We start from the raw sequence: 57171 nt of genomic DNA, 5'->3' as shown, positions 1-57171 counted from the left end.
TCGGCCAACTCCGGATACTCGCAGAGGAACTCCGCCATCGGCAGCGGCGCGTTCCTGCGGCGTGCCAGGAATTCCTCGCACACCAGATCCACGAACTCGGGGCTGTGCTCCACCTCGGGAAATTCCTTGCGGTACTCGACGACTCGCTTGCCGAGCCCCTCCCGTTCCCAGCGCTGCCGCAGGTCGACCCGCAGCAGATCGGTGAGTACGGCCAAGCGCACCTGCGTCCCGTCGGGCACATAGTCCGTGATCTGTGGCGGGCGCCGGTCGTCCCGGATGCTGTGCTGCCAATCGGCGGCGAACCGCGCGACGGCGTCGGTGTGCGAAGTGGTCACGTATCGGTCTCCGCAGCGTTCGCTTCCGCCCGCGTCGACCGACCCGTGGACGCGCCCGATCCGGTAGCCGCCGGCGCGACCACCCGCTCCAGTGCGCGCAGATCGGCCTCCAGCGCGCGGAACAGGAGATAGGAGCCCACGAACGCGATTATCCCGCCGGCGCACAGCAGCCGCACCGCGAAGATCACCGACGGAATGTCGGTGGGAGGCAGGAATGTCACGCCGGCCACAGCCAGGAGCGGCACCGAGGCGGCGACGGCCAGATATCCGTTGGCACGCCGGTCCAACCCCCGCAGCCACACCGCGTCCTCGGGACTGATATCCCCGTGCCGAAGGAACAGCGGATAGATGCACCGCACCATGTAGAAGTTCAACAGGAAGAACGGATACGCGACAGCGATCGCACCGCACACCACCAGCGAGGCGAGGAAGTGCACCACGGCCGGTGTCGAGATGTCTCCGGTGGATATCTGTAGCGCGATCGGGAAGACGATGCCCGCCAGTACCCACAGTGAGAACGCCACGGCGACAGAACGATCGCCGAGTAATAGCGCGTCGCGTCTGGCTCGCCGCAGGGTGTTCGGGTCGTATCGTCGCCCCTTGCGCAGACCTCGCGGCACCGTGATGACGTATCTGGACATGTACAGCACGATCGCGATACCGGCCGGGAAGAAGATCGAGTTCACCAGACTGGTGATGATGAGGAAAGTGTGCTGGGCATCTTCGGCCATCCGGCTGATGATCAGGGTCTCGTTGTGCTTGATGTTGTACAGCGAGGCAAGCACATTCGGAAGCGCCACCGACAGCAGCGCCACCAGCACGAAGTGCGGCCGCAGTCGCCGCCGCCAGCTGTTCGGCGCCGGATCGACCAGCTCCCGCGCGCGCGCGTCCTGGCACATCTCCAGCTGCCTGGCCAGGGTCGCGCCGCTGGACCAGCGCTCGGTCCGTTCCGGTGCGAGGCAGGTCAGCAGGACGCGGCGCAGCGCGGCCGGGCAGTCGGGGGGAACGCGTTCCAGTGCCGCGGCCTCGACGCCGGAGGTTCGGCGCTCCAGCATGGCTTCCAGGGTGGTGTCGTCGCTGTGGTCGCCCGCGCCCGCAGTGCTGTCGTCGAACGGCTTGGCACCGGTGAGCAACTCCCACAGCACCACGCCGAGTGAGTAGATATCGGCGCGAGTGTCCAAGTCGGCGGCGCCGCGATCGAAGCCGGGGTGGCAGGCCTCCAGTTGCTCCGGCGACATGTAGGCCAGCGAGCCGCCGAAGTAGGCGACCGGGCTGGTGCCCGCCACGTTGCGGCTGAAACTGATGTTGAAATCGGCCAGTTTCGGCACCGCCTCGGCGGTGAGCAGCACATTGGCCGGCTTCACGTCACGGTGCAGCACGCCGTGCGAGGAGGCGTAGTCGAGTGCCTCGGCCAGTCTGCGCCCCAGCCAGGCGACCGTCTCCGGCCAGCTCAGCGCGGCGATCTCGGCGCGCACGCTGGAGTCGGTCGGCCGAATCTCGCCTTTCTCCTCCATAGCCGCGTCGACGGCGTCCAGCAGCAGCCTGCCACTGCGTTCGGCGGGCGGGGTGGCGCGCACCCAGCGCAGCACGCCCAGCAGCGTTCCGCCGGGCAGGAACTGCATGTAGAGCAGCCGCAACCGGTGCGCGGTGCCCGCAGCGTCCTCGAGCAGCCGCTGGTCGAACACTCGCACGATGTAGTCGTGGTCGAGTTGGGCCAGGGTCTGTGGCTCGGTGCCCCGGTCGGCGGAGACTTTCACCGCGACCAGCCGCTGCAGCGAGCGCTGCCGCGCCAGGAAGACTCGGGCGAATGCGCCGCTGCCCAAACCGGTGAGCAGGTCGAAATCATCTATCCGCTGGCCGATTTCGATCCGATCGAGCACGTTGTAACCACCTGGCTCTGTTCCGATCGTAGTGGGGACGACGGTGGCTGCCTCCGTGCGATCCGCGGTCGTTCTGGTCACCTCAGAACTACGAACTGCCTGGGTGGTTTGGTTCAATTCGGTAGGCGCGGGGGTGGTTCGGGTGCGTGCGAGAGCGGTCCGCGTGGAATCGTCCTGCACCGCACGACGGGTGCTCTGATCCAGGTCGTCGGCGTTCAACAAGTCGCCCAGTTCCACCGCCTGATGCGGATATTCCCGCAGGCATTCGCGCGGATCCACGCGTTCTCCGCTGTGGCGGCGGATGACGAACTCCTCGTACACCAGGCCCGCGGGGATATCAGCGGGGGAGAGTTCGGAAAATTCGGCGCAGTAATCGGCCAGGCGTTTGCGTATGGCCGGTTCGGGAGTAGTGCCCTCGACCGCCGCGGCCGGGCGCAGCCAGCGATGCCGCAAGTCGATGCGGATCAGCTCGAGCAGGGCATCTCTGCGCAAGGTTGCCGCGTCCGGCAGGTACTCGGCGATCTCCGGCGGGTGCCGCGTGGATTCCCAGGCCGCGGAGAAGGCTTTCACCGCGCTGAATTCACTCCGCGACATGTCGTCGCGATAACCGGCACCGGTAGGGCGACCCGTGTCGGAATCGGAACTTCTCTCAGTGTTGGCACTCATTATCAGGCCTAGTGGTTCGGCGGACGCCGCAGAATCCGCACCGGTCGGTCGGTCGATGTGTCGGAGAAATTCCGCCACACCCCTCGCCATCATCCCCCGCGCAGTATTCGAAATGATAACTTGCGGCTCAACAGCGGATCACCCGATTTCGACAACGAAGCGACGGGGGACGACGAGCACATGTACGAGGATGCCGCAATGGCGGCGAACGGCTCGATCTCGACGAAAACCGCCGTGCCACCGACAGTAGTCCGGAACGCGAAGGCCGCCGATGCGGTGGCCGCGACCGCGGACACGGACTCGACCGGTACCGACGATCTGCCCGATCGCCACAGGGAAACCGAAGCGGACCCATCGCGCGGCCCGGCCACGGCCATCGCGACCGGTGTTCGGGACGGCTCGCTCATCGCCACCCGGGTGGTGGCGGAGGCGGTGGCACGGATCTCGGCGGTGAATCGGAAGGCGAAAGTCTTCAGCGTCGTCCGTGCCGAACAGGCGGTGGCCGAGGCTACCGCGCTCGAGCGCGGCGCCGACCTAGATGTGCTGCCGTTGGCCGGTGTGCCGGTCGCGATCGAGTCTGGGATTCCGATCGAGGGAGCGGGTGATCCTGCGGCCGCCGCGGACCATTCGCTGGTACGCAGACTGCGCGCGGCGGGCGCAGTGGTCGTCGGGCTCGCCGCGGTCACCGAACTCGGCTTGTGGGGCACAACCGGCGCGGATCGTCGTATCCGCAACCCGTGGAACACCGCGCGCGGCGCGGGCGGCGCATCCGGCGCGGCGGTCGCGGCCGGGTTGGTTCCAGTGGCGCACGGTTGTGACGGGCTCGGCTCGGTCCGCGGCGCGGCGGCCTGCTGCGGGGTATTCGGAATCAAGCCTGGGCGCCACACCGTGCCCGCCGAGTTCGGCTCCGATGCCTGGTCGGGCATGGCGGAAAACGGTGTGCTCGCAACGACGGTCGGTGACGCGGCGCTCGCGTTGTCGGTGCTGGCGGCGCGTCCGGATCTAGCCGAGGTGGATCCACCGAGCCGACTACGGATCGGACTGGCAGTGGATCCACCGTCTCGTTTTTTCCGTGTCGACCGGCACTGGACCGCGGCGGCCCGCACGGCGGCGGCGGTCGCCGCGGCGGCGGGACACCTCGTCGAACCAGCCGTGCTGCCCTACGGCAACGCTCTGCTCTCGGTCTATCTACGGAGGCTGAACGCCGCCGCGCTAGCCGAGGCTGAGCACCGGAGGCATACCCGCCGTTGTCCGGGTCTCGGCCGGTTCGTGCAGCGGCTGGGCTTGGTGCGCCCGGCCCAGATCGATCGGGTGGAAGCGCGGTTGCTGGAATTCTTCGACCACTACGACGTGGTGATCACACCTACGCTCGCCGCCGCGCCGCCCACTGTGCGGGCCTGGTTCCCCGGCGGCTGGCTGGCCTGTGTGCGATTTTCCCCGTTCACCCCGCTGTGGAATCTGGTCGGCTGGCCGGCCGTTTCCGTACCGATGGGCATGCATCCCGTCGTCGGGACGCCCGTGGCCGCGCAGCTCGCCGGCCCGCCGGGCAGTGAATCCACCCTGCTGCGGTTGTCCGCGCAACTGGAGACCGCACACCCGTGGCAGCGCACCGCGCCCTGATCCGGATCGTCCGGACCGAATATCGAATACCGACCGCGGTGTGGTCAGACGCTGACTGCGGGCTGCGGGGTGGCGAATCCCCCCGCGACGGCGCGTCCGGCGAATTCGAGGATGGTCGGCCGGTTGTCATCGGCCCGCCACGCCACGGCGAGCTCGCACGGTGCGAGCCCGGACAACGGTCGTGCGGTCAGGCCCGGCCAGCGGTACATCGGCACATTGTTCTCGGCGAGCAGACAGACACCCAAGCCGAGGCTCACCGCTTCCAGCTTGTCCTCGGGCGTCGCTGCCTCGGCGCCGATCTTCGGCGGGCGGCCGCCCCGTCCGTCGTTGCCGAGCCAGAAGTCGCGTACGGCGCCGGCTTCGGGGGGCAGCGCGATGAACGGCTCGTCGCGCAGATCGGTGAACTCGATGGTCTCCGAGCCGGCTAGCGGGTGGTTCTCCGGGAGCAGCACCCAGCGTGGCTCGGTCCGCAGCACCTGCCACCGGTAGCGGTTCTGGTCCGGCAGCGGAAGCCAGACCAGAGCAAGGTCGGCTTGGCGGCCCGCGAGCCCGCTGGACGGGTCGGTCCAGGACGCCGCGTGCAGAGCGAGGCGGTGTCCGCTCGCGCTTTCCAGGTCGTTCAGCAGGCCGCGGCCGAGTGCGGACTGGATTCCGACTCGCAGCACCTCGCCGGCTTCCTGTAACGAGACGTTCGTGACCTCCCACAGCTCCAGGATCTTGCGGGCGCCTTCGAGCAATTCCTTGCCCGCGACGGTCAGCGCGACGCTGCGCTGGTTGCGGTCGAACAGGACCACGTCGAGCTGACGCTCCAACTGGCGGATCTGACGCGACAGGGTGGGTTGTGCGATGTGCAGCCGCTGAGCGGCGTTGGTGAAGTGCAGTTCCTCAGCGACGGCGACGAAATACCGCAGGTCGCGCAAATGCGGGTCCATAGCCCCTTGCTATCAGAATCAGTCCATAATTTCCAGCCTTATCAGGCCGAAAAGTTCGGATACGGGCACCGAAACGGTCGACGGGTTTGTTAATGACAGCATATTGCGTGCCGTGGTGTTGCGCACTGCCGAGTGGCGAATGTGTGGCACATAACGAACATTCCGAAGGTTTCGGATGATCCGGGGCTTGACCAGCGGATAGGGAACTCGACCTGCCGGGTCGGACGGTGATTATGCGCACCTCGACGGTTGCGGAGTCGGCTGCGAATCGGCGCCGACCGCCTAGGCCAAGTGTCCTAACTCACTGGTGATTTTCGACACAAATAGGTTTAGGACGCTCGCGTGATGTGTCGGTGGCCGCACCGCCGCGGTCGAGACAATCCTGACCGCGGCGGCTGACCCAACAATCACCCGCGGCGAGCCCGCTCCTCGTACGCTTTGCGCTTTTCGGCATCGACGTCGTCGAGAAACACGTGCCCGGAGCCGAGTGCTCGGCCGACGCGATCTCCGACCGCCTCCGGCAGGAGACCGACAACCCGGGATATGAAGCCGGCCAGCGCGGTAACCCTGACCTTCGATTTCGGCGAGATGATCAACTTGACGACAGCCGCGGCGACCTCCTCCGGCTCCGCCGCGCGCAGCAGGGCGGGCGCGGTGACGCCCGAGCCGAGTTCGGTGTTGGTCAGCGTGGGCAGCACCGAAGAGAAGTGCACGCCGGTACCTCGGTACTCCTCGCGCAGGGTGTCGGTGAACCCCAGCACCGCGTGTTTGCTGGCGTTGTAGGTGGCCAAGCCAGGGACATGCGTCTCACCCGCGAGCGAGGCGATGTTGATGATGTGCCCGCTCCCGCGCGGCAGCATCCGGCTCAGGCCCAACTTGGAGCCGAGGATCACGCCGAAGATATTGATGTCCAGGATGCGGCGGGTCAGTTGGTCCGGCTCGTCAACCAGCTTGCCGGTCGGCATGATGCCCGCGTTGTTGATCAGCACATCGACCGGGCCGAGGGTGCGCTCCACCTCGTCGAGAAAATTTCCGAACGAGCTCGGATCGGCCACGTCGAGCTTGCCGCAGAACTCGAACCCGCGCGCAGTGCCCGACTCCTTGGCCGTGGCCTCATCGATGTCACCGATGGCGATCCGCGCGCCAAGGGCTTGCAGCGCGGTCGCGGTGGCCAGCCCGATACCGCGGGCGCCACCGGTGATGACCACGACCTTGCCGCGAATCCTCGTCGATTCGGTCATTTGTTCCCCCCCTCGAGATTGCCCCCCTCGAGCTTCGAGATGGCGCGAAGGTCGATGCGGCGCAGGCCACGCGCGCCCGCCGCACGCATGGCGCCGAGTGCGAACAGCAGCTTCGGCATCGAGTACGGGTACCAGAACAGTTCTTTCCGCTGAGTCGGCAGCATCGGTGTGGTAATCGCCTGCTGACGGCAGTACTTGCGAACGCCGTTCGCTCCGCCCCAGCGCGCGCCGACGCCGGAAAGGCCCCAGCCACCCATCGGCAGCGCGAAGCTGAACAGGTTGGCGAAGACATCGTTGATATTGACCGCGCCCGTGTTCAGCTGTCTGGCGATCCGTTCGCCGCGCTTCTTGTCGCCGGTCCACACCGAGGCCGACAATCCGTAACTCGAGTCATTGGCCAGCCGTATCGCTTCGGCCTCGTCGGCCACCTTCATCACCGGGATCGTTGGCCCGAAGGTCTCCTCGGTGACGCATGACATGGTGTGGTCGACATCGACCAGCACGGTCGGTTCGAACGCGGTGCCGAAACCGGCTCGCTTGCCACCGGTCAGCACCTTCGCGCCCGCCGCGACGGCTTCGTCGACGTGGCGCTGCACGATGGCGACCTGGTTCTCGTTGGCCAACGCGCCGAGTTCGTACTGCGACTCGCGGCCATCGAGGCCTTGGCGCAGCGCCTCGACGTCGGCCGTCAGCTTGGCGACGAAGTCGTCGTATACCGGTGCTTCGACGTACACCCGCTCCACCGAGATGCAGACCTGGCCGGAGTTGAACATGCCGCCGAACGCGATGCCGTGCGCGGCGCGATCGAGGTCCGCGTCGGCGAGCACGATGGCCGGGTCCTTGCCGCCGAGTTCGAGGCTGTAGGGGACCATCCGCGCCACGCAGGCGGCGGCGATTGTGCGACCGGTCGCGGTGGAACCGGTGAACTGGATGTAATCGGCAGTGCCGACAACGGCGGCTCCGGTGGCACCGGCGCCGGTGACCACGGCGAAGACCGGCGGAGCGCCGATTTCGGCCCAGCCTTTCGCCAATTCGAGCGCGGACAACGGAGTCACCTCGGACGGTTTGAGGATGACCGCCGCGCCCGCCGCAAGCGCCGGGAATGCGTCCATCACCGGCATGGCCAGCGGAAAGTTCCATGGAGTGATGACGCCGACCACCGGATAGGGTCGGTAGACGGTGGTCAGCTTCTTGACTCTGGCCAGGGGGCTGTGTGGCGACGGGTGGTCGTCGGCCAGAAACTTGGCGGCGCGGCGCGCGTAGTAACCGATCACGTCGGCCGCGAAGCCCGGGTCGATCAAGGCATCGACGCGCGGCTTCGCGGTCTCCGACTGCAGCACGGTGGCGAGACGGTCGGTGTTGTCGATCAGCCAGTCTTGAAATTTCAGCAGCCACGCCTTGCGGCCGTCGGGGCCGATGGCCTCCCATTCCGGCTGGTACAGCCGCAGTTCGCGGACCCTGGCCGCGACCGCGTCCGCGGTTTCGTCCGCTACCGTGCCGACGATTTCGCCGGTGCCGGGATTGCGCACCTCGATGACGGCAGGGCCGTCCTTCTTCGCGGTCGTCTCGCGCGCCGGTTCCGCTGTGGTGGCGTCGGCCGCTGGTTCGGTGTTGGTCACTGCTGTTCTCCCACTGACGTTGTGCCGTGCACTGCTGTGAATCAGATCACTGAACTATGATGGTGACACAATCGAATAAGACTTTCTTGGCCGAAATGGTCAAGGACCATGTACAAATTTGTGCTCAAAGTACAAGCAGTGCCGACTGCGAGCCGAAGACGGCAGTGTCCGACTGCGAGCCGAAGGAGCCGAGGATGACCGCCCCGCAGTCGTCAGGCGCCGCGTCGCGATTCGGTTCAGCGTCGGGCGCCGACAAGGCCGGTCCGGACAGCGGTGACGTGCAGGACTGGCTGGCCGACTTCGTCTCCGAGACGATGCGCACCGAAACGCTCGAACAGATCGTCACCCGGCTGGACGACGCGATCGTCGCGCGCATCCCCGAACTCACCGACCGCGATATGCGTCGCGACCTCGCGGCCAGTACGCGGGCGCACGCCAGGATCGTGCTCAGCGGCCTGGCCAGTGACGCCTTCGGTTTCGTGCTGCCGGAGGAGGCGCACACGTTCGCCCGCAGCGTGGCCCGGCGGGGATTCGAGCTGCGGCTGTTGCTGCGCGTCTATCACGTCGGGATGGCGGCGGTGCTCGATTACATGACCGAGGTGGTCGAGCAGCGACAGGCGCCACATGAGATCGAGCGCGTTGTGTTGCTTCGATTGTTCGAGCGGGCAACGACATGGATCAATACGTCGGTCGAATTGCTCACCGACACCTACATGCAGGAGCGTGAGGGAGTTCTCCGTGCCGCGCTCAATCGTCGTGCCGAAACCGTCCGCGCACTACTCGCGGGCGACGACGTGGATATCGAGCAGGCATCGGTGCGGCTGGGATACCGCCTGTCCAAGCAGCATCTCGCCTTTGTGCTGTGGACCGACGAGCCGACCGGGGCCGACACCGAGGCGACCGGTCTGTTGGACCGGGTCGCGGCGAAGCTGGCGACGGCGCTCGGCAGCGGGCACGTGCTCACGGTTCCGTCGGGCGCCAGCGGTATGTGGGCATGGGCGGGGCTGGACGACGGTGTCCGCGCCGCCGAACTCGCGGCGCCCGCAGACCTGCAGCGGCTGGCGTCCGTCCAGGTGGACGCGCCGGTGCGGGTCGCGTTCGGGGTGCCCGCCGCGGGGATCGCCGGATTCCGGCGCAGCCATCGTGAAGCGGTCGCCGCGCGGCAGGTCGCCGAGCGTGGTCCCGCGCGCGGGCGTCGGGTCACCGTGTACCGCCAGGTGGAGATCGCCTACCTGGTCGGCGCGGATGACCTGGCCATGAGTGGGTTGATCGAGCGCGAGTTGGGTGCGCTGGCGGGCCGGGACGCCGCCGCCGCGCGACTGCGCGAGACGCTGCACGCCTATCTGCGTAGCCACCGCAGCCCGGAGGCCACGGCGAAGTTGCTGGGCGTGCACAAGAATACGGTCCGCTATCGGATTCAGCGGATCGAGGAAGTGCTGGGATATCCGATCGAAGAGCGTGGTCTTCCGCTCGAGGTCGCGCTCGCCTGCGTCGCTGTCTACGGCGCCGATGCGCTGCCCTGAACGGCGCGGTTCGCTACCCTCCGGCAGCAGCGTCGCGCGCGGCGATGCGGCGTAGCGGCGGTTCGGTGGTCGGGGCGACCCTGCGGTCGGGCAGTTCCGCGAGCAAGGTCGTCGTCGCCGCCGCGATGGCCGCGACGGCCTTGTCGACGGCCGGTTTGGTGGTCGAGCTCAGGCCTGACACGCCACCGACCTTGCGCACGTACTGCAGTGCGGCGGCATAGATTTCCTGATCGGTTGCGGCAGGTTCCAGGCCACGCAAGACGGTGATATTTCTACACATGGGAGAACACTAGCTCCCGAGCGCGACATGCGTCAGGGCGAGAAACCGCCGATGTGACATACCGTTCGGCCGGTCCCGCGCGGCAGACGGACACGCGGTCGTGTCGGTCAATACCTGGCCCGCTCCACGGTCGATGGGGAACAATCGGGGTATGCCTTCGCGTGGTGTACCCACCTTGACGACATTTCCGTACGCGGAACTGGACGAGCGGGAGGAGGACCACTGGTCCGGCGCCGCGGTCTCCGACGACGAGTTGCGGGCGCTGGCCCTCGGCGCGTTCTACTCGTCGCGCTGGGATGCTTTCCACGACGCACTGCTCCTCGGGCCGGAACGCGAGCATCCGCTGGGTGACCGTCGCGAACTCGCTATCGATACGCTCACCGGCGCATGGGGCATCACCGACGGAACCGAGGCGCGGGCCTCGATGGAACAGTTGCTGGAGGGCATGCACGCCCCGCTGTACGCGTTGGTTCATCCGCTGGTGACGGCATCGATCAATGCGAACGAGCGCGACCGCTTCGGCGAACGGGCCGACCGGCACCGCGCGTTCCTGCGCCAGGTCGGCGCGTTTCGCGGGATGGACAATCCCGAAGCGCTGGTCCGCGACTACGACATCTGGTCGCAGGCGATCAAGATCGGCTTCACCGATCATCTCGCCAGGCCGCTGCCCAGCGACATCCACGCCTGGGACCTGGCCAGGGTGGTCGCGGTGGCCAGGATGGCCTACACCGCCGGTTATCTCGAAGCCGACCTGGCATGGGATTATCTGGCGCGCGCGTTGCCGCTGGCGCAGAGCAAATACCGCAACTGGCGCCAATTCGGCGACGCCTACCTGACCGGCTGGACCTATTGGCAGGCCTGCGAGGACCTGGCCGAGCTGAAGAACGGCGGCGTCGACCGCCGCAAGGAGTTGCTTCGGCTGTGGCTGCGCCCGACCAGCCCGTGGCGCCGGGTCACGCTGAACTCAGCTCCCGTCGGGGAGTGAGCGCAGGATGCCGCGGCCGTAGCGCTGGAACTGCGCGTCGTCGACCATCCCGAGCGAGTGCCGCTCGACGAGCAACTCCCACTCCGAATACAGTTGGGCCACACCGGGGTCCGCGGGACCCGCGGCGCCGTCGGCGGAATCGCGGCGCATCGCGAAGTTCAGCGCACAGGTGACCCGTTCGGTGTCGGCGCGGTCGGTGCCCGTGAAACGAAGTGTTCGATTGCCGTCGTGCACGTCGATGCCGGCTGTACCGCGTGGCGCGCCGATCTCTCCGGGCCCGACAGCGGGGGTGTCGGTGGTGCGCGCCCACATGACCGCCGGAATGGGTAGCTCGTGCGCGTAGCGCTCGTCGTTGCCGACGGAGATGAACAGCAATCGTTCCGTGGTCGCGGCGAGCAGGCCGGAGCCGGTGCCGGCGGGCGGGTGCGCGATCGCGACGGCGGTCTCCAGCACGTACTCGTCCGGTGTCACATACCGATGCAGTGCGGCGATCGCCGATTTGGCGTCGCGGCGTGGCGTCATCCTGCGAGTCGCCCGGTCCACGTCCGCGCGCGTCGGGCCGATCCTGCGCCACGAAGGGGTGGGTGGGCGCAGGTCAGGGGCCGCCACGTCGATGCGCTGGGTGGCCAGGATCTGGGAGTTGATCCGGTCGACGATCTCGGCGGCCGCGGGGAAGTCGTGCTCGGCGATCAGGACCGGAAGCGCCGTGCGGTCCGCCGGAACGCCGGTGAGTACCGGAGTCGGGTATCGCAGGTAGATCTCGATGACGACAGCGTCGTCCGCACGCCGGTTCAGCCGGACTTTGAGGAGGTCCGAGACCGGCACATCGAGTACGCGCTCGCCCTCGGACCCCGGGCGCAGAACGATCAACCTGCCGCGACCGTGCCGCACTATCGCTGTGGGTGTCCGTAACTCGACTATGTCCATACCCCCTGCGCTCTTGTCTGATATGCGGCGCTGCCAGGGCTGTACGTGGCTACGCGAGCTACCGCTGTCCTGCCCGTCGCCCGCCGCGCCGCTCGGTCTGATAAGCGGTATTTCCGGTGCCGTTTGTGGTTACGCAAGCTGTCGCCTCCGTGCCCGTCGTCCGCCCGCTCGGTCTGCTGAGCGGTGCTCCCGGGGCTCTTCGTGGTTACGCAAGCTACCGCCTCCGTGCCCGTCGCTCGCCCCGCTCGGTCTGCTGAGCGGGGCTCCCGGGGCCCTACGTGGTTACGCAAGCTACCGCCTCCGTGCCCGTCGCTCGCCCCGCTCGGTCTGCTGAGCGGTGCTCCCGGGGCCCTACGTGGTTACGCAAGCTACCGCCTCCGTGCCCGTCGCTCGCCCCGCGATGTTGTGTCGTCGCTCACGATAGGCCGAACATGCCATGATTGTTGCCACTTGGAGTAAGCCGGACGGGAGACATCGGGAACCACCGTCGGTCCCCGGCCGTTTACCTTTTTAACTGCACCTGCAGCCGAACTGCGCGATGTATCGATTAGACGGTACGCGGTAACGTGACATGTCCGCATCCGAACCCCTCGCGGAACCGGACGCGCCAGACGCATCGCTCGGCAAGAACCGGAGACACCGGAAAGGACTGGCCGCCCCGGCCGACGCTCTATGAACCGCAAGACTGTCTTTCGCACCCTGGCCATAGTGTCGGGCATTTTGCTCGTCATCTATGCGTTCAGCTACTTCGGCAACGACACGCGCGGCTGGAAGAGCGTCGATACATCGGTTGCTCTCAGCCAGCTGAACGACAAGAGCAATGTGCAGAACGTCCAGATCGATGACCGTGAGCAGCAGCTCCGCGTCGAGCTGAAGAATGGCAACGACGCTACCGGCGGCCAGGCCAAGATCATCGCGAAGTATCCGGGCGGCAGTGAAACCTCCGCGCAGATCTTCGACGCCGTGCGCAATTCCGGCGCCAGCTACAACACCGTGGTCAAACAGGAGAGCTGGTTTACCCAGATCCTGTTGTTCGTGCTGCCGATGGTGATCTTGCTCGGCTTGTTCATCTTTGTGATGGCGCGCATGCAGGGCGGCGGCCGCGGCGGCATGATGGGCTTCGGCAAGTCGAAGGCGAAGCAGTTGTCCAAGGACATGCCCAAAACCACGTTCGCCGATGTGGCGGGCGCGGACGAGGCGGTCGAAGAGCTGTACGAGATCAAAGACTTCCTGCAGAACCCGGTTCGGTATCAGGCCCTCGGCGCCAAGATTCCCAAGGGTGTTCTGCTGTATGGACCGCCGGGTACCGGTAAGACCCTGCTGGCCCGCGCGGTGGCCGGTGAGGCGGGTGTGCCGTTCTTCACCATTTCCGGTTCGGACTTCGTGGAGATGTTCGTCGGTGTCGGCGCCTCCCGCGTGCGCGACCTTTTCGAGCAGGCCAAGCAGAACAGCCCGTGCATCATTTTCGTCGACGAGATCGACGCGGTCGGCCGACAGCGCGGAGCCGGCCTCGGTGGCGGCCACGACGAGCGCGAGCAGACGCTCAACCAGTTGCTTGTCGAGATGGACGGCTTCGGCGACCGCACCGGAATCATCCTGATCGCCGCGACCAACCGGCCCGACATCCTCGATCCCGCGCTGCTGCGTCCCGGCCGGTTCGACCGGCAGATCCCGGTCGGCAACCCCGACCTGGCGGGTCGGCGCGCCATCCTCCGGGTGCACTCGCAGGGCAAGCCCATCTCGCCGGACGCCGACCTGGAAGGTCTGGCCAAGCGGACCGTCGGGATGTCCGGCGCCGACCTGGCCAACGTGATCAACGAGGCTGCCCTGCTCACCGCCCGCGAGCACGGCGCGGTGATCACCGGCGAGCAGCTCGAGGAATCGGTGGACCGCGTGATCGGCGGCCCGCGCCGCAAGAGCAGGATCATCAGCGAGCACGAGAAGAAGATCACCGCTTACCACGAGGGCGGTCACACCCTGGCCGCCTGGGCGATGCCGGACATCGAGCCGGTGTACAAGGTCACCATCCTGGCGCGCGGTCGCACCGGCGGCCACGCGATGACAGTGCCAGAGGATGACAAAGGCCTGATGACCCGATCGGAGATGATCGCCCGGTTGGTCATGGCGATGGGTGGACGCGCGGCCGAGGAGCTGGTGTTCCACGAGCCGACCACGGGCGCCTCGTCCGACATCGACCAGGCCACCAAGATCGCCCGCGCGATGGTCACCGAGTACGGCATGAGTGCCCGCCTGGGCGCGGTTCGCTATGGCCAGGAACAAGGCGATCCGTTCCTCGGCCGCTCGATGGGTATGGGTTCGGAATATTCGCACGAGGTCGCGGGCGCGATCGATGAGGAGGTGCGCAACCTGATCGAGGCCGCGCACACCGAGGCGTGGGCGATTCTCAACGAGTACCGCGACGTCCTCGATGTGTTGGCTACCGCGCTCCTGGAGCGAGAGACGTTGCATCGCAAGGATCTCGAGCAGATTCTCGACTCGGTGGACAAGCGCCCACGGATTACCGCGTTCAACGACTTCGGTGATCGCGTCCCCTCGGACAAGCCGCCGGTGAAGACCCCGGGCGAGCTGGCCGCCGAGCGCGGCGAACCGTGGCCGGCGGAGCCGGTCGCGCCGCCGTTGGCCGCCGCCGCCAAGCGTGAGCCGCACGTCGGCAATGGCTACCCGCATGAGAGTGGTTACGACGCGCCACCGCAGTACGGCCGCCCGACCCCGCCCCCGGGCGGATACCCGCCGCCGCCGGTGCCTGCCCCGGCTTACCCGCGTCAGGGCACGCATGGCTCGCGGCCGGACTACGGTGCGCCCGCGGGCTGGTCCGCCCCCGGCTGGCCGCCACGGGACGAGCCGCCGCAGGGCCAGTCCGGCGGCTGGGGCGAGGCCCAGCCGCCGCAGCAGGGATACCAGCAGTGGGGCCCGCACGGCGGACCCGAGGGCGGCTATGAGCATGGTGGGTACGGCGACCGTCCGGGCTATGACGAGCCGGGGCGCACGAACCCGAACGGCGAGGCCGAGAACGAATGGGATGGACCGAACGGTCGGCACTGACCAGTCACGATTAGGCTCGACCTTCGGGGTGCCGAGTAATTGTCGGCACCCGAGATTTTGGAGGTGTCCTCGATTGTCGGCCAACAATCACGGCGGTGGCCACACCCTCGCCGAGTCGGATGGCGCCGGACGTAACGGTGTCGATATCGGTGCGACCGAGTCAGCGCCCGTCGCTTTGGCAACCGGTCGGTCGTTCGACCAGGCCAGGGCCGAGGCCGCCGTGCGGGAATTGCTGATCGCCATCGGTGAGAACCCCGACCGGCCTGGTTTGCTCGAGACGCCCGCTCGAGTCGCACGCGCCTACCGGGAGACGTTCGCCGGGCTCTACGTCGAGCCGGACTCGGTGCTCAACACCACCTTCGACGAGGGACATCAGGAACTCGTCCTCGTCCGCGACATTCCGCTGTACTCCACCTGCGAGCATCATCTGGTGTCGTTCCATGGTGTCGCGCATGTCGGCTATATCCCTGGCGAGCACGGCCGGGTCACCGGATTGTCGAAGCTGGCCAGGCTGGTCGACCTGTACGCCAAGCGTCCACAGGTGCAGGAGCGTCTGACCAGTCAGATCGCTGACTCGGTGATGCGCAAACTGGATCCGCGCGGTGCGATCGTCGTTATCGAGGCCGAGCATCTGTGCATGGCGATGCGGGGCATCCGCAAGCCCGGCGCCAGCACCACGACGTCGGCCGTACGCGGGCTGCTCCAGTCCAACCCCGCTTCGCGTGCCGAGGCGCTCGATCTCATTCTGCGGAAGTGACAGGGCCGGCGGTGTCGGGACCGGCGAGGGAAGACGCCGCCGCCATGGGCCGGCGCACGACCCGAACGGAAGCCGGGCGACCGGAAACGGCGCCTGCGGCCCGGTTGACCGGACCGGGACGGATCAGCGCGCGTGGCGGCCGCTCCTGCATAGTGATGGGTGTGGTCAATGTCACCAGCGATTCGTTCTCTGATGGCGGCAGGTACCTCGACCCGGACCTGGCGATCGCGCACGGTGTGGAGCTGTACAAGGCGGGGGCGGACATCATCGATGTCGGCGGCGAGTCGACCAGGCCCGGCGCTGTACGAATCGATTCGGCGACCGAGATCGCGCGAGTGACACCGGTCATTCGCGGACTGGTCGAGGCAGGCGTGCCGGCCAGTGTGGACACCATGCGCGCAGCGGTGGCCGAAGCGGCGATCGCTGTCGGTGTCGACGTGGTGAACGACGTCTCCGGTGGCCGCGCCGACCCCGACATGGTGAAGGTGGTCACTTCTGCGGACGTGCCGTGGATCCTCATGCATTGGCGTGCCGGCGCTGATTATCGGCACACCGGCCCGGCCGACCATTACCACGATGTCGTTGCCGAGGTGCTCGCCGAGCTGACCGCTCAGGTGGACTCGGCCGTCGCGGCAGGGGTCGACCCGGCCCGACTGATCCTCGACCCCGGGCTGGGCTTCGCGAAGAACGCCGACCACAACTGGGCCCTGCTCGGCGCGCTGCCCGAACTCGTCGCGCACGGGTTGCCGATCCTGATCGGCGCCTCACGCAAGCGTTTTCTCGGCGCGCTGCTCGCCGACGACGCGGGGCCGCGCCCGCCGGACGGACGTGAAACGGCCACGGCGACCGTCTCGGCGCTGGCCGCTCTGCACGGCGCCTGGGGGGTGCGCGTGCACGACGTGCGCGCTTCGCTCGATGCCATCGCCGTCACCGCCGCATGGCAGAACGCCGCGGGGCAGAACGCCGCGAGGCAGAACACCGCGGGGCAGAACGCCGCCCGGCGTCGAGTCCCCGGGTACGACACGATCCGACCGAGTGCGCAAGGAGCTCGCCGATGAGCCAGTCCCCGGTCCATGCCGAAAACGGTGCGCCAGTACAGGATTCGCCGATCCGGCGTGGCGCCGACCGGATCGAGTTGCGCGGTCTTCGTGCGTACGGGCACCACGGGGTGTTCGATCACGAGCGGCGCGATGGCCAGGAGTTTTTGGTAGACGTGACTGTGTGGGTGGATTTCGCGGACGCTGTGGCTTCGGACGATCTGGTGTCGACGGTGGACTACGGCGCGCTGGCAGAGCGCGCGGTGCGGATCATCCAAGGGCCGCCACGCAACCTGATCGAGACGGTGTCCGCGGAGATCGCCGACGACGTGATGACCGATCCGCGGATCAGATCGGTGGAGGTGGTGTTGCACAAGCCGTCCGCGCCGATTCCGCACACTTTCGCCGACGTCCGGGTGGTCACCTCGCGCCACCGCGGGGGGCCCGCGCAATGAGCGATCGACACCCCTGCGTGGCGTTCCTGATCGTGCTCGACCTGGCGGAGGCATGTCGGTGAGCCGCGCCGTGTTGTCCATCGGTTCGAACCTGGGCGACCGCCTGGGGCATCTGCGCAGCGTGGTGGACGGATTCGGAGATCGGGTGCTCGCCGTCTCGTCGGTGTACTCGACGGCGCCCTGGGGCGGCGTCGCACAGGATGACTTTCTCAATGCCGTTGTGTTGGTGGACGATCCGGGGTTCGGATGCGTGGACTGGCTGGGTCGTGGCCAAGAGCTGGAGCGTGCCGCGGGCCGTATCCGCGATGTGCGCTGGGGTGCGCGGACACTCGATGTCGACGTGGTCTGGTGCGCCGAGTTGTGCGACGGCGAGCCGGTTGCCTGCCGTAGCGCCGATCCGAATCTGACTCTGCCGCACCCGCGGGCGTACAGCCGTGCTTTCGTGCTCGTCCCGTGGTTGGACGTGGCGCCGGACGCGGTGCTGGAGGTCGACGGCATACCGCATCCGGTGGCGGACCTGGTGGAGCGGCTCGATCCGGCTGAGCGCGCGGGTGTGCGTCGCACCGAGTTCGCGCTGACCGGTGCGGTGTCATGAAACTGAAGCCGACGCGCGTCCTCGATCTCGTCGCGAACGTTCTCATCGCGGCGATCGTGGCGTGGATCGCCACTCGGATGGCCTACGACAATTTCCCGCCGATCTCGGCTTTCGCAGGCGCGTCGCTGTATCCGGTGGCGGCCATCGAGGCTGGGCTCGCCTTCGTGATCCGGGCCAGGATAGGCGACCATCAGATCGGGGACGCACGTCACCAGCTCCATCCGATCACCGCGGCACGCGCCGTCGCGTTGGCCAAGGCGTCTGTGCAGGTGGGTTCGATCGCCGCAGGTATCTGGCTCGGTTTCTTGTGCTGGGTGTTCCCGCAGCGCGGCACGCTGCACGCGGCGGCCGCCGACAGCCCCGGTGCGATCGTCGGGATGCTGGCAGGGGTGGCTTTGGTTGCTGCGGCTCTCTGGCTGGAGTACTGCTGCCGGGCTCCTGATGACCCCACCGACGATCCGGCAACTACATAGCTAGTTTCGTGAACTTAAGTAATCAACCAGATTCTGGGTCCGGCTCGGCGTTCAAGCTACCCTGACTGGCATGGTGTCACCCTCCCGGAGCAGCACTTCCCGTACGCGGCGGGAAGAGGCGGGAAAATTCTTCATCGGCGTCTTGATTCTGCTCGGTCTGGTTGCCAGTGTTTTTCTGGTCTTCAGTAACAGCGTGCAGTTCGTACGGGTAGGTCTGGTCGCGGCGTTGTGGGCGGCGGCGATCGGCGCGCTGGCCGCGACGAAGTACCGCAAGGAAGCGACGATCGATAAAGCCAAAGTCCGCGATTTGCAAACGGTCTACGAGTTGCAGTTGGAGCGGGAAGTCACCGCGCGGCGTGAGTATGAACTCGGTGTCGAGGCGCGGGTGCGCGAGGAAGTGGGCGCCGATGCGGCCGAACTAGCGGCGCTGCGCGCGGAACTGACCGTGCTGCGGCACAGCCTGCAGCGGCTTTTCGACGGCGATCTGCCGATGGATCGCCCGGCACTGCGGGCCGATTCGACCCGGATTCAGGAGCTCACCAGCTCGAGCGCGGAATCGGCGAACAATAGCTCCGCGAATGCCGGGATGTGGTCGGTCTTCGCGGACCAGCAACCGCGTAGCACTGTGACGCCGGTCTTCGTCCCCGAGCATCCGGAGCCGCCGGTCTTCGCCAGTCCGTTCGATGAGCCGGTCACCGCCGAGACCGCCGTCGTCTCGCTGGAGGACGAGGATGTCGATGCCGACGAGGCGCACCCAGACGAGGGCAGGTACCCCGAGCTACGCGGGTGGGCGGACGCGTTCACCGAGGCGCCCGCCGACGAGCCCGCGACGTTGCCCGCCAAGCGCCCCGCTCCAGGCACTGATTCCGCTTCGCGCTCCGAACCGGCTCCGAACGTCGATCCGGCTCCGAACCCTGATCCGGCTCCGCGCTTCGATCCGGCTTCGCGCTTCGATCCGGCTCCGCGTCCGCATCCCGAGCCGTGGCCGACCCGGGAGCCCACGGCCGGGTCGCAGAGTGCACGTAGACGCCGCAGGGCCGAGTCCGCCGACGACAAACCGACGCGTCGACTCTCGGTGGCCGAGATAATGGCCAACCTGCAGTCCGAGGAGAGCGAACGGGACTGACCGGCGCCTGGTCGGGCACCTGCGTCCTACATCACGACGACACCCCATGGCATCGGTGAACCGCGTCCCGATATTGTCGTGGAGTACCGTCCGGTACCCGCATGGCGGGACTGGAACGACGTCGAGAGGACAACGTTGACCTCGAGAAGCGTGAATTCCGATAACGCGACTTCGGGCTACCCCGGTTCCAGCGACCCACGAGCAGTCGCCAGTGCTGACCCCGCGCCCGCCCGCCTGACGGTGGGCATCGTCTCCGCGGGACGTGTGGGTTCTGCCCTGGGCGCGGCGCTCGAACGCGCCGGGCACGTGGTGTTCGGTGTCGCCGCCATCTCCGATGCCTCGGTGCGCCGCGCACGGACCCGGCTGCCCGACTCGCAGATCCTCCCGATCGAAGAGGTGGCCGCCCGCAGCGAACTGTTACTACTCGCCGTTCCCGACACCGAGCTGCCTGGTCTGGTGCGCGGACTGGCCGAGACGGACGTCGTACGGGCGGGCACCATCGTGGCGCACACCTCCGGCGCGAACGGGGTCGGCGTGCTGGCTCCACTTGTCGCGCATGGCGTGCTGCCACTGGCGATCCATCCCGCGATGACCTTCACCGGACACGACGAGGACGTGTCGCGGCTGGGCAACGCCTGTTTCGGCGTCACCGCCGCTGACGAGATCGGCTACGCCATCGCGCAGTCGCTGGTGATCGAGATGGGCGGCGAGCCGGTTCTGGTGTCTGAGCAGAACCGCACGCTGTACCACGCCGCGCTCGCACACGGCAGCAATCACCTGGTCACGGTGATCGTCGACGCGCTGGCCGCGCTGCGTGTCGCGCTGGAGGGCCCCGGATTGCTCGGCCAGCAGGTCGTCGACGATCAGCCGAACGGTCTTGCCGAGCGGTTGCTCGCCCCGCTGGCCTCGGCCGCGTTGGACAACGCGCTGCGCCGCGGTCCTTCCGCGCTGACCGGTCCGGTGGCCCGCAACGATGCCGATGCGGTGGCCGCCCACCTGGGTGCGCTGACAACCGTCGATGCCCGTCTCGCCGCGGGTTATCGCGCGTTGTCGCTACGCACGGCGGAATGGGCGGGTGCCGACTCCGCCGTCATCGAGCTGCTGAAAGGGCGCTGATGTTCGACCCGAAATTACGTGGCGCCTACCGGCCGGGTGAGTTGACCGTGCACCACGAGCCCGCCGTGCTCGCTGCCGTGTCCCACGCGCTGCGTGGCGTCGGCCGCACCGTCGCGCTCGTGCCGACCATGGGCGCGCTGCACGAGGGTCATCTGGAGATCGTGCGACTGGCCAAGCGGACCAACCAGGTCGTCATCGTCTCGATCTTCGTGAACCCCTTGCAGTTCGGCGCGAACGAGGACCTGGGCAAGTACCCGCGCACCGTGGACGCCGACATCGAGCTGCTGCGCCGCGAGGGTGTCGAGCTGGTGTTCGCGCCGAGTGTGTCCGACATGTACCCGGACGGTCCGCGAACCACGGTGCACCCCGGTCCGATCGGCGCCGAATTGGAGGGGGCCAGCCGCCCGACCCATTTCGCGGGGATGCTGACTGTGGTCGCCAAGCTGCTGCAGATCGCGCGACCGACCGAGGCATTCTTCGGTGAGAAGGACTATCAGCAGCTCACATTGATCCGGCAGATGGTTCGTGACCTGAATTTCGACGTGCGAATCACCCCGGTGGCCACCGTGCGTGAGCCGGACGGCCTCGCGCTGTCCTCGCGCAACCGCTATCTCGACGCGCCGCAGCGCGAATCGGCTGTCGCGCTGTCCGCGGCGCTGTCTGCGGGCAGGCACGCGGGCGGCCTCGGCGCGGCCGCGGTTCTCGCTGCTGCGCGCCAGGTGCTCGACGCCGCGACCGGCGTCGACCTCGACTACCTCGAGTTGCGCTCGGCCGATCTCGGCCCCGCACCGGACGCCGGCAACGCGAGATTGCTGATCGCGGCCCGGGTCGGTGTCACTCGGCTCATCGACAACATCGCCGTCTCCCTCGGTGCTTCGATCGATGGCCACCCCACCGTCTCCGGTTCGCGGCCTGCCGCGGACAGCTCCCAGTCTGCTGCGGTGGTGTCCGATCCCGTCCGGCTCCCACCGGTGAATTAGAAAGGGCGACGCAATGCTGCGCACCATGATGAAGTCGAAGATCCATCGCGCCACGGTGACGCACGCCGATCTGCACTACGTCGGTTCGGTCACCGTGGACCAGGACCTGCTCGACGCCGCCGATCTGCTGGAGGGTGAACAGGTCTGCATCGTCGACATCGACAACGGCGCTCGTCTGGAGACCTATGTCATCGCGGGTGAGCGTGGTTCCGGCGTGGTCGGGATCAACGGAGCCGCGGCTCATCTGGTCCATCCCGGCGACCTGGTCATCGTGATCGCCTATGGTCAGATGGACGAGCAGGAACTCGCGGCGTACGACCCGAAGGTGGTGTTCGTCGACGTGCGCAACCGCCCGGTCGAGCTGGGCTCGGACCCAGCGCACGCGCCGGAGGGCTCGGGCTTGACCTCGCCGCGCTCCCTGTCCGTCAGCTGACGGCCGGCGGGCCGAGTCATGCTGCTGACCATTGATGTTCGTAACACCGGTATCGAGCTCGGTCTGTTCTCGGGCAGCGGTGCTCATTCGAAACTGGTGCGACACTGGCGAATTCACACGAATCCGCTGCTGACCGCCGACGAATTCGCCATGCAGGTACGTGGGCTGGTCGGTGCGCAGCTGGACGAGGTGATCGGTGTCTGCGCGCTGTCCACGGTGCCGCCGGTGCTGCGCGAACTGCGCGGCATGCTGGCCCAGTACTGGGGCCACGTTCCGCACGTGCTGGTGGAACCCGGTGTGCGCACGGGTATTCCACTGTTGGTGGACAACCCGAAGGAAGTGGGCGCGGACCGCATCGTGAACTGCCTCGCGGCCTATCAGCGCTACTCCTCGCCCGCGATCGTGGTGGATTTCGGTACAGCGATCTGTGTGGATCTGGTGTCGAACAAGGGCGAGTTCCTCGGTGGAATCATCGCGCCGGGTGTGGAGATATCCACCGAGGCGTTGGTGGAGCGCAGCGCGCTGCGGCGGGCCGAGTTGACCAGGCCGCGTTCCGTGCTGGGGAAGAACAGCATGGAATGCATGCAGTCCGGCGCGGTATTCGGTTTCGCCGGGCTGGTGGACGGGCTGATCGATCGGATTCGCGACGAGTTCGACATGTTCGCGGGCAACGACGTCGCGGTGGTGGCGACCGGCGCGACCGCGCCGCTGATCGTCCCGGAATCGGAGACTATCGAGGACCACGATCCACATCTGACGCTGACCGGTCTTCGGCTTGTATACGAACGCAACCAGCGACGCAAGGGGAATGTATGAACTGCCCGGTGTCGGCTTCGTCGCACACCGGGCACTTGCCGGCACCGTGCTGTGTGCTGTTAAACTCCGACTCGTGTATTTCCGCATGAACACCCAGGAGTGTTGTCGAGGCTGATATTGCCTCGACCGATCGAGGCTGCGCACCCGCCCTCGACCGATACCATTCCCTGGAGATTCGCTCATGCGTTCTTCTGTACTTCGTCCTTCTTCCGCGCGTGATCCGTTTTCGGCGACCCTGTCTAAAGGCCGCTCGGTGGCGCCCGCACTGCCGACCCGGTTGCGTCCGGCTGATCTGCTGCGGCTGACCGATGAAGGCGCGGAGGATGTGCTGGCCGGCCGCTACGACCACCTGCTTCCCGCGAACGGTATGTGGCCGTTGGACGAGCGCTGGGCGGCCAGATTACGCACCGACGACGAAGTCGACGTCTGGCTGATCAGCTGGACGTCGGGGAAATCCACTGAACTGCACGATCACGCCGGATCCCTCGGCGCGCTGACCGTGCTCAGCGGCGCTCTGTCCGAATACCGCTGGACCGGGACGGAATTGCGTCTGCGCACGCTCACGGCGGGTGATCAGGCGTCGTTCCCGATCGGCTGGGTGCACGACGTGATGCGTGCGCCGGAGCCGTCCTTCGGCGACGGCGAATCCACCGGCCCGCTCGATCCGACGTTGAGCGTGCACGTCTATTCTCCGCCGCTCACCGCCATGTCCTATTACGAGGTCACCGGTAACGGCACCCTGCGGCGCACCCGAACCGTTCTCACCGACGAGCCCGAAGGTGATATGTAATGTCCCATTTGACGATCGATCAGATGCTCGACAGCGCGCGGGCTCAGCTGAACCGGATCTACGCCTTCGAATTGCCGGAAGCGCTGGACGGGGGCGCCATTCTGGTGGACATCCGGCCACAAGCGCAGCGTGACCGCGAGGGCACTTTGCCCGGTGCTTTGGTGATCGAGCGCAATGTTCTGGAATGGCGGCTCGACCCGACCAGCTCTGCCCGACTGGCCCTGGCCGCCGATCACGACGTGGCGTGGGTGGTCGTCTGCTCGGAGGGCTTTACTTCCAGCCTGGCCGCCGCGGCCCTGCAACAACTCGGGCTGCATCGGGCGACCGACCTGGTCGGCGGGTATCAGGCATTGAAGGCGGCTGGGCTGCTGAACGTTGCCGTGCGGGCTCCGCACTTCGCGCGCGCAGCCGATGCGCTCGCGTCACTGTAATTCTCTCGATCGCTTCCATGTCGAATTAGCCGGGTGCTCAGGTCTTTTCGGACACCGGGTGATGCGTACCGGCTTTTCGGCTGTCCGCGGTACCGGCAAACCGGCCCGTGGGGGGCCGCGGAGCCGATGCCGATTCGTTACTCCGGAGTAGAGTGCGGGCGGCCCGCAAAACGATTTCCGGTGCACGCTAGGGTTGTTCGATGTGAGCACCCGCAACCCCGCATCCTCCAGCGCATCCACATCGGATTCGCAGCCTGCCGTGGCGTCCGACGCCGGCGACGCCCCGGAGCAGATGCGGATTCGCCGGGAGAAGCGGGACCGGTTGCTCGCGGCCGGTGGTGAGGCATATCCGGTGGTCGTGCCACGCACACACGCCCTCGCCGAAATTCGGGCCGCATATCCCGACCTGGCCGCGGACACCAGCACCGGGCAGCAGGTGGGTGTCGCCGGACGCGTCATATTCATGCGTAATACCGGCAAGTTGTGTTTCGCGACCCTGCAGGAGGGGGACGGCACCAAGCTGCAGGCGATGATCAGCCTGAACGGCGTCGGCGCGGACTTGCTTGCCGCCTGGAAGGCCGATGTCGACCTCGGTGACTTCGTTTTCGTGCGCGGTGAGGTGATCTCGTCACGAACGGGGGAGTTGAGCGTCATGGCCGATTCCTGGTTCATGGCGGCCAAGGCGCTACGCCCGCTACCGGTGGCACATAAGGAGATGAACGAGGAGTCGCGAGTCCGGCAGCGTTATGTCGACTTGATCGTTCGTCCTGAGGCGCGGGAAATGGCTCGGACCCGTATCGCTGTTGTCCGCGCGATGCGCAATGCGCTCGAACGCCGGGGTTTCCTCGAGGTGGAGACTCCGATGCTGCAGACGTTGCACGGCGGCGCGGCGGCGCGGCCGTTCGTCACCCATTCCAATGCGCTCGATATGGACCTCTACCTGCGTATTGCTCCTGAGCTATTTCTGAAACGTTGCGTTGTCGGTGGCTTGGAGCGGGTCTTCGAGATCAACCGGAACTTCCGAAACGAGGGTGCGGACTCCACGCATTCTCCGGAGTTCGCGATGCTGGAGACATACCAGGCATACGGCACCTATGACGACTCGGCGGCGATGATTCGGGAATTGGTGCAGGAAGTGGCCCAGGAGGTGTTCGGTACCCAGGTGGTGATGCTCGCGGACGGCACCGAATATGATCTACGCGGGGAGTGGTCGACTGTCGAGATGTACCCCTCGCTATCGGATGCGCTGGGTGTCGCGGTCACTCCGGATACGTCGATTGCCGAATTGCGCGCGCTCGCGGATCGGGTCGGTCTGGAAATTCCGGAGGACAAGGGCTACGGACACGGGAAACTTGTCGAGGAACTGTGGGAACACCAGTATGGTGACAAGCTCTACGCACCGACTTTTGTGCGAAACTTCCCGGTGGAGACCTCGCCGCTGACCAGGCAGCACCGCAGTGAACCGGGTGTCACGGAGAAGTGGGACCTCTATGTGCGCGGCTTCGAGTTGGCCACTGGCTATTCGGAGTTGGTCGATCCGGTGATCCAGCGCGAGCGATTCGTGGATCAGGCGCGGCTGGCCGCGCAGGGCGACGACGAGGCGATGGCGCTCGACGAGGACTTCCTCGCCGCGATGGAGCACGGCATGCCGCCGACCACCGGAACAGGTATGGGAATCGATCGGTTGTTGATGGCGCTGACGGGATTGGGAATCCGAGAAACGATACTGTTCCCAATTGTGCGTCCGGTCACTCGCTGAGCATCGGATTGCAACGCAGCGACTCCGTCTTGGAATTTCCGGAATTCGAGGTATTCTTGCCTCGGGTAATCGGCCTAGTATGCGGGTCGCACGATTTCGAGAGGACGTTCATCTCATGGCAAAGAAGGTCACCGTTAGCCTGATCGACGATGTCGACGGTGAGTCCATCGCGGACGAGACCATCGAGTTTGCGATCGACGGTGTGTCGTACGAGATCGACCTGTCGTCGGCAAATGCGGCGAAGCTGCGCGACGGTTTGGAAGAGTGGGTTTCGAATGCGCGCCGGGTCAGTGGCCGGCGTCGGGTCAAGGCCGCCACGGCGGCGGCGGGCACCCCGAAGGGTCGGGTCTCCATCGACCGGGAACAAAGCGCCGCAATTCGCGAGTGGGCGCGTCGGAATGGACACAAGGTGTCCGCGCGGGGGCGTATCTCCGCCGACATCACCGACGCCTACAACAAGGCCGCGAAGGGATAGTTGTATTTTTCGGCCGCCGTCCCGGCGAATCGTGCGACGTCGGGGCGGCGGTCTTGTTTTGTGATAGGGCTTCGATATAGCTGCAGCACCGGATGGCGCGGTGGCCAGGGATAACGGACGAATCGGTCTTGCTCGCGGTAACCGAACGCGGCACCATGGAAACGTGCGATGGTCACTGGCGGTATGGAGAGGCGAGGTATCTGCGCAGTGACAGGATTCGTCGGATCATTCTTGCGGTTCATCGATGACACGGGTCGGCAGCAGGAGTTGACGCTCACACCCGACCGCGAGCGCGTCACGATCGGCCGTTCCCCGCACGCCGACTTGGCGCTGAGCTGGGACGCGGAGGTTTCACGGCTGCACGCGGCGGTCGAGTTCCTCGGCGCACAGTGGACCATCATCGACGACGGGCTTTCCCGCAACGGCACTTTCGTCAACGGCGACCGGCTCGTCGGTAGACGAAGGCTGATGGCGGGAGACGTCATCCGGGTCGGCACCTCGCGGGTTTCCTTCCACGACTTCGGCGGCGTCCACGACGACATCACGCGCACCTCGACCGGCTCGATTCCCACCGCCCGATCGCTCACCGACACGCAGCGTTCGGTGCTGATCGCGTTGTGCCGCCCATACAAACACGGGGCGGGTTTCGCCACCCCCGCTTCCAACCAGCAGATCGCCGAGGAATTGTTCCTCAGTGTCGACGCGATCAAGACCCATCTGCGTGCGCTGTTCGCCAAATTCGGTGTGGAGGATCTGCCGCAGAATCAGAAGCGTGTGCGCTTGGCGGGTCTGGCCATGCAGAGCGGTCTCATTTCTGATCGGGATCTGTGAGGTCTCCGGCGTAGACGCTCGCGCAGCAGGCCGAGATCCTCGACCATGGAGCGTGACCGGGAAAGCGGCTTGACTCGGAGAAGCAGCCGGAGCGCCATCGGCTCCGGACAATTTTCCGAGCAGGAGGAAGTCATGACCGCCGCACGTCTCGCCGCACTGGTGCTTGCCACGCTGGCCACGGGCCTGATCGCCGGCCTTTTCTACGGGTACGCCAATTCGGTGCTGCCCGCGCTCGGACGCGCTGACGATCGCGTCATGATCGACGTGATGCAGAAGATCAACGTGGTGATCATCAATCCCTGGTTCATGATCGGGTTCCTCGGCGCCGTCGGCGGCACGATCGTGGCGGCGGCGCTCCATCTGGGCAAGGAGCACCGCAGCACCCTGATCTGGATCGGGGTCGGGCTGGTGCTCAACGTGGTCGCCTTCGCGGTGACCTCCGGGTGGAACGTCCCGCTGAACGACCAGCTGGCCGCCGCGGGCGATCCCGCGTCGATCGCCGATCTCACCACGGTTCGCGCCGATTTCGAATCCGCTTGGGTCCGTTGGAACATCGTCCGTGCCGTGTTCCATACCGTGGCATTGCTGGCTCTGTGCTGCGCGCTATTCACGGCGGGCGTCCAGCGTGGAGAATCGAGCATGGCGGGGAGCGTCATTTCCGGCCGGTTCGCGGCATACAAGTACCCTGACCAGGTATGTACGTCGGTGCGTCGGCAGAATTAGTCTTACGGGCAACACGCCGAAATCGGCCCCGCCTGAGATGCGCCCTGCGGTAGCTTCGCTGGAACCACATCTTCCGGACTTGGAGGCTATTGTGCGGCGTGTCTCAGGCTTTTCATTTCTGATCGTCCTGCTCGCCGCGATTTGCGCCGGCACGGCGAGCTCGGCGCACGCGGAGCGATATCCGGTCGTCTACAACTTCTTCGAGGGCATCCCTGCCGAGCTGGCACACCCGGGTGGTTCGCTGCCCGGTACCAACGACTGGTCGTGTCGGCCGAGCGCGGCGCACCCGAACCCTGTCGTCCTCGCGCATGGCACCGGTGGTGGCGCACAGACGAATTGGGGCGTGTACGCGCCGGTGCTGGCCAACGAGGGGTACTGCGTCTATTCGGCCACCTTCGGCGCCTACGACCTGCCGTGGCCCATGTCCGCTATCGGCGGGATGCTTCCGATCGAGCAGAGCGCACCGCAGTTCGCCGACTTCGTGCGCCGCGTGCTCGCCAAGACCGGCGCGGCCAAGGTCGATATCGTCGCCCACTCACAGGGCAACTTCATCAGCAACTACTTCATCAAGCGGCTCGGTGGCGCGGGCGAGGTGGACAAGCTGGTCGGGTTGGCTCCGCCGTGGCAGGGTTCGAATGCCGGGGGCTTGGCCGAGCTCGCGGAGTACAGCGCCCGCATGGGCGCCAAGCCGGCCTTCGACGCCATCGCGGGGTTTGTCTGTCAGGCCTGCGGTCAGGCTGTCCGGGGATCGGATTTCGTGCTCGCGCTGAACTCCGACGGCGTCTACCACCCGAGCGTGACGTACACGAACATCGCGACCGGTCTGGATGCATCGGTGGTGCCGTACACCTCCGGGCTGGTTCCCGGGCCGAACGTGACGAATATCGTCGTCCAGGACGGCTGCACCGCGGACCACTCCGACCACGTGGGCATGGCGGGCAGTCCGAGGGCCGCCGCCTATATGCTCAACGCCCTCGATCCCGCGCATCCGCGCCCGGTACCCTGTGGTTATATCGCGCCGTTCGCCGGGTGACCGCGGGTGGCGGGCCGCACAGGCAGTGGCCGTCGGGCATCGCTGTTCGCTGAGGGCAAAACCTGGTTGGAAACGAATACCGCAATCCTCACGTTATGAGTGAATGACCGTGCTGTCGCCGGTCGGCATAGGGTGGACTGGCGGCGGCAACATTCCCCGCCAACTAGAGTGGAGGCGGGGGACGCAACCCCCGGGCTTCATGGCAGGTTGACGCCCACGGTTGTTACACAGCACACTGCGGCGTCTGTTGCCAGAATGTCGGAGCAGGAGAGTGAGGGAGCGATGTTCGAGAGGTTCACCGACCGCGCGAGGCGTGTCGTTGTCCTGGCCCAGGAAGAGGCCCGGATGCTCAACCACAACTACATCGGCACCGAGCACATCCTGCTGGGGCTGATTCACGAGGGTGAGGGCGTCGCGGCCAAGTCGCTCGAGTCGCTCGGCATTTCCCTGGAAGGCGTACGCAGCCAGGTGGAGGAGATCATCGGCCAGGGCCAGCAGGCTCCGTCCGGTCATATTCCGTTCACCCCGCGCGCCAAGAAAGTGTTGGAGCTGAGCCTGCGCGAGGCGCTGCAGCTCGGTCACAACTACATCGGCACCGAGCACATCCTGCTGGGGCTGATTCGCGAGGGCGAGGGCGTGGCGGCCCAGGTGCTGGTCAAGCTGGGCGCCGATCTCAACCGCGTGCGTCAGCAGGTCATCCAGCTGCTGTCCGGGTACCAGGGCAAGGAGCCGGTCGAGTCCGGCTCGCGTGGTGAAGCGGGTACCCCGTCCACCTCGTTGGTGCTCGACCAGTTCGGCCGAAATCTGACCCAAGCCGCGCTCGAAGGCAAACTCGACCCGGTCATCGGCCGGTCGAAGGAGATCGAGCGGGTCATGCAGGTGCTCAGTCGCCGCACCAAGAACAACCCGGTGCTGATCGGCGAGCCCGGTGTCGGTAAGACCGCCGTGGTCGAGGGCCTCGCGCAGGCCATCGTCAACGGCGAGGTTCCCGAGACGCTGAAAGACAAGCAGCTCTACACCCTCGACCTGGGTTCCCTGGTCGCGGGCAGCCGGTACCGCGGTGATTTCGAAGAGCGCCTGAAGAAGGTGCTCAAGGAGATCAACACCCGGGGCGACATCATCCTGTTCATCGACGAGCTGCACACGCTGGTCGGGGCGGGCGCCGCCGAGGGTGCGATCGACGCGGCGTCGATCTTGAAGCCGAAACTGGCTCGTGGCGAGCTGCAGACGATCGGCGCCACCACCCTCGACGAGTACCGCAAGTACATCGAGAAGGACGCCGCACTGGAGCGCCGGTTCCAGCCGGTCCAGGTGGGCGAGCCGACCGTCGAGCACACGATCAATATCCTCAAGGGCCTGCGGGACCGCTACGAGGCGCACCATCGGGTATCCATCACCGACGGCGCGCTGGTAGCCGCCGCGACGCTGGCCGACCGCTACATCAACGACCGGTTCCTGCCGGACAAGGCGATCGACCTGATCGACGAGGCGGGCGCGCGGATGCGGATTCGGCGGATGACCGCTCCGCCGGACCTGCGCGAGTTCGACGACAAGATCGCCGACGCGCGCCGGGAGAAGGAGTCCGCGATCGATGCGCAGGACTTCGAGAAGGCCGCACGGCTGCGGGACAAGGAGAAGCAGCTCGTCGCCAAGCGGGCCGAGCGCGAGAAGCAGTGGCGCTCAGGTGATCTGGACGTCGTGGCCGAGGTCGATGACGAGCAGATCGCCGAGGTGCTCGCCAATTGGACCGGTATCCCGGTGTTCAAGCTCACCGAGGAGGAGACCACCCGTCTGCTCCGCATGGAGGACGAGCTGCACAAGCGGATCATCGGTCAGGAGGACGCGGTCAAGGCGGTCTCCAAGGCGATCCGCCGTACCCGTGCCGGTCTGAAGGACCCGAAGCGGCCATCCGGCTCGTTCATCTTCGCCGGGCCGTCCGGCGTCGGTAAGACCGAGCTGTCCAAGGCGCTGGCGAACTTCCTGTTCGGCGACGACGACGCGCTCATCCAGATCGATATGGGCGAGTTTCACGACCGTTTCACCGCCTCACGCCTGTTCGGCGCCCCTCCGGGCTACGTCGGCTACGAGGAGGGCGGTCAGCTCACCGAGAAGGTGCGCCGCAAGCCGTTCTCGGTCGTGTTGTTCGACGAGATCGAAAAGGCGCACCAGGAGATCTACAACACGCTGCTGCAGGTCTTGGAGGACGGCCGCCTCACCGACGGTCAGGGCCGGACCGTGGACTTCAAGAACACGGTGCTGATCTTCACCTCGAACCTCGGTACGTCGGATATCTCGAAGGCCGTCGGTTTGGGCTTCACGCAGAGCAACGCCGAGGGTTCGAACTACGAGCGGATGAAGCTCAAGGTCAACGATGAGTTGAAGAAGCACTTCCGACCGGAGTTCCTCAACCGCATCGATGACGTCATCGTGTTCCACCAGCTCACGACCGACCAGATCGTGCAGATGGTGGACCTGATGATCAACCGGGTCGAGAAGCAACTGAAGAACAAGGACATGGCGCTCGAGCTCTCCGAGCAGGGCAAGGCGCTGCTGGCCAAGCGTGGCTTCGACCCCGTGCTCGGTGCCCGGCCGCTGCGCCGGACCATCCAGCGTGAGATCGAGGACCAGCTGTCGGAGAAGATCCTCTTCGGCGAGATCGGCCCCGGCCAGACCGTCGTCGTCGATGTCGAAGGCTGGGATGGCGAGGGCTCCGGTGAGAATGCCAAGTTCACGTTCACCGGCAAGGCGAAACTCACCAAGGCTCCCAGTGCGGAGAAGCCTGAAGTCGTGCTGACCGGCGCGGCCGAAGGTCCCGTCGAGTCGGCGTCTGGCGAGTAAGTCATACGACGAAGGCCCGTGCACACCGAAACGGTGTGCACGGGCCTTTTCGTGTCCTGTGCCGAATTGCGCGGCGCTCGGAAGACCGACCATGGCCGCCGTAGTGCCGGCCGCCCTTCTACTGGCCGTGGATCAGCGCGACTGCTGCCATCGGCCGACCGCCCGTTCTGTTCCGGTGCGCTATTGCTTCGCGGGCTGGTCGGATGCGGTCGGCTGCCCCGCAGCATGGTGGTGCAGCGAGCTGTTCGGCGCCGTCGGTTTCTGCTCCACCGCGTGCGCGGGCAGTCGAGCCGCGACTCGGAATCCGCCGCTCGGGCGCGGGCCCGCCGTGAGTGCGCCGCCGAGCGCGTGCGCCCGCTCCCGCATGCCGATGATGCCGTTGCCGCCGCTCGTGCCAGACCTGGGCGCCGGTGCTCCCGTAGGCCGGGCGTTGTCGACGGTGATGTCGATCGAATCCGCCGTGTAGCGCACGGTCACCGTGGCGTCGGCGCCCGGCGCGTGCAGTACCACGTTGGTCAGCGACTCCTGGATGATCCGTGCTGCCGCCGCATCGATCACGCTGGGCAGCGACTGCGGAGTGCCGCGAACCTGGGCGTCTACCGTCAGGCCGGTCGCGCGGGGGAGTCGCAGCAGCTGGTCCAGGTCGTCGATGCTCGGCGTGGGAGAACGTGGTGCCGGTGTGGGTTCGGCGACTCCACCGCCCCGTCCAGGACGGTTGTTCGCGGTCGAATCTCGTTCGCTCGCTACCGATTTGTTCCGGGCCGGTTCGGGGCTGTGGCGGGTGCGCCGACGTCTGTCCCGCTCGTCCACGGGGGAGTCGCGCGTCGGTTCGTCCGGTGTGGTCACTGTTGCGGAATGGATCGTGTGCAGCAGCGAGTGCATGTCCGCCAGCGCATCGCGGCTCGCGGTCTTGATTGCCGTCAATGCCGACTCCGCCTGCTCCGGTTTCTTGTCGAGCAGTTCCAGTGCCACCGATGATTGCACGTTGATCACCGAAAGGTGGTGTGCCAGACCATCGTGCAACTCGCGCGCGAGGGCGAGACGTTCTTCGCCGTTGCGCCGTTCGCGCCACGCCACCTCATCCCTGCGGGTGGCCTCGGCCTGCTGCCTGCGTGCGACGAAGACCGCCTGGCGCTGCCGAACGACCTCGGCCACCAAGAGCAACACGGCCAGGCATGCCATCAGCGCGAATACCTGCCACACGGTGGCAGTTCGGCCCAGCAGCGCGGGCAGCGGCCAGATCAGAGTCAGGGCGCAGAGTGGGACGAGTGGGTAGGTCCACCAACGGGACCCGGTGCTCGCGGCAGTGAGAAACGCGGTGACCAGCGAGACGAAAATCGGCACGTCCCCGTAGCCGAGCAGGACATAGGTCAGGCACACCGCGAGGGTGACCACGAATACCGGCACCGGGTACGCCCGCCGCCAGATCAGTGCCACCGGCCCGGCAAGCAACAGCAGATAGCCGACGATATCGAGAGACCGCACTCCGCTCTGCCCCATGTTCGCGAACGTGCCCCCGACCAGCTGAATCGCGGCCACAACAAGCGCGACTCCCTGGTCCGAGCCGACCGAACTCCGATCCGTCATCCCTGCCACCCGCACCCCCGTAGCCTATGCGGCTCGGCAATGTTTCGAGGCCCGCCTCGAAACGTATTTCTCGGATATCTTGTGCGGCGCTGCCCGTCGGCATTGCTCCGCGGCGTTCCGCGGTATCGGCGCGACCGGCCTCGGCATGTCATCGACGAAGGCCAGCGCGGGCACCGTGTTCGCGCTGACCTCGAGGCGTCGTGCCGACCAGGGCGACGAATCCGCAGCGACCCGAGCACGACCGCGGTGTGGTCGGACGTGGCCCGGATTTCGCTTGGTGTGTGCTGGATTGCTGAGGTGAGCTGGCGCGGGCGGAGGGGCCGATGCGGGGCGGAGCGTCCGGAGGGTTCGTGCGGTTCGGGAGATGCGCCGGGGCGAACGACATACCGGTGCGCTGAAGCGGGCCGACCAGGGTAGGTTCGAGCTGAATCGTCACACATCATCGGCGAAAGGACCGTGATGCCCACACGTACCGCTCGTACTGCTTGGACCGGCACTCTGCAGGAAGGTTCCGGACAGGTTGAGCTGGCCAGTTCGGGGGTCGGCAAGTACGACGTGTCGTTCCCCAAACGTGCGGCGGAGGATGCCGACGGCACCACCAGCCCGGAGGAACTGATCGCGGCCGCGCACTCGTCCTGCTACGCGATGGCCCTCTCGGCGCAGCTCGGTAACGCCGGCAGCACCCCGGAGAGCCTGGATGTCACCGCCGACGTGACCCTCGGCCCCGATCCGGCAGGCGGCTTCCGGATCAGCGGAATCAAGCTGACGGTCCGCGGGCGCGTCCCTGGCGTCGATGCCGAGGCCTTCCAGGCCGCCGCCGAAGCCGCCAAGGCCGGCTGCCCCGTGAGCAAGGCACTCGCAGGCGTCGACCACATCACCCTGGATGCGGCCCTCGCGTAGTCCGCGCAGTTGTTTGGTTCTTCGCACACTCCGTAGGTGTGTGAGGAGCCATGCGGAAGTGCGGAGAATCAGCGAGAGTGGCGGCCGCGCCGAGCGGGTGCAGCGGGCTGGATGACGATCAGGACGGCATCTTCCTCGCCTAGTTGGATGGCAGGCGCTGTCCGGCCTCGGCCTCGTTCGCGAGCAGTGCGACGGCGAGACCGGACGAACGCGACCAGAATGGTGTGCGGCGACGGGCTGCGCTGTCCGCGCGCAACGGTACGGACAGAACGAAAAGGTAGTGCCGGCCATAGCACCGACACTGCCTATCGCAATCCGGACGCCGATCAGCCTGTGGTAGCGACCGAGTCTCGTACCGGAGCGGCGGTGCGCGTCGCGAATTCGGTGAGGGCGGCGAAACCGAGGGCCAAGGCAGCCCATAGCGTGGCCGTCTCGGCCAGCGAGGACACCCGGAACTGCCACAGCAGAGTGGCGGGGAACTCGGCGCTCACCTCGTTGACGCCGGGCAGCAGGATGTAGCCGAGCGTCGTCACCGAGACCAAGCCGACGACGCCCCCGATCAGCCGCACCGTGAACAGTTGTCCGCGCAACACCTTGAATACGGACACCGCAACGGCGACGGCCACGATGCCGAGCAGCACCGCCGCCACCCAGAGCAGGGTCCGTTCGTTGATGGTCTCCGGATCACCCACGGCGGGTGGGTTGGCCGGGTATTTGAAGAACGGCACGGCGACGATCGCGAGCCAACCGCCGGCGCCGAGCGCCAGGGCGAGATTCGGCCCGGGCAGCGTGGTGTAGCGCCGCGCGACATGCGCGACCGAGGCGTAGATGGCGCCTAGGGCGAGGCCTGCCAACCCGAGTGCGAGGAATTGCCCCGCCTTTTGCCCGGTGCGGCTCACCAACGGCGCTTCGTCGTCACCGTGCGAATGCACGCCTGCGTCACCGTGCGAATGCACGCCTGCGTCACCGTGCGAATGCACGCCTGCGTCACCGTGCGAATGCACGCCTGACGGTTCGGAATCCGCGCTGTGCGCGTGTTCGCCCGCGGAGTGGGCTTCTTCGATGGCGATCGCGGCGTCGACCTTGGGCTCGCCGACGAAATAACCTACCGTCGCGGCCAACAGCCCGGCGATCAGGCCGGCGAGTAGACCGCGCACCAGCAGGGACGTGAGTGAACCGGTCAGTGGCACGGAAGCCCCAGCAGGTGGCGTCCGTCATGCATCAGTTCATGCAGGTACATCCCGCCGCGCGAGATGGCGCCCTGATCGAAACCGACCAGGTACAGCGTGAGCAGTGCGAGAAGAACGACACCGACCGTGACGAGCACGGTGGCCAGGGAATCGGTTGCCCGGCTGGGTGAATGCGCGATGGCCATTCGAGTCCTCCTTGGGATGCGCGTCCCATCGGGTGGTGGCGCGACGGTGCCGGTGTCTGGCTCTCCGGCGCCGGTTACCCGATGCACGGAATACAGTGGCGCGACCGCTCCGGAATCACACCGGAATTACCACATCACCATCGCGTTTGTCTCTCGAACTGTGACACCTGTGGACGTCCGACGTCAATAGGATCGGGACGCCCGTACCACGGCGTCGGGCGAGTCGCCGGGCAGAGCGCGCTGCCCGGCGGTAGGTATTCGGTGTCAGTTCGCCGGCTTCGCGGCGACGTCGAGTACGACCTCGAACTCGAGCAGCGAGGCGCCCGTCGAGACCGGCTTCTTACGCTCGCCCGCGTGCGCCTCGCGTGCGGGTCCGTCCCGCCAGGCCGCGAAGGATTCCTCCGAATCCCACTGGGTGACAACGAAGTACCGGTTTTCTCCGGCGACCGGGCGCAGCAGCTGGAACCCCAGGAAACCCGGCGAATTCTCGACCGCGTGCGCACGATGGGCGAAACGCTTCTCCAGCTCTGGGCCCGCGCCCTCGGGAATCTCGATCGCATTGATCTTCACAACAGCCATGGGATCCAAGCTAGCGGTTCGCGCCGAGTTGCCGCTCGGGGACTCGTATTGTCGAACCGATGTTGCACGACGAGGGCGGAGCAGGCGCGCCGATCCTGCTGCTGCACGGACTGATGGGCAGCGCGCGCACCTGGCGCGATCAGCTGGACTGGCTGCGCGAGTACGGGCACGTCTACACCTTCGACTCGGCAGGTCACGGCAGGCCCGCCCCCGACGAACCGACTACCGAGGCGTTCGTGGCGGATCTGGCCGCGGGCACGGTGGAGATCACGGAGCCGATGGTCCTGATCGGCCATTCGATGGGTGCGCTGCACGGCTGGGTGTTCGCCGCGACGTACCCCGAGCGGGTGCGTGCGCTGGTGATCGAGGACATCGCACCGGATTTCACCGGCCGTACCGCCACGGACTGGGCCGCGATGATCGAGGCATGGCCGCAGCCGTTTCCCGACGCCGAGGCCGTGCTCTCGTTTTTCGGCCCGGTCGCTGGGCGGTACTTCCTGAGTTCGTTCGAGCACGGGTCGGATGGATACCGGCTGCACGGCTCGGTTGCCGCTTTCCGCGAAATCTCCGAGGAGTGGGGCACCCGCGACTTCTGGCCGCAATGGCGGGCGATCCGGGTGCCCGCCCTGCTGCTGGAGGGCGAACACGGCATCACCCCGGCAGGGCAGATGCGGCAGATGGCCGCCGCGCACCCGGATGCCGACTACGTGCTGGTCCCGGGCGCGGGTCATCTGGTGCACGACGACCAGCCGGAGCGCTACCGGGCGGAAGTCGAGCGTTTTCTCCATCGGGTATTAGGCGGCTAGCCTGTCGGCACGACGAGCCGTTGTTCGACTTTCGGTGTGTTGCCGGTCGCGCGACCGTCCGTTGTTATCCGGTTCTGTGGACCGATCGGTCTGTTGTCAGGCTGGGCACGCGCGGGTGGCTGGGCCGGTGTCGGTGAGGCGGTTCGTTCAGCCGGTGCGAGTGGCCAGGCCGCCGTTGCGCACGGGTGTCGGTCATCCGGTCTCCGTGGCGAGCCCGCCCTCGCCCGCGAGCGCGAACAGCCCATCGGGGGTCTGTTCGATCAAGCCGTCCACCAGCAGCGAATCCAGGGCGCGATCGCGCTGGCCGGAGTCGCGGGTCCAGGCGAGATCGAGGCGCATTCGTTCGACCGGCCCGCTGGCGGCGCGCAGCACATCCAGTAGGCGACCGCGCGCCTGCCGGTCGGTGCCCTCGTACTTCTGGGTGCGGCGGACTACCTCGGTCACCGGGCGGCCCGCGTCGACCCAGGCGCAGCGCGGCAGCGGGCAGCGCGAGCACCCGGGGGTGCGTGCGGTACACACAGTCGCCCCGAGTTCCATCAGAGCCGCCGAGAACACCGCGGCGTGGTCGATCCGGCGCGGCAGCAGGGCTTCGGTCTCCGGCAAGTCGCGCGAGGACGGATTCCCCGCCTCCGCGCGCCCGTGCACGGCCCGGGCGACCACTCGGCGGACATTCGTATCGACTACCGGGACCCGCTGGCCGAACGCGAAGCACGCGACGGCCCGTGCGGTGTACGCGCCGATCCCGGGCAGACCGAGTAGTATATCCACCTCGTCGGGCACCGCGTCACCATGCTCGACCGCCAGGACTCGGGCGCACTCGTGCAACCGCAGCGCGCGGCGCGGATACCCGAGTTTGCCCCAAGCCCGCAGCACCTCGGCCTGCGAGGAAGCGGCCATGGCGGAGGGGGCCGGCCAGCGCGCCACCCACTCCCGCCAGATCGGTTCGACGCGCACCACCGGAGTCTGCTGCAACATGATCTCGCTCATCAGAATCTGCCAGGCGGTGACACCGGGTCGGCGCCACGGCAGGTCGCGCGCCGTCTCCTGATACCAGTCCACCAACATGTCGGCGTCGATACCGTTGCGTGCGCCGTTCTGCACTGTCCTCACTATTCCTGTCCTACTGCCGCAGTCGCTATTTGCCGACCTGTAACCGACCGAACTCGCTGGTAGCACCCGTCACGTGCACAATGGTCGGTATGCCTGATTCCAACCCGATCAGCGCCTGGAAGTCCCTGCGGGAGGGCAACGAGCGCTTCGTCAACGGCGAGCTGCTGCATCCTAGCCAGGGTGCGGCCCACCGGGCCACACTCGTCAGTGGCCAGCATCCGCACGCGATTTTGTTCGGTTGCGGTGACTCGCGAGTCGCGGCCGAGTTGATCTTCGACCAGGGGCTCGGTGACATGTTCGTGGTGCGCACCGCGGGACATGTGGTCGACAGCTCGGTGCTCGGATCGATCGAGTACGGGGTGCAGGTGCTCAACGTGCCGTTGATCGTAGTGCTCGGGCACGACAGCTGCGGCGCGGTGAAGGCGACCATCGACGCGCTCGACGGTGGCGAGGTTCCCGGCGGATTCATCCGCAGCGTGGTCGAGCGAGTCACGCCATCCATTCTGATCGGGCGGCGGGAAGGCCTGTCCACTGTCGACGAGATGGAGGCCAGGCACGTGGTGGAGACCAGTCGCCTGCTCATGCAGCGGTCGATGATCATCTCGCAACGGGTCGCGACCGGTGAGTGCGCGATTGCCAGCGTGACGTACAAACTGGCCGAAGGCCGGGTGCAACTCCAGCGTGTCGTCGGCAATATCGGCGAGCTTGCCTGACCGGGTAGCGCGGAGTTTTCCCAGCGTGTGGGCCAGAATCGGCCTGAACCGAGTGTGCCCGCCGCCGACACGCCGTGCCCCTGAGGCGTTGCACCCGACCGTGCCCTTACCGTTGAGTCGTGCTGGAACCGCATGGACCGCTGCCACCGGAGATCTATTGGCGTCGACGCGTATTCGCCATCGGTATCCTCGTCTCGGCGCTCGCGCTGATGATCTGGCTGGTGGCGATGGTCGCGAACGGCGGTCATTCGCCGGGCGACGGCAACGCGGCGGCGTCGAGTTCGACCACCGTGGCGCAGAAATCCGGTGCGAGTTCCTCGGTCAAGACGTCGAGCAGTTCGGAAGCCCCGAGGCCGACCAACAGTGCCATCGCCACCCCGAGCGCACCGCCTGCTGTGGCGGCGGGGCAGTGTCCGGACCAATCGCTGGCCGTCAAGATCAGCGTGGATCAGCCGTCCTACAAGGTCGGCGATCAACCGGATCTGCGGATCGTCATCACCAACATTTCCAGCACCCAGTGCCAGCGCGATATGAATCTGTCCTCGATCCAGGCGTCGGTTCTGTCACTGGACGGACTGCGCCGGTTGTGGACGAGTTCGGATTGCTCGCCTACCGAGGAGTCCAGCACGCGGATCCTCAAGCCCGGCGAGCAGGCCTTGTTCACCGTGCAGTGGTCGGGTATGACCTCCCAGATCGGGTGTAGCGGTGAGCGCGTGCAGGTTCCCCCGGGCGCTTATCAAGCCGTCGCTCAATTCGGCCCGGTGCGCAGCGCCCCCGAGCCCTTCAACCTGACCCCCGCCTGACGCCCGGCGGGGGCGAGCGCGACGCCATCCTGGGGCTGAGCGCACAGGCGCCGACACTGCTTTCCGCACCGGGACGTTGCGGAGTGTGACGAGCTATCGGCTACTCGCCGGCCTCCGGTTTGGTGTACGGCGCGCGTAACTTGGCCATCCGGATTGCCGAACCCACATCGGTGACCTCGTGAATCCGCATGCCGCCGCCGCTGATTCGATCAAGTCCCGGTGGCACCAGGGCCGTGGTGAAGCCGAGCCGCTCCGCCTCGGCCAGCCGGCGTGCCAGCCCGGTCACTTTACGTACCTCACCGGCCAGCCCGACCTCGCCGAGTATCACCCAGCCCGCGGGGATCGCCCGATCGGTCGCGGCACTCGCGAGGGCCAGCGCTATGGCCAGGTCCGCCGCGGGCTCCACCAGCCGCATACCGCCGACGGTGGCGGCATAGACGTCGTGCTTGCCCAAGTACACCTTGCTGCGGCTCTGCAGCACGGCGAGCACCATGGCGACCCGGTTGTAGTCGAGCCCGCTCACCGCGCGGCGCGGAGCCGGAATCTGGGTCTCCAGGGTGAGTCCTTGCACCTCGCCGACCAAGGGCCGCTTACCGTCCATCGCCACGGTGACGGCGGTGCCGGATACCGAATCGGTCCGATGGTGCAGGAACAGGCCGGACGGGTCGTCGACGCAGGCGATGCCGTCCTCGTGCAGTTCGAAACAGCCCACCTCGTCGGCGCTGCCGAAACGGTTCTTGAGTCCGCGCACCATACGCAGTGTGGAGTTTTTATCGCCTTCGAACTGCAGCACTACGTCGACCAGGTGCTCGAGCGTGCGCGGGCCCGCGACATTGCCGTCCTTGGTGACGTGCCCGACCAGCAACACCGCGATACCGCTCGCCTTGGCCAGCGAGGTCACGGCGGCGGTCACCGCGCGCACCTGGGTGACACCGCCGATCACACCGTCCGCGTCCGGGGCGAGCATGGTCTGCACCGAATCGACCACGAGCAGCGTCGGCCGAACCTGTTCGACATGTCCGAGCACAATCGACAGATCCGACTCCGCGGCGAGATAGACCCGATCGTGCACCGCGCCGGTGCGATCGGCGCGCAGCCGGACCTGGCCCGCGGACTCCTCCGCGGTGACGTAGAGCGACTTCTCGCCGGTCTGGGTCGCCCAGCGGTGCGCCACCTCGAGCAGCAGCGTCGACTTGCCCACGCCCGGCTCGCCCGAGAGCAAGACCACCGAACCGGGTACGACCCCACCGCCGAGCACCCGATCGAGCTCGCTCACCCCGGTCGGCCTGGCTTTGGTGATCTGCGAATCGATCCCCGAAATCGGGGTCGCCGCGGTACTCGGCAACATCGCCTTGCGACCGGGCGGCCCGATGGCCCCCGCCGAGACGACCACCTCGCTCACGGTGCCCCACGCGCCGCACCCGGAACACTTGCCCACCCATTTCGCGACTTCGTGCGCACATGCGGAACACCGAAAGATCGGCTTGGTCTTGGCCACACGCGCACCTTACGTATCGCATCCGACAAGCAAGACACGACGCAGACAAATGTCCGCCGCGCCAGACACACCAGGCAGTCGGCCTCGGTCGGCGAGTGGCCACGACGACAGGTCGCGGCTACTCCGACGACTTCATCGGCACAACGGTCCGCAGCATCCGCTCATGGCGCGTCGAACTGGAATCGGGCGTTGTCGACGGCATGGGCGGAACGCATCGATGTGACACGCACGCCAGTTTGCGAAGGCGTGCGGGCCGCGTCGGAGTATTCGTTCGCAGGCGCTGCCGAACGAGCACACCCTCAGGATTCGTGCCGCTCGGCCTTTGTTCCGGCGTCGACCGGCACCTGGACCTGGGCGGTTCCGTTCTGCTTGAAGTCGAACGAGACGTTGTAGGTCAGGCCGGGGGTGATGTCTTTGTTCAGGCCGGTGATCTCGATCAGGATCGGGTTGGCCTCGGGGTCATCGGCGGCGGGCTGGGCGTCGTGGTTGCCCGCGCCGTGCGCGGAGGCTGCGGCCGGCGCGTTCGCCGGCTCGGCGGAGGCGACCACGGTCTGCTGCGGGGTGACCTGGACGGTGGACTTGCCCGCCGTCGGGGTGATCTTCACCGTGCCGAGGTCGGTGTCGATGCCGGTCAACTCATCGGCGACGGACTCGCTGTTGTTGATGATGGACAGCGCGACAATCGCCTTGCCGCCTTTGCTGTTGGTGTACGCGCCGCCCTCGGAGGGAAAGACGATGTGCACGTTGCGCAACGCGATGCTGCCGGCCTCGGCGTGGGCGCCGTTCACGGCGGAGACCTGGTCCGCGGTCTGCGAGATCTGGCCCGCGCCGCAGCCGGACAGCGCGATCGCCGCTCCGGCGGCGAGTGCGGCAACTGTCACCATGCGACGTCGCGCCCCCTTGGGGGCGGTCACAGCTTTCAGGGCAGTCACGGGTTGTCCCTCCATGTCGACCGGGCTCGGCTCCACCGGGGAGCGTAGTAACTAGGCAGCGTAGTAGTTCTCTTCGCGACTCGGGCGCGCGGGCTGTGCCAACTCGTCCCCGGCTGCCGCTCGTCCCCGCGGCCGAGCGGTTTGTTCCGGAATGGCGTGGGTGTGACGTCGTGGCCTGTTCGGGCCCCGACACCCCGGCGTTGGATAACAGTTCGGTCGAGCTTCGGAAGTCGCACGGAAAATGCCCGGTCGCTGCAGGTGCCGTGACCGTGGCCGAGCCTGGCGATAACTCGTTCTGGCCCAACGTAATGCACACCGCCTAGCTTCTGTCAAGCCCCACGGTTGCCTCGTTGTGGCCCTGACCTGCACAGTTGATCGCGCCGTTATCGAGTCGCATGTTAAACTGTGAACATCGAAAGGGGCACGGGACACATGATTTTTAAGGTCGGAGACACCGTCGTTTACCCCCACCACGGAGCGGCGCTGATCGAAGCAATCGAGACTCGCACCATCAAGGGTGAGCAAAAAGAGTATCTGGTCCTGAAGGTCGCCCAAGGCGATCTGACTGTTCGGGTTCCCGCAGAAAATGCCGAATACGTCGGCGTACGGGACGTCGTCGGCCAGGAGGGTCTCGATCGGGTCTTCCAGGTGCTGCGTGCGCCGCATACGGAGGAGCCGACCAACTGGTCCCGCCGCTATAAGGCCAACCTGGAGAAGCTCGCCTCCGGCGATGTGAACAAGGTTGCCGAGGTCGTTCGCGATCTGTGGCGTCGGGAGCAGGACCGCGGCCTGTCCGCTGGCGAGAAGCGCATGCTCGCCAAAGCTCGTCAGATCCTCGTCGGTGAACTCGCGCTCGCCGAGGGCACCGACGACGGCAAGGCCGAGACGCTGCTCGACGAGGTGCTGGCAGCGGCTTCCTGACCGTGAACACACCTGACAACGGTGTCCGTTCCGATGGACCCGTCGTTGCTTTGGTGCCTGCCGCCGGTCGTGGCGTGCGTCTGGGTGAATCCATGCCCAAGGCGTTTGTCACGGTCGGCGGCACACCTATGGTCCGGCTCGCTGTCGAAGGCTTGATCGCCTCCGGCGTGGTCGACCGGATTATCGTCATGGTTCCCACCGAACTCGTCGACAGCGCCGTTGCCCTGCTGCCGCCCTCGGGTTCGGTGCAGGTGGTCGTCGGCGGCGCCGAACGCATCGACTCGGTACGTGCGGGTGTGGCCGCGGCACCCGACGCCGCTTATTTCCTCGTGCACGACGCCGCGCGTGCCCTGACACCGCCCGAGCTGGTCGCCCGGGTGGTGGCGGAGTTGCGGTCCGGCCAGCTCGCCGTGGTTCCGGGTCTCCCGGTCACCGACACCATCAAGGCCGTCGACCCGACCGGCACGGTGACCGGCACGCCGGACCGCGGACAGTTGCGTGCCATCCAGACGCCACAGGGGTTCGCCGCCGATCTATTGCGCTCGGCCTACGCGGCCGAGGGAGTCCAGGCCACCGACGACGCGGGGCTGGTCGAGAAGCTCGGCGTCCAGGTCCGCACGATCCCGGGCGACCCGATGGCGTTCAAGATCACCACTCGGCTCGACCTGGTGCTCGCCAACGCGGTGCTGGACGGCGCGGGCATCCGGGCGGTGGCGCCGTGAGCATGCGCGTCGGCATCGGCAGCGACGTCCACCCGGTCGAGTCGGGCCGGCCCTGCTGGATGGCGGGTTTGCGGTTCGACGGTGAAGACGGCTGTGCGGGCCACTCCGACGGCGACGTCGCCGCGCATGCGTTGTGCGACGCATTGTTGTCCGCGGCGGGTCTCGGCGACGTCGGTGCGGTATTCGGTACCGGGCGCCCCGAATGGGAAGGCGTTTCCGGTGCGGCCATGGTGGCGGAAGTGCGCAGGCTGCTCGGCGAGGCGGGTTTCGAGGTGGTCAACGCGGCGGTCCAGGTGATCGGCAATCGACCCAAGATCGGGCCGCGACGCGCCGAGGCGCAGCGGGTGCTCGGGGAGTTGCTCGGCGCACCAGTTTCGGTGTCCGGCACCACGACTGACGGCCTCGGGCTGACCGGCCGTGGCGAGGGAGTCGCCGCGGTGGCGACCGCCCTGCTGCAAGCCTGTCGTTGATCCAGCTCCCGCGGATCAGAGCCGGTCCGTGAACGCCCTTATATACCAGCTAGGATCGACTGCCGTGACTCTGCGCCTCTTTGACACCGACACGCGGACCATGCGCGACTTCGCGCCTTTGGTCCCCGGCCGTGCGTCGGTGTACCTCTGTGGCGCCACCGTGCAGGGTGAGCCGCACATCGGTCATGTGCGCAGCGGAGTCGCGTTCGACGTGCTGCGGCGCTGGTTGCTCGCGCACGACTACGACGTCTGGTTCATTCGCAACGTCACCGATATCGAGGACAAGATCCTGACCAAGGCCGCCGAGGCGGGCAGACCGTGGTGGGAGTGGGCCGCTACGCACGAGCGCGCATTCGACCGCGCGTACGAACTGCTCGGTGTGCTGCCGCCATCCGCGGAACCCCGCGCCACCGGCCACATCACCCAGATGGTCGAGATGATGCAGCGGCTGATCGACCGGGGCCATGCCTATGCCGCGGCCGGCAACGTCTACTTCGACGTTGTCAGCTACCCGGGCTATGGGCAATTGTCCGGCCACAAACTCGACGACGTGCATCAAGGCGAAAGCGCGGGTATGGGCAAACGCGACCCGCGCGACTTCACCTTGTGGAAGGCCGCCAAGCCCGGCGAGCCGACCTGGCCGTCGCCGTGGGGTCCGGGCCGTCCCGGTTGGCATCTGGAGTGCTCCGCGATGGCCGAGTTCTATCTCGGCCCCGAGTTCGATATCCACTGCGGCGGTATGGATCTGGTTTTCCCGCACCACGAGAACGAGATCGCCCAGTCGAAGGCGGCTGGGGACGGCTTCGCCAGGTACTGGCTGCATAACGGCTGGGTGACCATGGGCGGTGAGAAAATGTCCAAGTCGCTGGGAAACGTGCTCTCGGTGCCGAACGTGCTCAAAAAGGTTCGCGCCGTGGAACTGCGTTTCTACCTGGGCAGTGCGCACTACCGCTCGATGCTGGAGTACTCGGACAAGGCGTTGTCCGACGCCGCACAGTCCTACCAGCGCATCGAGGCTTTCGTGAATCGAGTCCTGGACCGGGCGGGCGATATCCCGGTGGGCAAGTGGACCGACGCGTTCGCGGCCGCCATCGATGACGATCTCGCGGTGCCGAAGGCGCTCGCCGAAATTCACGGCGTGGTGCACGAGGGGAACAAAGCGCTGGAGGCGGGGGCGATCGAGACGGCGTGTGACCTGGCCGGCCAGGTGCGCGCCATGCTCGGCATTCTCGGTGTCGACCCGCTCGATCCGCACTGGTACGCCCCTGGCGACTCGTCCTCCGCACTCGGTGCCTTGGATGTGCTGGTGCGTGCCGAACTCGACCGTCGTCAGCAGGCGCGGGCGGCGAAAGACTGGGCGAGCGCCGACGCCGCCCGTGACCGCCTGCAGTCCGCGGGCATCGAGGTCACCGATACGGCCAACGGTCCCGAATGGGCGCTTGGCGCAGCGCAATCCGGAAAGGCCGACTGATGGCAGGAAATTCGCAGCGCAAAGGTGCGATTCGCAAGGGCGGGACCAAGAAGGGGGCTGTGGTCGGCTCCGGTGGCAAGCGCAGGCGCGGACTGGAGGGTCGAGGTGCGACCCCGCCCGCCGAGCAGCGCACCAAGCATCCCGCCGCCAAGCGAGCGGCCGCCAAAGCCAAGGCCGCGCAGGGCCGTTCGACGGCTACGCGCGGTGGCGCGGCGTCGCGGTCCGCGGGTCGCAAGGGTGACGACGGTCCGGAGCTGGTGCTGGGACGTAACCCGGTGGTCGAGTGTCTGCGCGCGGGCGTGCCCGCTACCGCGCTGTATGTCGCGGTCGGCACCGAGAACGACGACCGGCTGACCGAGAGCGTGCGGATCGCCGCGGACGCGGGCATCTCCATCCTGGAGGTGCCGCGTACCGACCTGGATCGGTTGAGTGCCAACGGGTTGCATCAGGGTCTCGCGCTGCAGGTGCCGCCGTACCGCTATGCCCATCCGGACGACCTACTCGCCGAAGTCCACAATTCGGGCAGTCCCGCGCTGCTCGTCGCGCTGGACAATATCTCCGATCCGCGCAACCTCGGTGCGGTGATTCGCTCGGTCGCCGCGTTCGGTGGTCAGGGCGTGCTGATCCCGCAGCGGCGCAGCGCGAGCGTCACCGCGGTGGCCTGGCGCACCAGCGCGGGCGCCGCGGCGCGGCTCCCGGTCGCCCGCGCGACGAATCTGACTCGTACGCTGAAGGATTGGGCGTCCAAGGGCGTGCAGGTCATCGGCCTGGACGCGGGTGGCGACACCACGCTGGACGAGTTCGATGGTCGCGGGCCCACGGTCATCGTGGTCGGTTCGGAGGGAAAGGGCTTGTCTCGCCTGGTCCGCGAGACCTGCGACGCGATTGTATCGATCCCGATGGCGGGACCGGTGGAATCGCTCAACGCCTCGGTCGCCGCTGGTGTTCTGCTCTCCGAAGTCGCCAGGCAACGCCGGGCCTGACCGCGGCTGTGCCACGTTCCGCGTGGATTCCGGGGTACCGATCGGGTGCACGTAGGTCGTGTCCAGGTCCTGCCTCCGGTGTCACTCGCGTGCCGGACGTGTCGGATATGTGCTTTGCTCGCGTCGAAATCGGTTGTTACGCATCGTTTTTCAGTTGATGCACGGATCTGCCGAGTGGGCGAAAAGGGTGTGGCGCCCGGACGGGTCAACTCGGCGGGCGCGCGAAGTGTTCGACCGGAACGCGTGCACCGGTCCGTGACGCGCGGCTTGCGGCGCCGAACGAGCGGGCGAAAAACGCGCAGCGGCAGGGCAGCCCGGCAAAATACGCGGAGAGGTGGCGGGAGCACCGTAGAATTCAGCTGGTGGTGATACCCAACCAGCCCATCGGCCAGACGATCGAGCATCCGAACGCGACGGCGGTGTTGTTCCTCGGCGCGGCGAGCCTGCTCTGCTGCGGAGTGCTCGGACCGGTGGCATGGGCACTGGGCAAGCGGGCGCTCGACCAGATCGATCACTCCGGCGGTGCGCTCGGTGGCCGCACCCAGGTGGTGGTCGGGTATATCCTCGGCATCATCGGCACCGTTCTGATGGTCATCTTCGCGGTGCTGTTCCTGTTGATCCTGTTCGGTGGTAACGCCTAGTCCAGACTAGGACGTTCCCGTTCGGTGTGCACGTCCCAGGCGGGCCATTCCGAGCTGATGCTGCCGGTCCAGTTCGGCTGCCGACGGTCCCGAAACGCCGCCATGGCCTCGCCGCCGTCGATGCTCTTGGCGACATGCTGGTTGAGATCGGTTTCCAGCTGGCCGACCATGGTCGAACTCATCCCGATGCCCTCCCATAACAGCCGCTTGGACAGCGCCACCGGTAACGGCGCCGACCCGCTGGCGATGTCGTGCGCGACCGACAATGCTGTCGGCAGCACCTCGCCCGCGAGGAGGCAGCTGTTGGCCAGACCCATCGCCTTCGCCTCCTCGCCGTCGAAGGTCCGGCCGGTCAACATGATGTCGGCGGCGTTGGCCATGCCGACCAGGCGCGGTAGCGTCCAATGCGCGTAACCGTCGGCCATGACGCCGCGGCGGACTTGGTTGAGGCCGTACACCGCGTCCCGGGCCATGTACCGCAGGTCGCATTGCAGGGCGAGAGCGAGGCCGATGCCGACCGCGTGCCCGTTCACCGCCGCGATCACCGGTTTGCGCACCTGCCACGGCGGTGGGTCGATGGTGGCGCTGACGTCACCGACCCGATGGGACAGGTCCGCGCCCGCGCAGAACGCGGGTGGGGTGCCGGTGACGACCACGGCTCGAATGGCATCTTCCAGATCACAGCGCTGCAGTGCGGCACTCAGCTCGGCGGCCATCGTGGGGGTGACGGCGTTTTGCTGAGCGGGCCGGTTGAGCGTGAGTACGGCGATGCCGCCAGAGACATCGACGTGCAGTTCCGAACTCATGTCACAGGATGGTAGCCGACTGTGGCCGCTCAGGCTCCCGGCCGAAAAACCTCTGCCATCGACTATCCCCGCAGGACCTTGCGTCCGATCGCGTACTTGTGCACCTCGGTGGGCCCGTCGTAGAGCCGGAACGCGCGCATGTCCCGGAAGATCATCTCGACCACCGTTTCGTCGCTGATGCCGATACCGCCGAGCACCTGCACACACCGGTCGGCGACCTGGAGCAGTTGCTCGGAGACGAACGACTTCGCGATCGAGCTCTCATGTCGCGCCTTCGCGCCGTTGTCCATCAGCCAGCATGCGTGCCAGATGGTCAGCCTGCATTGGTGCAGCGCGATCGCATTGTCGGCCAGCATGAACGAGACGCCCTCATGTTCGCCGATCGGCTTGCCGAACGCGGTGCGGGTCCGCGCGTGCTCGACCGCGATGCTCTGGGCCCGTTCGGCCGCGCCGAGCCAGCGCATGCAGTGCGTGAGGCGGGCCGGCGCCAACCGCAGCTGGGCATAGCGCAGCGCCTGGCCCGCCTCGCCGAGTAGCGCCTCCTTGGGCAGGACCAGGTTGTCGAAGCGGACCACGCCGTGTCCGGCGACGTAGTTGCGGTCCATCGTGTTCATCGTCCGATCGATGACGATGACGATGCCGGGCTGGTCGCCGTCGGTGAGGAACAGGGTGGGGCCGCCGGGCAGATGTGGGTTGGCCGCAAGCTGGGCCATGATGATCCAGGTCTTGGCGCCCCGCGCGCCGGTGATCAGCCACTTGCGCCCGTTGACGGTGAAGTTCGCGCCGTCGAAGGTCGCCTCGGTGGCCAGTTGGGCGGGGTCGGACCCCGCGCCGTCCGGTTCGGTCATGGCGAACGCCGAGCGCTGGTGACCGGCGACAACCGGGGCGAGGTATCGCTCGACCTGGCCGTGGTCGGCGACCTTGGACAGCAGCAACATGTTGCCCTCGTCCGGCGCCGCGCAGTTCATCGCGATCGGGCCGAGCGTAGACCAGCCCGCCGCTTCATAGATCACCGCTTGCTCGATGTGGGTCAGCCCGCGTCCACCGAGCGACTCGGGTGCCTGCACCGTGAGCAACTCCTCGGCACGGGCCAGCTCGACCAGTTCTTGCCGCAGTTCATCGGTCGGGCCGTGCGCGGTCAGGCGTGCGTCCCGCTCGTACGGGACGATCTTGTCGATGACGAACCGGCGGACTCGATCGCGTTCGGCGGCGAGTGCGGAGGGAATCGCGAAGTCGATCATCGTTGGTCACCATTCGTTCGGGGAACCGATGCGTCGAGCATACGAAACTGAGCGGCAGCGACTGATGGCGGCTGACGTCAAAATGTCGGGTGCCTCGCGGAAACATCACTGAGCTGCACCGATGCGTATCGCATCCGGTGTCGGCGCCGTATCCGTATCCGTATCCGTATCCGTGTGCGTGGCCATCGATGCGCTCATCGACACGAGGGCGCATTTTCCGGTGATGCCGTTACCGGCAAAACGCCCGGCGCGCCGTGGTGTTCGGCGGTTCGACCCTTGTGTTCGCCGCTATGATCGCGGGCCGAACCCACTGGTACCACCGGGAGCCCACCCCGCTCAGCGGGCGCGGGCGATCTGTCGTCGCCGGGTGCCGACCGCCCGGCTGCCGAGATAGATCAGGAACGAGATCGTGGTGACGAACGTCGATACCGGCACGCCGGGAGCCAGCGACAGCAGAATGCCGCCCACCGCGGCGATCTCGGCGAACACCACCGCGAGCACGGTCGCTCGCATCGGGTTCGCAGTGAGCTGCGCCGCGGCGGCCGCCGGAGTGATCAGCAGCGCGAGGACGAGCAACGCCCCGACGATCTGTACCCCGAAGGCCGCGGTGATGCCGAGCAGCACGGCGAACACGATGGACAGCGCTCGCACCGGAACCCCACGCGCCACCGCAACCTCCGGATCGGAGCTGGCGAACAACAGCGGACGGTAGACGAACGCGAGCACCGCGAGCACGCCGGCGGTACAGGCGGCGAGCAGCCCGAGGCCGTTGTTGCCGACGCTGACCACCTGTCCCGTCAGCAGCGAGAACTTCGATCCCGCGCGATCGGGGCCGAGCCAGAGAAACAGCACCGAAAGCCCGAGTCCGAACGAGAGCACCACCGCGATCACGGAGTCACGTTCCCGCGCGCGGGTCCCCAACAGACCGAACAGCACTGCCGCCACCACCGAGCCCGCGATGGCGCCGAGCCCCACCCCGACTCCGGCCAACAGGGCGGCAGCGGCGCCGGTCAGCGACAGTTCGCTGGTGCCGTGCACGGCGAAGGACATCTGTCTGCTGATGATCAGCGGGCCGATCACGCCGGACAGTAGCCCGAGCAGCGCCGCGGCCAGGATCGCCTGCTGCACGAAGTCATAGGAGAGCAGGTTTACGGTGGTGGCGCCGTCGAACATCTTCGTGACGATGCCGGCGAGTTTGTCGATCACGAGCGCACTCCGCTCGGATCCTGGTCGACGTCCGAAAGCAACGCGGCATCGATGGCTGCGGCTCCGGCAGCGTCGAGCGGGCTTGCGACGAGGTCGCCCGTGCTGTCGGCGGGCAGCGGCGGCAGCGTGCCGTCCGGCGCGGAAACACCGGGCGCGAATCCGTCCACCGCCGCGCCGTGGCAGTGCCCGCCCGCCGGCCCCAGGGCGTCCATCGTGTCCCCGGTCCCGACGACCACCAGCCGCCCGCGCACCCGCAGCACGTCCACCTCGGTCTGATATAGCTCCGAAAGTACCTGCGAGGTCATCACCTCGTCCGGCGTCCCGATCCGGAATTTGCCATCGACCAGGTACAGCACCCGATCCACCAGCGGCAGAATCGGATTGATCTCGTGGGTCACGAAAAGCACCGCGGTGTCGTGGGTGCGGCGTCGTCGATCGATCAGCTCCGAGACCAGTCGCTGGTTGGCCAGATCCAGGCTCAGTAGCGGCTCGTCGCACAGCAGCACCTTCGGATCGCCGACCAGCGCCTGTGCTACCCGCAGGCGCTGCTGTTCGCCGCCGGACATGGATTCCAATGGTGCGTGGGCGAATCGCTCCGCGCCGACGTCGGCGATGGCCGCCGCCACTTTGCGCTTGCGTTCGGCGCGGGAGCGCAGCCCGAGTCCCCACCGGTGCCCGTCGACGCCGAGCCCGACCAGGTCGACGCCGCGTAACTGTACGCCCGCGTCGATCGTCTTCTGTTGCGGTACATAGCCGATGTCCGGATTTCCCGTCCGGGCCGGGGCGCTCGCGATCTGAGCCGTGCCTGCGCTGAGGCCGAGTTGACCGAGCAACACCTTCAGTAACGAGGTTTTTCCGGACCCGTTCGGCCCGAGTACGGCGACGAATTCACCAGGGGCGACTGTGAGATTCAGCTCCTGCCAGAGCGTACGGTCGCCGAACGACAATCGGGCGGCATCCAACCGGACGGCGGCCGAACCATCGTCGAGGCCCGATGTCCGCCGCTGGTGCACCGCTTCGACGTGCTCGGTCAGCGCGGCTCCCTTGTTCATGGGTCACCTCAGCGCGGCAGCGAGTGCCTGCGCGGTCGTCGTTTGCCACTGAAGGTAATCCAGTCCATCGGGCAGGGTTTCGGTCACCTCGACCACGGTAATGCCTGCGCTCTGCGCGGTCGCGCGCAGATCTTTGGTGATCTTGTCCTGGGTCTGTACGTTGTAGACCAGTGCGCGCACCCGATTGCCGGTCAGCAGATCTCGGGTCGTCGCGACGGCCGTGGGCGCCGGGTCGGTCTCCTGCTCGACGGCTTCTTGGAATTCGTGCGGAGTCAGATCTTCCGCCCCCGCGGCGACCAGCAGGTAGTGTGCGAGTGGCTCGGTCTGCAGCACGGGTGTTCTCGGGTGTGCGGTGGCCGCCTCGGCGGTGATCGCGGTGATCGTGGTGAGCTGGTTCTTGAACGCGGCCGCGCGCTCGGCGTAGGCCGTGGACTTGCTCGGATTCAGCTCGCCGAGCTGGCTGGCGATCCGGTCGGCGACCACGCCGACGGTGCGCATGTCATACCAGACGTGCTCGTTCTCGTCGCTCTCGTCGACCCGTAGGGCGAAGGCGTCGACGGTGCGCTTGTCCATGCTCGTCACCGCCCGCTCGGCGAACTCGTCGTAGCCGCCGCCGTTGTAGACCACCAGGTCGGCATCGCTGATTTCGGCCGACTCGACCGCGGAGGTCTCGTGCGAGTGCGGATCGGCGGTCGGGTCCGCGATCAGAGATCGGACCGTGGCGTCCGGCCCCGCGATGGCGGCGGCGATATTGCCCCAGACGTCCGTGGAGGCGACGACGATCGGCTGGTCCGAGTCTTTCGAGCCCTCACAGGCGGTGACCGTCAGTGCGGTGGCTACCCCCACAGCGATGCCTGCGCATTTCATGGTGAATCGGGTTCTCACGCGGGGGTACTCCTGGCAATACTCTAGACCATAATGGAAATCGTTCTCGTTTGACTGTAGCAGTACCGGCCACCGGGTACGACTCGGCGCCGACGTCGAATACGAACACGAAGGGCCCGCGAACGATTCCCCGTTCGCGGGCCCTTCGTGGCTCACGTCGCTAGACCATGGCTCCCACGGGCTGTCCGAGCAACTGCGCGCAGCGCAGCAGGCCGAGATGGCTGTAGGCCTGCGGGTGGTTGCCGAGTGAGCGTTCGGCGACCGGGTCGTACTCCTCGCTGAGCAGTCCGGTCGGGCCGGCGACATCGACCAGCTGGGCGAACAGCGCCTCGGCATCCGAGCGCTTCCCGATCAGCAGGTACGCCTCGACCAACCAGGCCGCGCACAGGTGGAAGCCACCCTCCCCGCCGGGCAGGCCGTCGTCGTGGTGGTAGCGGTAGACCGTCGAACCGCTGCGCAGCTCGGCCTCGGTCGCCACGACGGTTGCCGCGAAGCGCGGATCGGATGGGTCGATCAGACCGCTCAACCCGATGTGCAAGGTCGCTGCGTCCAGATCGGTGCCGTCATAGGCCGCCGTGTAGGACTGGACATCGTCGTTCCAGCCTTTGGACTTCACCTCGTCGGCGATGGTGTCGCGCAGCACCGCCCACGCCGGGTCCACCTGGCGCTCGAACTTCTGCGCGAGGGTGAGCGCCCGGTCGATGGTCAGCCAGCCCATCACCTTCGAGTACACGTGGTGGCGCGGGTTGCCGCGGATCTCCCAGATGCCGTGGTCTGGTTCTTGCCAGCGCCGTTGCACCGCGGACACCATGGCACGCACCAGTTCCCAGTCGGCGTCCGGCAATGCGTGCGCCGGATCGCTGATCCCCTTCAGTTCTCTGGCGTGTGCCAGGCTCGCGATGAGATCGACGATCGGACCGAAGACGTCCAACTGCACCTGCATGTTCGCCGCGTTGCCGACACGCACCGGGCGCGACCCCGCGTAGCCGGGCAGCTGGTCGATCGAGGCCTCCGGCGGCAGCGTCTCGCCGTACAGCGTGTACAGCGGGTGCAGACGCTCCGGACCGGGCAGGGTCTCCAGCACTCGGTGCACCCAGCCGAGGAAGTTCTCCGCTTCGGTCAGCGAGCCGAGCGAGACCAGCGCCTGCGCGGTCAGCGACGCGTCGCGCAGCCAGCAGTAGCGGTAGTCCCAGTTGCGCACGCCGCCGATGTCTTCGGGCAGCGACGTGGTCGCTGCCGCGAGGATCGAACCGGACGGCGCGTGCACCAGACCGCGCAGCGTCAGGGCCGAGCGCTTCATCAGGTCCGGCTTCAACTGCGGCAGCGTGAGCTGCGCCGACCATTGCGCCCAGTAGTTCTCCGCCTCCCGCCGCCGCTCCGGCTCACTGGTCATGGCAGGTGCGAGATCGTGCGTGCCGCAGCGCAATTCGAGCACGATCGGGCCCTGCGACGGGTCGACCACGGCCCGTGCGGACTCGTGCGTTCCGTCGGAGACGATTTCCCACCGCACGCCGGGCGAGCGCAGCACGATCGGATCGTTGGTGCCGTGCACGCGCAGCCCGGTGGCCTGCGCCTCGAGGCTCACCGGCACCTGGCCGAACTCCGGCCGCGGCGCGAAGGTGACGACGGCCTTCGCGTCGCCGGTGATGACCCGGGTCAGGTCGGTGCGGTTCGACGCCACGTCGTGCGGCAGGTAATCGACCACTTGCAAACTGGCCCAGCGGGTTTCGACGGTCATCGTGCCGTCGATGTAACGCTGTGAGAGCGGAAGGCCCGGCCGCTCCGGCTCGATCGTGAAGTGACCGGCCTGCGGGCCGCCGAGCAGGTGCGCGAACACCGCGGCCGAATCCGGTTCCGGGTGGCAGAACCAGGTCACTGTCGCTTCCGGGGTGAGCAGTGCGACCGAGCGCGGGCTCGACAGCATGGTCAGCCGCTCGATGCGCGGCGCGCTCGCGCCGGCGAGCCAGGTGCGCCGCTCCTCGAGCAGGAAGGCCAGTGCGTAGGCCACGTCCTCGGTGTTGTTCACCCGGAACTTCGCCATGCTGTCGCCGTCGCCGACCTTGATGCCGACATCGGGACCGGACAGCATCCGGAATGCCTTTTCGTCAGTGACGTCGTCACCGAAGAACACCGCCGCCGACGCGCCGGCCTGGTGCCGGACGGTGTCCAGCGCGGTGCCCTTGTCGGTCTGCACCACGGCGAGTTCGATGACGGCTTTGCCTTCGGTCACCTGCACGCCGAACCAGCACGCCGGGCCCTGCCGGACCTGGGACAGCGCGCGATGTCCGATCTCCGGGCTCGCGTTGCGCACGTGCAGGGCGATACTCGCCGGTTTGATCTCGACGCTGACGCCCGGATTCTCCGTGGCGATCTTGTTCAGTGCGGTCTGCACCTCTTGCAGCAGGTGCTTGGCGTCGCTGTCGATCGCGTGCACGAAGCCCACGTCGAATTCGGAGCCGTGGCTACCGATCAATTGCACCTCGACCGGAAGCCGGGACAATGCCGCGAGATCGCGCAGTGCCCGGCCGGAGATCACGGCGGCGGTAGTCCCGGTGAGGCCGGCGAGTGCGCGTAGCGCACTCACCGACTCCCGATGAGGGAAGGCTTTGGCCGGCTCGGACACGATGGGCGCGAGCGTCCCGTCATAGTCCGATGCGACCAACAGCCGTGGCACGCGCGCTACCGTCGACAGTGCACGGCGAAGTTCGAGGGGCAGATCCTGTGCGCTCACGCATCCAACCTAGTGATCGGAGGAGTTTTTTCCGGGGGCGGCCAAAACAATACTGGGTTGTATTGGCCGTGCAGAAGAGCGCTGGTCACGCTGCGCAATATTGTACGACCGAACCGTTGCCGGGAAGCTCCGTCCAGCTGACGGATTCGGGACCGGTACAGGTGAGCGGGCCCGCGCCGGCGCGCCGACCGGCTGGCCGTGGCTCGAATTCGCTGGCGGTGCACCGGTGCTCCGGCAAATCGTCAGCGACTGCGATCGCCCAGGAGGAGATCGACGGTCAACTCGAGTCGTTCGGTCACATCGGTGGCCGAGGCGCGCCGGGTCAGCCAGGCGACCAGATTCGACAACCAGACGTCGCTGATCACCCGCGCGATGGCCAGTTGGCGCTCAGTGGGTTCACCGTCGTTCATGGCGCGCGCGAAGACCCGGTCCATCACCCTGCCGACGCGGTCCACCTCGGCGGCGGCCGAGGCGTCGGCGAACATGAACGCACGGGTCATGGCCTCGGTGAGTAGCGGGTCGCGCTGCATCATCCTGGTTATCTGGGTCAGCAGCAGGTGCATCCGTTCGCGTGGCGACTGCCCGGCCAGTGGCTTGCGTTTGCCCTCGATCTGCTCGAATTCGCGCGACAGCGCGGAGACCAGCAGATGTACTTTCGACGGGAAATACCGGTACAGCGTGCCGACTGCGACATCGGCGCGTTCGGCCACCGCCCGCATCTGCACTGCGTCGTACCCGCCCTTGGAGGCCAACGCCAACGTCGCGTCCAGGATCCGCTTGCGCCGGTCTCGTTGCGCCGCCGAACTCAGTTCGTCCTCACTGAGCGTGGTGACGGTGGCGGTGGGCGGCGCCGCGCTCGAGTCGGCTGGCTGCGATCGGGACGGGCTGGCCATTGATCGGGAGTCCTTTCCGGAAACGTCGGTGTGTTTGCTGCGCGGGCGGGTCGGCCGCCGCGGGGATCGTGTCTTGACTTCCGCCCAGCTAGGATATTAGAACATGTTCTAGGTGTGGGAGTCACGCCGGAAAGGCGGTATGGACTGTGACCATCGCCACCACTGACGAGCATAAAGCCGTCCAGGAGTCGATGCGTGGGTGGGCTTCGTCGGTCCGGCCGATTGCAACAATGCGGTCCGACCCGGCGAACTTCTGGCACGCGTACTGGCCGGCGTTGGCCGACATCGGGATCTTCCGGATCGCGGTGGCAGAGGACGCGGGCGGTGTGGGCGGTTCGGTCGGCGATCTCGCAGTACTGATCGAGCAAGCGGCGCACGATCTGGTCGGCGGCCCGGTGCTGTCGACGGCGCTGGCCAATCTGATCACCACGGGACGGCTCGACGGGGATCGTCCCTGCGGCGTCGCGCTCGACTTCATTGTCGGTTCCGAGGTGAGCGCATCCACCGCAAGCGAGGCGTTGGTGCTCACCGGTGTCTGGGATTCCGTGCTCGGTGGTGCGCCGGGAACCGCGGTGTTACTTCCGGTATCGACCTCGCAGGGGCGGCGCTGGTGCATGATCGCGCCCGATACCGCCGGTCTGCGGGTGGAACCGCTGGCGCCGCTCGACCTGAGTACCCCGCTGGCTCGGGTGCACTGCACCGATCTGCGCGTGCCCGCCGCGCAGGTGTTCACCGCGCCGCACGCGCCCGAGGATCTGCTCGTCGCGCTCGCCGCCGCCGAGCTGGCGGGACTGGCCGGCTGGTGCCTGGAAACCGCGGTCGAATACGCCAAGGTGCGAGAGCAATTCGGCCGCAGAATCGGATCATTTCAAGCGGTCAAGCACCTCTGCGCCTGGATGCTGTGCCGGACCGAGCTCATCCGCGCCGTCGCGGCCGACACCGCGGCCGCCGTGGACGAGGGCGGGACGGAACTGCCGATCGCGGCGGCGATCGCCGCCGCGATCGCACTCGACGCGGCGGGGCGGGCCGCCCAATACTGCAGTCCGGGGCGCGGGGGCAAAGGCGTGACGGGGGGGGCCGAAGCGCACCACGACCAACGCCGGGCGG

The 57171-nt window shown here is 67.0% G+C and carries 53 protein-coding genes, 1 pseudogene and 1 riboswitch (1 of these 55 running past the window's edge); of the genes and pseudogenes, 33 read left to right on the top strand and 21 right to left on the bottom strand.

The window, feature by feature from the left end; all coding sequences use genetic code 11:
- Together AB0B25_RS14340 and AB0B25_RS14335 are read right to left on the bottom strand one after the other, a co-directional pair.
- On the bottom strand, positions 1-335 hold the beginning of the coding sequence (locus AB0B25_RS14340; RefSeq protein ID WP_357178463.1) for a protein kinase. Its footprint begins 2200 nt before the window's first position; only the first 335 of its 2535 coding nucleotides appear in the window; it begins with the start codon at positions 333-335; the stop codon falls past the left edge of the window.
- Positions 332-2809, bottom strand: coding sequence for a serine/threonine-protein kinase (locus AB0B25_RS14335; RefSeq protein WP_357178461.1), 2478 nt, complete (start codon positions 2807-2809; stop codon positions 332-334). The genes AB0B25_RS14340 and AB0B25_RS14335 overlap by 4 nt, the downstream gene beginning before the upstream one ends.
- Before the next feature lie 192 nt (positions 2810-3001).
- Here AB0B25_RS14335 and AB0B25_RS14330 point away from each other — a divergent pair, with 192 nt between their 5' ends.
- Positions 3002-4501, top strand: a complete 1500-nt coding sequence (locus AB0B25_RS14330) for an amidase family protein (protein WP_357178458.1) — start codon at positions 3002-3004, stop codon at positions 4499-4501.
- Between the two features lie 44 nt (positions 4502-4545).
- Here AB0B25_RS14330 and AB0B25_RS14325 read toward each other — a convergent pair whose 3' ends face one another.
- From AB0B25_RS14325 to AB0B25_RS14315, 3 genes are all read right to left on the bottom strand, one after another.
- Positions 4546-5433 (bottom strand): LysR substrate-binding domain-containing protein, encoded by an 888-nt coding sequence (locus AB0B25_RS14325; protein WP_357178455.1) that lies wholly within the window; start codon positions 5431-5433, stop codon positions 4546-4548.
- A 407-nt stretch (positions 5434-5840) separates the two neighbouring features.
- Complete coding sequence (locus tag AB0B25_RS14320) at positions 5841-6674, bottom strand: SDR family oxidoreductase (RefSeq protein ID WP_357178453.1); 834 nt, start codon at positions 6672-6674, stop codon at positions 5841-5843.
- Positions 6671-8293 (bottom strand): aldehyde dehydrogenase family protein, encoded by a 1623-nt coding sequence (locus AB0B25_RS14315; protein ID WP_357178450.1) that lies wholly within the window; start codon positions 8291-8293, stop codon positions 6671-6673. The genes AB0B25_RS14320 and AB0B25_RS14315 overlap by 4 nt, the downstream gene beginning before the upstream one ends.
- Positions 8294-8487: 194 nt before the next feature.
- On the opposite strand from AB0B25_RS14315, the gene AB0B25_RS14310 reads away from it, so the two are divergent.
- Positions 8488-9816: a helix-turn-helix domain-containing protein gene (locus AB0B25_RS14310; RefSeq protein WP_357178447.1), complete on the top strand. Its 1329-nt coding sequence runs from the start codon at positions 8488-8490 to the stop codon at positions 9814-9816.
- Positions 9817-9829: 13 nt separating this feature from the next.
- On the opposite strand, the gene AB0B25_RS14305 is transcribed toward AB0B25_RS14310, so the two are convergent.
- Positions 9830-10096, bottom strand: a complete 267-nt coding sequence (locus AB0B25_RS14305) for a DUF2277 domain-containing protein (RefSeq protein ID WP_357070259.1) — start codon at positions 10094-10096, stop codon at positions 9830-9832.
- Between the two features lie 151 nt (positions 10097-10247).
- On the opposite strand from AB0B25_RS14305, the gene AB0B25_RS14300 reads away from it, so the two are divergent.
- On the top strand, positions 10248-11081 hold the full coding sequence (locus AB0B25_RS14300) for a DUF1266 domain-containing protein (RefSeq protein WP_357070261.1): 834 nt from the start codon (positions 10248-10250) through the stop codon (positions 11079-11081).
- On the opposite strand, the gene AB0B25_RS14295 is transcribed toward AB0B25_RS14300, so the two are convergent.
- Complete coding sequence (locus AB0B25_RS14295; protein WP_357178444.1) at positions 11061-12008, bottom strand: hypothetical protein; 948 nt, start codon at positions 12006-12008, stop codon at positions 11061-11063. The genes AB0B25_RS14300 and AB0B25_RS14295 overlap by 21 nt on opposite strands.
- Before the next feature lie 672 nt (positions 12009-12680).
- Here AB0B25_RS14295 and ftsH point away from each other — a divergent pair.
- The 19 genes from ftsH to AB0B25_RS14200 all read left to right on the top strand — a co-directional run bounded on the left by ftsH (position 12681) and on the right by AB0B25_RS14200 (position 31739).
- Positions 12681-15071 (top strand): ATP-dependent zinc metalloprotease FtsH, encoded by a 2391-nt coding sequence (ftsH, locus tag AB0B25_RS14290; protein ID WP_357178442.1) that lies wholly within the window; start codon positions 12681-12683, stop codon positions 15069-15071.
- Between the two features lie 145 nt (positions 15072-15216).
- Positions 15217-15828, top strand: a complete 612-nt coding sequence (gene folE / locus AB0B25_RS14285) for a GTP cyclohydrolase I FolE (protein WP_357178614.1) — start codon at positions 15217-15219, stop codon at positions 15826-15828.
- Between the two features lie 155 nt (positions 15829-15983).
- Positions 15984-16886, top strand: coding sequence for a dihydropteroate synthase (folP, locus tag AB0B25_RS14280; RefSeq protein ID WP_357178611.1), 903 nt, complete (start codon positions 15984-15986; stop codon positions 16884-16886).
- Positions 16883-17320, top strand: a complete 438-nt coding sequence (gene folB / locus AB0B25_RS14275; protein ID WP_357178440.1) for a dihydroneopterin aldolase — start codon at positions 16883-16885, stop codon at positions 17318-17320. The genes folP and folB overlap by 4 nt, the downstream gene beginning before the upstream one ends.
- 58 nt (positions 17321-17378) lie before the next feature.
- Positions 17379-17915, top strand: a complete 537-nt coding sequence (gene folK, locus AB0B25_RS14270) for a 2-amino-4-hydroxy-6-hydroxymethyldihydropteridine diphosphokinase (RefSeq protein ID WP_357178437.1) — start codon at positions 17379-17381, stop codon at positions 17913-17915.
- On the top strand, positions 17912-18388 hold the full coding sequence (locus tag AB0B25_RS14265; protein WP_357178434.1) for a DUF3180 domain-containing protein: 477 nt from the start codon (positions 17912-17914) through the stop codon (positions 18386-18388). Before folK ends, AB0B25_RS14265 begins: the two co-directional genes overlap by 4 nt.
- 70 nt (positions 18389-18458) lie before the next feature.
- A complete protein-coding gene (locus AB0B25_RS14260) occupies positions 18459-19514 on the top strand; it encodes a DUF6779 domain-containing protein (RefSeq protein ID WP_357178432.1) in 1056 nt (351 codons plus the stop codon).
- Positions 19515-19664: 150 nt separating this feature from the next.
- A complete protein-coding gene (locus AB0B25_RS14255) occupies positions 19665-20630 on the top strand; it encodes a DUF2520 domain-containing protein (RefSeq protein WP_357178609.1) in 966 nt (321 codons plus the stop codon).
- Complete coding sequence (panC, locus tag AB0B25_RS14250; RefSeq protein WP_357178430.1) at positions 20630-21610, top strand: pantoate--beta-alanine ligase; 981 nt, start codon at positions 20630-20632, stop codon at positions 21608-21610. The genes AB0B25_RS14255 and panC overlap by 1 nt, the downstream gene beginning before the upstream one ends.
- A gap of 13 nt (positions 21611-21623) precedes the next feature.
- A complete protein-coding gene (panD, locus tag AB0B25_RS14245; protein ID WP_357178427.1) occupies positions 21624-22043 on the top strand; it encodes an aspartate 1-decarboxylase in 420 nt (139 codons plus the stop codon).
- An 18-nt stretch (positions 22044-22061) separates the two neighbouring features.
- Positions 22062-22859: a type III pantothenate kinase gene (locus AB0B25_RS14240; protein WP_357178425.1), complete on the top strand. Its 798-nt coding sequence runs from the start codon at positions 22062-22064 to the stop codon at positions 22857-22859.
- Between the two features lie 181 nt (positions 22860-23040).
- The gene (locus AB0B25_RS14235) at positions 23041-23649 is read left to right on the top strand and encodes a cysteine dioxygenase family protein (RefSeq protein ID WP_357178422.1); all 609 of its coding nucleotides are present in this window, start codon (positions 23041-23043) and stop codon (positions 23647-23649) included.
- On the top strand, positions 23649-24080 hold the full coding sequence (locus AB0B25_RS14230; RefSeq protein ID WP_357178419.1) for a rhodanese-like domain-containing protein: 432 nt from the start codon (positions 23649-23651) through the stop codon (positions 24078-24080). The genes AB0B25_RS14235 and AB0B25_RS14230 overlap by 1 nt, the downstream gene beginning before the upstream one ends.
- Before the next feature lie 292 nt (positions 24081-24372).
- The gene (gene lysS, locus AB0B25_RS14225) at positions 24373-25839 is read left to right on the top strand and encodes a lysine--tRNA ligase (protein WP_357178606.1); all 1467 of its coding nucleotides are present in this window, start codon (positions 24373-24375) and stop codon (positions 25837-25839) included.
- A gap of 115 nt (positions 25840-25954) precedes the next feature.
- Positions 25955-26314 carry an Lsr2 family protein gene (locus tag AB0B25_RS14220; protein ID WP_357178416.1) on the top strand — a complete coding sequence of 120 codons (360 nt, stop codon included), beginning with the start codon at positions 25955-25957 and terminating at the stop codon, positions 26312-26314.
- Positions 26315-26497: 183 nt separating this feature from the next.
- Positions 26498-27145: an FHA domain-containing protein gene (locus AB0B25_RS14215; RefSeq protein ID WP_357178413.1), complete on the top strand. Its 648-nt coding sequence runs from the start codon at positions 26498-26500 to the stop codon at positions 27143-27145.
- A gap of 132 nt (positions 27146-27277) precedes the next feature.
- Positions 27278-27868, top strand: a complete 591-nt coding sequence (locus AB0B25_RS14210) for an anthrone oxygenase family protein (protein ID WP_357178410.1) — start codon at positions 27278-27280, stop codon at positions 27866-27868.
- Between the two features lie 91 nt (positions 27869-27959).
- The gene (locus AB0B25_RS14205) at positions 27960-28901 is read left to right on the top strand and encodes a lipase (protein WP_357178407.1); all 942 of its coding nucleotides are present in this window, start codon (positions 27960-27962) and stop codon (positions 28899-28901) included.
- 282 nt (positions 28902-29183) lie between these two features.
- Complete coding sequence (locus tag AB0B25_RS14200; RefSeq protein WP_357071292.1) at positions 29184-31739, top strand: ATP-dependent Clp protease ATP-binding subunit; 2556 nt, start codon at positions 29184-29186, stop codon at positions 31737-31739.
- Positions 31740-31919: 180 nt separating this feature from the next.
- On the opposite strand, the gene AB0B25_RS14195 is transcribed toward AB0B25_RS14200, so the two are convergent.
- Positions 31920-33326 carry a histidine kinase gene (locus AB0B25_RS14195; RefSeq protein ID WP_357178403.1) on the bottom strand — a complete coding sequence of 469 codons (1407 nt, stop codon included), beginning with the start codon at positions 33324-33326 and terminating at the stop codon, positions 31920-31922.
- 459 nt (positions 33327-33785) lie between these two features.
- On the opposite strand from AB0B25_RS14195, the gene AB0B25_RS14190 reads away from it, so the two are divergent.
- On the top strand, positions 33786-34226 hold the full coding sequence (locus tag AB0B25_RS14190; RefSeq protein ID WP_357178400.1) for an OsmC family peroxiredoxin: 441 nt from the start codon (positions 33786-33788) through the stop codon (positions 34224-34226).
- 326 nt (positions 34227-34552) lie between these two features.
- On the opposite strand, the gene AB0B25_RS14185 is transcribed toward AB0B25_RS14190, so the two are convergent.
- The 3 genes from AB0B25_RS14185 to mhuD all read right to left on the bottom strand — a co-directional run bounded on the left by AB0B25_RS14185 (position 34553) and on the right by mhuD (position 36180).
- Entirely contained in the window at positions 34553-35416 is an 864-nt protein-coding gene (locus AB0B25_RS14185; protein WP_357178397.1) for a CbtA family protein, read from the bottom strand.
- Positions 35407-35601 carry a CbtB-domain containing protein gene (locus AB0B25_RS14180; protein WP_357178395.1) on the bottom strand — a complete coding sequence of 65 codons (195 nt, stop codon included), beginning with the start codon at positions 35599-35601 and terminating at the stop codon, positions 35407-35409. The genes AB0B25_RS14185 and AB0B25_RS14180 overlap by 10 nt, the downstream gene beginning before the upstream one ends.
- 29 nt (positions 35602-35630) lie before the next feature.
- Positions 35631-35785, bottom strand: a riboswitch (cobalamin riboswitch).
- An 80-nt stretch (positions 35786-35865) separates the two neighbouring features.
- Positions 35866-36180: a mycobilin-forming heme oxygenase MhuD gene (gene mhuD / locus AB0B25_RS14175; RefSeq protein WP_357178392.1), complete on the bottom strand. Its 315-nt coding sequence runs from the start codon at positions 36178-36180 to the stop codon at positions 35866-35868.
- Positions 36181-36239: 59 nt separating this feature from the next.
- Between mhuD and AB0B25_RS14170 the strand changes: the two genes are divergently transcribed.
- On the top strand, positions 36240-36986 hold the full coding sequence (locus tag AB0B25_RS14170) for an alpha/beta fold hydrolase (RefSeq protein ID WP_357178389.1): 747 nt from the start codon (positions 36240-36242) through the stop codon (positions 36984-36986).
- A gap of 192 nt (positions 36987-37178) precedes the next feature.
- On the opposite strand, the gene AB0B25_RS14165 is transcribed toward AB0B25_RS14170, so the two are convergent.
- Positions 37179-38051, bottom strand: coding sequence for an A/G-specific adenine glycosylase (locus AB0B25_RS14165; RefSeq protein ID WP_357178603.1), 873 nt, complete (start codon positions 38049-38051; stop codon positions 37179-37181).
- 134 nt (positions 38052-38185) lie between these two features.
- On the opposite strand from AB0B25_RS14165, the gene AB0B25_RS14160 reads away from it, so the two are divergent.
- Positions 38186-38809, top strand: a complete 624-nt coding sequence (locus AB0B25_RS14160) for a carbonic anhydrase (RefSeq protein ID WP_357178387.1) — start codon at positions 38186-38188, stop codon at positions 38807-38809.
- A 119-nt stretch (positions 38810-38928) separates the two neighbouring features.
- Positions 38929-39612 carry a hypothetical protein gene (locus AB0B25_RS14155; protein ID WP_357178384.1) on the top strand — a complete coding sequence of 228 codons (684 nt, stop codon included), beginning with the start codon at positions 38929-38931 and terminating at the stop codon, positions 39610-39612.
- A gap of 100 nt (positions 39613-39712) precedes the next feature.
- On the opposite strand, the gene radA is transcribed toward AB0B25_RS14155, so the two are convergent.
- Together radA and AB0B25_RS14145 are read right to left on the bottom strand one after the other, a co-directional pair.
- Entirely contained in the window at positions 39713-41110 is a 1398-nt protein-coding gene (radA, locus tag AB0B25_RS14150; protein ID WP_357178382.1) for a DNA repair protein RadA, read from the bottom strand.
- Positions 41111-41409: 299 nt separating this feature from the next.
- Positions 41410-42042, bottom strand: coding sequence for a hypothetical protein (locus AB0B25_RS14145; RefSeq protein ID WP_357178379.1), 633 nt, complete (start codon positions 42040-42042; stop codon positions 41410-41412).
- Between the two features lie 432 nt (positions 42043-42474).
- Here AB0B25_RS14145 and carD point away from each other — a divergent pair, with 432 nt between their 5' ends.
- The 6 genes from carD to AB0B25_RS14115 all read left to right on the top strand — a co-directional run bounded on the left by carD (position 42475) and on the right by AB0B25_RS14115 (position 47250).
- A complete protein-coding gene (gene carD, locus AB0B25_RS14140; protein WP_011206964.1) occupies positions 42475-42963 on the top strand; it encodes an RNA polymerase-binding transcription factor CarD in 489 nt (162 codons plus the stop codon).
- A 2-nt stretch (positions 42964-42965) separates the two neighbouring features.
- Positions 42966-43685 carry a 2-C-methyl-D-erythritol 4-phosphate cytidylyltransferase gene (gene ispD, locus AB0B25_RS14135; RefSeq protein ID WP_357178376.1) on the top strand — a complete coding sequence of 240 codons (720 nt, stop codon included), beginning with the start codon at positions 42966-42968 and terminating at the stop codon, positions 43683-43685.
- Positions 43686-43687: 2 nt separating this feature from the next.
- Complete coding sequence (ispF, locus tag AB0B25_RS14130) at positions 43688-44155, top strand: 2-C-methyl-D-erythritol 2,4-cyclodiphosphate synthase (RefSeq protein ID WP_357178600.1); 468 nt, start codon at positions 43688-43690, stop codon at positions 44153-44155.
- A 64-nt stretch (positions 44156-44219) separates the two neighbouring features.
- On the top strand, positions 44220-45626 hold the full coding sequence (gene cysS, locus AB0B25_RS14125) for a cysteine--tRNA ligase (RefSeq protein ID WP_357178373.1): 1407 nt from the start codon (positions 44220-44222) through the stop codon (positions 45624-45626).
- The gene (gene rlmB, locus AB0B25_RS14120) at positions 45626-46609 is read left to right on the top strand and encodes a 23S rRNA (guanosine(2251)-2'-O)-methyltransferase RlmB (protein ID WP_357178370.1); all 984 of its coding nucleotides are present in this window, start codon (positions 45626-45628) and stop codon (positions 46607-46609) included. Before cysS ends, rlmB begins: the two co-directional genes overlap by 1 nt.
- A 362-nt stretch (positions 46610-46971) precedes the next feature.
- On the top strand, positions 46972-47250 hold the full coding sequence (locus AB0B25_RS14115; RefSeq protein WP_357178367.1) for a DUF4190 domain-containing protein: 279 nt from the start codon (positions 46972-46974) through the stop codon (positions 47248-47250).
- Here AB0B25_RS14115 and AB0B25_RS14110 read toward each other — a convergent pair.
- The 7 genes and pseudogenes from AB0B25_RS14110 to kstR form a co-directional block, all read right to left on the bottom strand.
- The gene (locus tag AB0B25_RS14110; protein ID WP_357178365.1) at positions 47247-48056 is read right to left on the bottom strand and encodes an enoyl-CoA hydratase-related protein; all 810 of its coding nucleotides are present in this window, start codon (positions 48054-48056) and stop codon (positions 47247-47249) included. The two genes, AB0B25_RS14115 and AB0B25_RS14110, sit on opposite strands and share 4 nt — an antisense overlap.
- 62 nt (positions 48057-48118) lie before the next feature.
- A complete protein-coding gene (locus tag AB0B25_RS14105; RefSeq protein ID WP_357178362.1) occupies positions 48119-49297 on the bottom strand; it encodes an acyl-CoA dehydrogenase family protein in 1179 nt (392 codons plus the stop codon).
- A 336-nt stretch (positions 49298-49633) separates the two neighbouring features.
- The gene (locus AB0B25_RS14100; RefSeq protein ID WP_357178598.1) at positions 49634-50470 is read right to left on the bottom strand and encodes a metal ABC transporter permease; all 837 of its coding nucleotides are present in this window, start codon (positions 50468-50470) and stop codon (positions 49634-49636) included.
- A gap of 218 nt (positions 50471-50688) precedes the next feature.
- Positions 50689-51555 (bottom strand): annotated as a pseudogene (locus AB0B25_RS14095) (ATP-binding cassette domain-containing protein); the annotation flags it as partial.
- A 3-nt stretch (positions 51556-51558) separates the two neighbouring features.
- Complete coding sequence (locus AB0B25_RS14090) at positions 51559-52422, bottom strand: zinc ABC transporter substrate-binding protein (protein WP_357178595.1); 864 nt, start codon at positions 52420-52422, stop codon at positions 51559-51561.
- 178 nt (positions 52423-52600) lie between these two features.
- Entirely contained in the window at positions 52601-55171 is a 2571-nt protein-coding gene (gene otsB, locus AB0B25_RS14085; RefSeq protein ID WP_357178359.1) for a trehalose-phosphatase, read from the bottom strand.
- 242 nt (positions 55172-55413) lie between these two features.
- Positions 55414-56064, bottom strand: a complete 651-nt coding sequence (kstR, locus tag AB0B25_RS14080) for a cholesterol catabolism transcriptional regulator KstR (RefSeq protein WP_357070328.1) — start codon at positions 56062-56064, stop codon at positions 55414-55416.
- 191 nt (positions 56065-56255) lie between these two features.
- Between kstR and AB0B25_RS14075 the strand changes: the two genes are divergently transcribed.
- The coding region (locus tag AB0B25_RS14075; protein ID WP_357178592.1) for an acyl-CoA dehydrogenase family protein at positions 56256-57171 on the top strand (916 nt) is incomplete at its 3' end.

This window comes from Nocardia sp. NPDC049190 (assembly GCF_040648115.1).
GTDB lineage: Bacteria > Actinomycetota > Actinomycetes > Mycobacteriales > Mycobacteriaceae > Nocardia.
Note: the sequence above shows the minus strand (reverse complement) of the source record. Positions and strands in the feature narration are given on the sequence as shown.

What these genes read in the sequence shown, in the direction of transcription:
- AB0B25_RS14195 (WP_357178403.1), bottom strand. Translation starts at nt 33,326, where the DNA reads ATGACGGATCGGAGTTCGGTCGGCTCGGACCAGGGAGTCGCGCTTGTT.
- ispF (WP_357178600.1), top strand. Translation starts at nt 43,688, where the DNA reads ATGCGCGTCGGCATCGGCAGCGACGTCCACCCGGTCGAGTCGGGCCGG.
- AB0B25_RS14300 (WP_357070261.1), top strand. Translation starts at nt 10,248, where the DNA reads ATGCCTTCGCGTGGTGTACCCACCTTGACGACATTTCCGTACGCGGAA.
- AB0B25_RS14305 (WP_357070259.1), bottom strand. Translation starts at nt 10,096, where the DNA reads ATGTGTAGAAATATCACCGTCTTGCGTGGCCTGGAACCTGCCGCAACC.
- panC (WP_357178430.1), top strand. Translation starts at nt 20,630, where the DNA reads ATGTTCGACCCGAAATTACGTGGCGCCTACCGGCCGGGTGAGTTGACC.
- panD (WP_357178427.1), top strand. Translation starts at nt 21,624, where the DNA reads ATGCTGCGCACCATGATGAAGTCGAAGATCCATCGCGCCACGGTGACG.
- AB0B25_RS14170 (WP_357178389.1), top strand. Translation starts at nt 36,240, where the DNA reads ATGTTGCACGACGAGGGCGGAGCAGGCGCGCCGATCCTGCTGCTGCAC.
- AB0B25_RS14295 (WP_357178444.1), bottom strand. Translation starts at nt 12,008, where the DNA reads ATGGACATAGTCGAGTTACGGACACCCACAGCGATAGTGCGGCACGGT.
- AB0B25_RS14210 (WP_357178410.1), top strand. Translation starts at nt 27,278, where the DNA reads ATGACCGCCGCACGTCTCGCCGCACTGGTGCTTGCCACGCTGGCCACG.
- AB0B25_RS14335 (WP_357178461.1), bottom strand. Translation starts at nt 2,809, where the DNA reads ATGTCGCGGAGTGAATTCAGCGCGGTGAAAGCCTTCTCCGCGGCCTGG.
- lysS (WP_357178606.1), top strand. Translation starts at nt 24,373, where the DNA reads ATGCGGATTCGCCGGGAGAAGCGGGACCGGTTGCTCGCGGCCGGTGGT.
- AB0B25_RS14260 (WP_357178432.1), top strand. Translation starts at nt 18,459, where the DNA reads ATGGTGTCACCCTCCCGGAGCAGCACTTCCCGTACGCGGCGGGAAGAG.
- mhuD (WP_357178392.1), bottom strand. Translation starts at nt 36,180, where the DNA reads ATGGCTGTTGTGAAGATCAATGCGATCGAGATTCCCGAGGGCGCGGGC.
- AB0B25_RS14240 (WP_357178425.1), top strand. Translation starts at nt 22,062, where the DNA reads ATGCTGCTGACCATTGATGTTCGTAACACCGGTATCGAGCTCGGTCTG.
- AB0B25_RS14310 (WP_357178447.1), top strand. Translation starts at nt 8,488, where the DNA reads ATGACCGCCCCGCAGTCGTCAGGCGCCGCGTCGCGATTCGGTTCAGCG.
- AB0B25_RS14320 (WP_357178453.1), bottom strand. Translation starts at nt 6,674, where the DNA reads ATGACCGAATCGACGAGGATTCGCGGCAAGGTCGTGGTCATCACCGGT.
- kstR (WP_357070328.1), bottom strand. Translation starts at nt 56,064, where the DNA reads ATGGCCAGCCCGTCCCGATCGCAGCCAGCCGACTCGAGCGCGGCGCCG.
- AB0B25_RS14190 (WP_357178400.1), top strand. Translation starts at nt 33,786, where the DNA reads ATGCCCACACGTACCGCTCGTACTGCTTGGACCGGCACTCTGCAGGAA.
- AB0B25_RS14215 (WP_357178413.1), top strand. Translation starts at nt 26,498, where the DNA reads ATGGAGAGGCGAGGTATCTGCGCAGTGACAGGATTCGTCGGATCATTC.
- AB0B25_RS14090 (WP_357178595.1), bottom strand. Translation starts at nt 52,422, where the DNA reads ATGAAATGCGCAGGCATCGCTGTGGGGGTAGCCACCGCACTGACGGTC.
- AB0B25_RS14180 (WP_357178395.1), bottom strand. Translation starts at nt 35,601, where the DNA reads ATGGCCATCGCGCATTCACCCAGCCGGGCAACCGATTCCCTGGCCACC.
- rlmB (WP_357178370.1), top strand. Translation starts at nt 45,626, where the DNA reads ATGGCAGGAAATTCGCAGCGCAAAGGTGCGATTCGCAAGGGCGGGACC.
- AB0B25_RS14220 (WP_357178416.1), top strand. Translation starts at nt 25,955, where the DNA reads ATGGCAAAGAAGGTCACCGTTAGCCTGATCGACGATGTCGACGGTGAG.
- folB (WP_357178440.1), top strand. Translation starts at nt 16,883, where the DNA reads ATGAGCCAGTCCCCGGTCCATGCCGAAAACGGTGCGCCAGTACAGGAT.
- AB0B25_RS14165 (WP_357178603.1), bottom strand. Translation starts at nt 38,051, where the DNA reads ATGTTGGTGGACTGGTATCAGGAGACGGCGCGCGACCTGCCGTGGCGC.
- AB0B25_RS14100 (WP_357178598.1), bottom strand. Translation starts at nt 50,470, where the DNA reads ATGTTCGACGGCGCCACCACCGTAAACCTGCTCTCCTATGACTTCGTG.
- AB0B25_RS14110 (WP_357178365.1), bottom strand. Translation starts at nt 48,056, where the DNA reads ATGAGTTCGGAACTGCACGTCGATGTCTCTGGCGGCATCGCCGTACTC.
- AB0B25_RS14105 (WP_357178362.1), bottom strand. Translation starts at nt 49,297, where the DNA reads ATGATCGACTTCGCGATTCCCTCCGCACTCGCCGCCGAACGCGATCGA.
- AB0B25_RS14160 (WP_357178387.1), top strand. Translation starts at nt 38,186, where the DNA reads ATGCCTGATTCCAACCCGATCAGCGCCTGGAAGTCCCTGCGGGAGGGC.
- AB0B25_RS14325 (WP_357178455.1), bottom strand. Translation starts at nt 5,433, where the DNA reads ATGGACCCGCATTTGCGCGACCTGCGGTATTTCGTCGCCGTCGCTGAG.
- folP (WP_357178611.1), top strand. Translation starts at nt 15,984, where the DNA reads ATGGGTGTGGTCAATGTCACCAGCGATTCGTTCTCTGATGGCGGCAGG.
- AB0B25_RS14230 (WP_357178419.1), top strand. Translation starts at nt 23,649, where the DNA reads ATGTCCCATTTGACGATCGATCAGATGCTCGACAGCGCGCGGGCTCAG.
- ftsH (WP_357178442.1), top strand. Translation starts at nt 12,681, where the DNA reads ATGAACCGCAAGACTGTCTTTCGCACCCTGGCCATAGTGTCGGGCATT.
- AB0B25_RS14235 (WP_357178422.1), top strand. Translation starts at nt 23,041, where the DNA reads ATGCGTTCTTCTGTACTTCGTCCTTCTTCCGCGCGTGATCCGTTTTCG.
- carD (WP_011206964.1), top strand. Translation starts at nt 42,475, where the DNA reads ATGATTTTTAAGGTCGGAGACACCGTCGTTTACCCCCACCACGGAGCG.
- AB0B25_RS14265 (WP_357178434.1), top strand. Translation starts at nt 17,912, where the DNA reads ATGAAACTGAAGCCGACGCGCGTCCTCGATCTCGTCGCGAACGTTCTC.
- AB0B25_RS14200 (WP_357071292.1), top strand. Translation starts at nt 29,184, where the DNA reads ATGTTCGAGAGGTTCACCGACCGCGCGAGGCGTGTCGTTGTCCTGGCC.